Raw genomic sequence first — 57,671 nt, forward strand, 5'->3', positions numbered from 1 at the left:
CGAGGCCAAGTTTGGTCGCGAAGCGACCCAACTTGGCCTCGGACGACTCTAGCCAACCTCACCTTTCCGGGCTCGCCGAGCCTTCACAATAAATGGGGAAACAAAACCGAGCGGTCCGCTTCATTGATCCGCCCGCCCCGACGTTTGAACAGAGCCTGCAGCTTGCCGTTTTCGAACTGAGGGCCGCGTCGTTCCGATTGTCCCGGAAAGCGCAAATAGATCCGGCCCCGATGGTTCAAATGGTTGAGTTTCAGATCTTCCAGCAGGAAGTCCCACTCCTCCACCGCGTAGAGTTCGTTGTTCCGCTTCTCGTTAAAGCGGATATCAATGGCAACAACCAAATCGAAGAAATAGGGAAATTCGGGCAGGACCTTTCCCGCGTTGAATCGGTGGACGATGCGGTGCACCTTCAACCACCGACACATTTCTTCTCCCAGCGAATTGTCTGGAGCATCCAGGGCATCGGCATGGTGACCTAACCAAGTGACCAAGCGGGTGAAATATCCGGCCCCCGCCCCAAGCACCAGAATCGACCGCCCCGGCCCCCGGTCCAAACCCAATTGGCAGACGATCGCCCAGCAGTCCTGGAAGGACGCCTCCAGATCGAAAGGATTGGTGTGCAGGCCAGAAGACGCGCCACCGAGACGCTCCTCGAAAAGCTTGAAAGCCTCCATATCCAGGGACTCCCGAGCATGGGCAATAATGCCTTCTATTGTGGGGCGGTCGCCAGTGGCGGTCATGGGCGGCACTCTCCGTAACAAACGGGTCCTGTTGGACCGAAGGTCTCTCACACCCAAAGAACCTGAAACCATGGCGACATTTTGACGCGGCCTCTCAATCAACACCCCGAGACCGGAACATGCGAAAATCAATCCCATACATGGCGTTGCCTCTCACCACCCCTTGAGTGAAACGGGGTAGGGAAAGCGCTTTTGTCGTCTCGTCATCCCCGCGCAGGCGGGAATGACGCTTTTGGAGCGTTTTCGGACTTTTTCCGCACCCTGCCAGGACCGGCTTTGGTTCACCCCGCTCAACCGCTCAACCGCTCAATAGTCGCGCCACAGGTGACGAGCTTATCTTCCACCCGCTCATAACCGCGATCAAGGTGATAGACACGATTGATGACCGTTTCCCCTTCCGCCGCCAACCCGGCAATCACCAGACAAACAGAAGCCCGCAGATCCGTCGCCATGACCTGGGCGCCGGACAGCCGCGCCTTGCCCCGCACAATGGCCGAGCCCCCATGGATGTTGATATCGGCCCCCATGCGGCTGAGCTCGGGCACATGCATGAAGCGGTTCTCGAAAATGCTCTCCGTGATCATACAAGCGCCCGAAGCCGTGCTCATCAGGGCCATCCATTGGGCCTGCATATCCGTGGGAAAGCCAGGGAAGGGTTCGGTCATCACATCCACCCCGCGCACCTCGCCGCCGGTGGCATCGATCAACAGACCGTCGGTCGCCTCTTCCACCACAACACCAGCCTGACGCATGTGGTCGACCAGGGCTTCGGTCAGGTCCATGCCCGTCCCCGTCAGGGTCAACCGCCCCCGGGTGGCCGCCGCAGCCAGGGCATAAGTTCCTGTTTCAATCCGATCAGGGACCACCGCATGGGTCACGCCGCCCAGACTATCGACTCCGTCCACGGTCAGGGTGCCTGTGCCAATCCCTTCGATCTGTGCGCCCATGGCCCGCAGGCAGGTGGCCAGATCGCTGATCTCCGGCTCACGGGCCGCGTTCTCGATGATCGTCCGCCCCTCAGCCAGGGTGGCGGCCATCAGGGCGTTTTCCGTCCCCCCAACCGTGACCTTTGGGAAGTTCACCTGGGCGCCCTTCAAGCGGCCTTCGACCCGGGCATCGATATAGCCTTCCTTCAACTCAATGATCGCGCCCAGGGCCTCCAGGGCCTTGAGGTGCAGATCAACGGGCCGGGTGCCGATGGCACATCCCCCAGGCAGGGACACCCGGGCTTGCCCATGGCGAGCCAGCAGGGGCCCCAACACCAGAACAGAGGCCCGCATCTTGCGCACCAGATCGTAAGGAGCGGTCGTGTCCCTAAGACCAGAGGCATTCAGATCCAGGATCCGCCCCTCGGCACTATCAGCCCCGTTCAGGTGCACATGAACGCCCATGTGTTCAAGAAGCCCCCCCATGGTGCGAATATCGGCCAAATCGGGAATATTCGTTAAGGTCACGACCTGGTCGGTGAGCAGGCAGACAGGCATCAGGGTCAAGGCAGCGTTCTTGGCGCCCCCAATACGAATGGTGCCCTTCAGCGGGGCGCCGCCAATAATGCGGATCCTATCCATGGCGCGGGTATGGACCTTCCAAGGGTTGGAACGGAGGGCAAACCGAAGCCCAAGGCTCCGGCGGACACGCCGCTCGACAAAAGACTATGGACCAGGGGACCAGATCCGCCGAACCGCGCCGAAACGGGTTCAATCCGGCAGGAACCGGTCTGGGAGAGGGGAAGCGATAGCGAACCCCACAGATGCCGGGGGGACTGTCAGGACACACCGGGAAAACGGCGCTTATTGGGCAGAGGATTCGCAAAAGACCCCGAGTCCGGCTTCCTACCGCATCCCCCCCGGTCGCGCAAGATATCTGGCGGGACAATGGTCGCGCCCCTTTCTACCAATGGGTTACATCTCATTTGATATAACGCCCCCCTTGTATGCAGCAACTCCAAGATCAATATTGATAAGGTGAGAAAGAATCTCCTCACTGAATTCATCCCGCTAAAACATGCTCCTCCTGGGAAAGCAACGGCAAAAACAAGGTCGTAATGTCTATGGCAGATATGGCCTCCCCTAAATAGGCACCCCTACGAATGGATCAACCCGGCTATCAGAACCGCATAGAGACCTGGGCCTTTCCGGCCATCTCCTTCGGCTTTGTCCTGATCCTTGGCGCCATTTTCGTTCTCGTTGTCCTGCTCGACCGGAATCTGGAGAAACGCTCAACTGCGGTGCGTGTCCTGGCAAACGGGCAGAGCACTGAGACGCGAATCGGCGCGGCGATGGAAGACTTTGGGCGCCTGGTGACGATCGTGGCCAATAGCCCGGTACTGTCCCAGGGAAGCGAAGAGGCAATCGCACGGCATTTTCTGACCATAGCCAAGGCAGATCAACGCATTGACCAACTGCGTCTTTTGTCCCCCAGCGGCAGAGAAGAGGTCCGGATCAATGAAACCCAAAAGATTCCTATCCAAGTGCCACGGGACCAGTTGCAGGACAAAAGCGACCGTCCCTATTTCCAGGAAACCGTGGGCACCTCAAAGGGCACCGTTCGGATTAGTCCCTTAGACCTGAATATTGAATTTGGGAAAGTGGAATACCCCCTAACCCCCACCATCCGCCTGTCCACCCCTATCTTCTGGGAAAGCGGATCGCTTCGTGGTGTGCTCGTCCTTAATGTCAACGCGGAAAGCATGGTTGGCCAAGTCCAGCGCAAGACACAGGTCCAAGGAGAATGGACCCTGATCCACGTCGAAGGCAGCCATTGGGTGCTTCCTGACAGAACGGAAACGCGGGGATGGGTGCTGACAGATACGGATCAGGCCCGCAACCGCTTTCCCCAAGTGGTCGACCAAATGGATCAGCCCCATCAGGACCTGTTCGAAGACGGGGATACCGAGTGGTTTCACGGCATCCTCAATTTGAAAACCGACTTGTCCGACAATCGCTTGGTTTCCGACGTTGGGGGGTTTCCCAAGATCCATATCTTCGTCGGCACCCAGCACCGATCCCTGGTCACGCTTTTAAAGAACCGCCTTCCCCTCGCTGCCCTTGCCTTGGCCCTCTCCCTGGCCGTCGCTTGGGCCTGGAGCCGCGCCCTGATTGGCCAAGCCCGCGCCCGAAAAGCCCGCTTGACTGCCTATAAGCGCTTGGTTCAGTCGGAAAAACTGGCGGGGCTTGGAGGAATGGTCGCAGGCATCGCCCACGAACTGAACACCCCAATCGGCAATGCCTTGACCATCGCCAGCACCATCCAGGACCGAGCCAGGGAAGCCATGGCAAGCCAGGGGACCTTGGACCTTCCCGATTTCCTGGAAGACATGGCCCAAGGAAGTTCAGTCCTGATGAAGAGCCTGGATCGGGCACGCACCCTGATCCGCCGGTTCAAGGACGTCGCGGTAGACCGAACGGCGGAACGCCACCGGTCTTTCGCCCTTGATCCTTTCCTGGAAGACCTTCTGGCCACCATGCGTCCCCGCTTCAAAAACAGCCCGGTTACACTCGAACTGAAGGCCACCAGCGGGGCAACCATGGACAGCTATCCCGGCGCCCTTGGTCAAGTGGTGATGAACTTGGTCGACAACGCCCTGATCCACGGCTTTCCCGACGGCGCATCGGGCACGATCCAGGTAACCTCCTCTCTCTTGCCCCGTCAGAACAAGATCCGTGTGGTTTGTGCAAACACGGGGCGAGGCATCGAGGAACAGCACCTGCAGCACCTATTCGAACCCTTTTTCACCACACGAGCGTCCATGGGCGGTGGGGGCCTGGGCCTGGCCATCACCCGTGGCATCGTCGTCGATCTCCTGGGGGGAGATATCTCCGTGGAGAGTGCCCCCGACAAGGGGGCCGTCTTCACCATTGATCTCCCCCTCTCTGCCCCCCAAACGAGTCCCTCGTCGAACAAGGAGAAGAGCAGCCATGCCATCTGACCCCACAAACGGCATGCTCGAGGACCTGTTCCTCACGCCGGTCTCCTCTGGCGTCTCTGAATGGCGCATCCTTGTTGTCGACGACGAGCCCGAAGTGTTCGAAGCCACACGTTTCGCCTTGAAGGGTGTCCGTATCATGGACCGCCCCATCGCCCTCCATTGGGCCGATTCCGCGAAGGCGGCAGAGAGCTTCCTCGTCGAATATCCCGATACGGCCCTGGCCCTGGTCGACGTGGTCATGGAGACCAATGACGCGGGCCTTCGCCTGGTCTCCCGGCTTCGAGAGACAGGACACCGGGATCTGCGCGTTATCCTGCGCACGGGACAACCGGGATATGCCCCCGAACTGACGGTCATCACGGACTTCGAGATCAATGATTACACCTGCAAGGATGATCTGACCCGAACCCGCCTGATCAGCCTTCTGACCACCGCGTTACGGGATTACAACCAGATCCGCCAGATCAACGAACACCGGAAGGGGTTGGAACTGGTCATCCAATCCACCCAAGACCTGTTGAACCGCAAAGGCCTGAGCGTTCTGGGGCAGGGCATCTTGACCCAACTCGCGGCCCTGTTGAGCCTGCCTCCCAAGGGAATCGTCTGCGCGGCATCCATGGGTGGGGGCACCAGGGACCAAACCAGCTTTATCGTCCTTTCCGGCTTAGGAACCTACGCCAGGGAGATGGGCCGCCCCCTGACGACGCTGGAAGACTATGAGACGCGCCTGAGTTCAGCGTTCACCGTGGCCCGGGAACTTGGAGGGCCGGTCACCCTCGAGGATGGCGTGGCGGCGGTTTTCGACAATCCCAGCGGACGCGCCTATTTCTTGTTCGTAGAGGGCAAGCTTGAGAAACCATCGCCGGTCATTTCCCACCTGCTACGCTTGTTTACCGCCAATATCGCGCTCTGTTTCGAAAACCTGGACATACTCGATCGCCTCAACATCCTGGCCTACACCGACCCCGCATTGAATATTCCCAACCGCAACGCCCTGGCCCTGCGCATTGACCGAACGACCGAACAGGGATCCCTGACCCGCCTTGTGACGTTCTCGTTGAAGACCATCATGGACATCACCAGTGCCTTTGGGACGCAAACGGCCACCCAAGCCTTTCTGTCCTTCCGCGACAAGCTACTGGAGACGTTGCCCGAAGTCTCCTTCATCTGTCACTTCAGTGACCGCAGCCTTCTGGCCATGGGCGCTCCTCAAGACCTTCCCATGGACGCTATCGGGCGTCTGCGCACCCCCACCGTTTCCATTGAAGGTATGGCCATGGTCCTTCCCATGACCATATCCGTTCTCGATCTGGATCTGGGAAGTCATAGCGCGGAAGAGGTCATCCGCATGGCCATCACAGCAAACCTCACCGCAGCCGAACAGCCGCGCCCGGACGACATTCACCATTTCGACCCAACGGTTAAGGAGGCCCTTGGGAAGCGGCTCCACCTGTTGTTCGCCCTTCGGGATGCCTTGGATAAGGGGGACGGCATCGAGGCCCATTTCCAGGCCAAAGTGGAGTTGACCACAGGTCGGATTACGGGTGCGGAAGCCCTGTGCCGCTGGACCTTCGAAGGGAAATCCATTTCGCCAGGAACCTTCATTCCCCTGGCAGAAACGGGCGGCCTGTCCCGTCCGCTCACCCGCACCATCCTCCAACAGGTGGCCGCTTTCGCCCACAGCCGACGGGAAAAGGAACTGCCTCCCCTCCCTGTCGCGGTGAACCTGTCCTTGGTGGATTTCAACGACCAGGATTTCAGCGATCAGCTTTTGGGTTGGGTGCGCGACATGCAGCTTTCCCCAGACAGCCTGTCCTTCGAAATCACAGAGAGCGAGATCATGCGGGATCCGGACAGGATCCTGAGGGACTTGGCCCGCATTCGGGAAGCGGGGTTCAGAATGGCTGTCGACGATTTCGGAACCGGGCATTCCTCCCTCAGCCGTATCGACCATATGCCCATTACCACAGTCAAAATCGACAGGGCCTTCGTGACTCCTTTGACGCCGGATAATTGCCAAACAGGGATCGCTGCGGTGACCATGGTTATGGCCCGAAACCTGGACCTGTCCGTGATCGCAGAGGGCGTGGAAACGCCGCTCCAACATCAGGCTCTGCTGGAATTGGGGTGTAAAACCGCACAGGGGTTTCTGTATGCCCGCCCCCTGGACCGGGGGAATTTCGAGGCCCTCCTGGATCGTGGACGCATCCAACTCCCCGACCCGGGGGCCCGTTAGCAGGCCACGCAAAAAGTCAGAGAACTCTCCAAAAGCGTCATTCCCGCATCCTATCAGAGCATCAAGCCCTTCAACTGCACCACATCCCGTCTTCCCGGTGTCATTGGACCCAGCCTTTTCATTGGTCTATGGATGATCCCGGTATGGAATCCAATGCATTCGAGCAAGATCCATTTCACGTTAGGGGACCGTGGCTTGGCAAAGGCGCTTGACCTTGGTGCTGGCTACCGCTAGGCCCTAGGCTTGAGCGAAACTGGATCAACTTGAGTCAAGCTGGCCCCGTTTCACCCTCATCTCATGAATTTTAGTGTGCTCCGAGATCAAGTTGGCCCAACTTGATCTCGGAGCACACTAGGGAATGAAAAAGGCGAAAAGCGCGAGGCTATGATCAAGACTCTGGACCGCTATATCCTGCGTAATCTGCTCGTCGGACTTTCCGTCGGCGCGGTCGCGCTGGTCGCTTTGATTTGGCTGATCAACTCCCTGAAGTTCCTTGACTGGTTCGTCAACAAAGGGCTGTCCATCAGCACCTTCTTGAAATTGACCCTGTTACTCATGCCCGGCTTCCTGACCGTCTTCATTCCCATTTCGCTCTTTGCCGTTGTGCTGTTCACCTATAACAAGCTCGCTGCGGACCGGGAATTGATCGTCATGCGTGCCGCCGGGCAGGGCCATTGGCAGTTGGCCAAACCCGCGTTGTGGCTTTGCCTGATTCTGACCCTTGTCGGATACTGGCTGACCATGAGTGTCGTCCCTGCCATGGAACGGGCATTTGACGTCATTAAATGGCAGGTCCGCGACGAGGTCTCCAGTCTCATCATCAAGGAAGGGCAGTTCAATCAGATAAGAAAAGGCGTTATCGTCTATGCCGGAAAACGGACCGCCGATGGCAAGCTGCTCAATCTGCTGATTCACGATACATCCGGCAGTAAGGAAGTAACCGTCTTGGCTGAATCCGGTGCCCTTGTGAAGGATGGCGCTACTTCCAAGATCTTATTGCTCAATGGAAATCGGCAGGAACGCGACCCGGAGACGGGTAAGATAACCTTTCTGTATTTTGACAGCTATACCATAGACATGGGGGATTCTGGCAAAAGCAAGGAATTCCGCTACATTGATGAGCGGCAACGCCCTTTTTCAGAGTTATATTCCATCCAGGTGGGCGACCAGATCGACCCCGCTTATCCCTACTTGTTCGAGCATTCCAGCGTTCGACGCCTGCGTATGGAACTACACCTGCGGATTTTGCGTCCGTTGGCCCACCTTGGCTTCCTGCTGATCGGCTTGGCTGCGGCCCTGACAGGAGAGTTTAACCGGCGAGGCGACAACACACGGGTTATCGTCGCCGTCGCGCTTGTGGTCTTGTTCCAGGGCGGCAGCCTGGGGGCGGCCAATCTCGTCAAAAAATCCTATGACGGTCTGATTGTGCTCGATCTCATGACCATTCTGCCCATTGTCATTGGCTTTTTGTGGCTCACTTGGCCCAGTGACCGATGGCCCCTGGGACGAAAGCCGACCCCGCCTGAGCTCGCGCCGGAGACTCCTAAAACGCGGCAATTGGGGTCTTCGGCATGACTCCGGGCGCTACGGCGGTACCGATGACGAGCACTTCTGGCGGGGTCCCCGTCGGAGATCAAGGTCGGAACAAGGGGGCTCCGGCCTTGATCCGACGCCTGCTGGGGTCTTTCATGCGGGGCCAATGGGGATTGATTGTTCTGGCCATGGGCTGCATGGGCATTGTCGCAGCGACGACTGCGGGCATTGCCTGGCTCATGAAACCCGCTGTTAACGAGGTTTTCGCGGGCAAGAATCCGACGGTCTTGACCTGGGTGGCCATCTCCTTCCCGGCTGTTTTTATGGCAAAGGGCCTGGCCAATTATGGCCAACGCACCCTGATGAATGCTGTGGGCGCGCGGGTCATCGCCCGCTGTCGGGAGGCGCTTTACGATCACCTTCAGGGCATGGATATCGCCTTTTTCGCCCAAAGCCGCACGGCCACCCTGGTCAGCCGCTTCACCGTCGACCTCACCCTGATGAAAAACACCATCACCACCGGCACCATGGCCCTGGGGCGAGATGCGGTGACCCTGGTCGGTTTGCTGGTCTCTCTGGTCGCGCTGGACCTCGATCTGGCGATAATCGCCGTGACCGTGTTTCCGCTTGCTGTTTTGCCTATTGTCATTCTGGGGCGACGGGTGCGCAAGGCGGCCAAAGGCATGCAGAGTGAATCCGGCGAACTGGACGCCCAATTGCTGCAGATCTTCCAAGGGATCCGCGTGGTGAAGGTCTATAATGCTGAAGCCCGGGAGGCGGAGCGAGTTGACGGAACCATCTGGCGGATCTACCGCCACTTGATGCGGTCTGAAAGCGTGGGCGCAGCGATTTCCATGGTCCTGGAGATTCTCTCGGGCATTGCCTTTGCCGGTGTGGTTGTCTATGGCGGCCAACGGGTGACAGAGGGAAACCTGGATCCCGGGACCTTCTTCGCCTTCCTGACCTCCATGTTTCTGCTCTACCAACCCCTCAAGCGACTGGGGCGGGTAAACGTGGTTGCCCAGGAAGGACTGGCCGCCATGGAGCGCCTGTTTGATCTGCTCGATACACCGCCGGGTTTGCGGGAAAAGCCCGATGCAATGGAGCTGACCGTTTCCGGTGGAGAAATCCGCTTTGAGGGTGTCCGCCTGACCTATCCCCAAGGGGAGATCCCGGCCCTGGGTGGTCTGGACCTGCTGGTGCCCACCGGGGGCACAGCGGCTCTGGTGGGGCGATCCGGTGCGGGCAAGTCCACGGCTTTGCAACTGGTTCCCCGGTTCTATGACGCAGACGAAGGCCGGGTGCTCATTGATGGGCAGGACGTGCGCGACGTGACCTTCCGCTCCCTTTGGAGGTCCATCGCCATGGTCACCCAAGAGGTGATCCTGTTCGACGACACGGTGCGCGCCAATATCGCCTATGGCCGACCCGATGCCAGCGAAGCGGACATCGAAGCCTCAGCCCGGGCCGCAGCTGCGCATGAGTTTATCCAGGAGATGCCTCAGGGTTACGACACGGTGATCGGAGAGCAGGGGGTCCGCCTGTCCGGCGGTCAACGTCAACGGCTGGTCATCGCCCGGGCCATGTTGAAGAACGCGCCCATCCTGCTGCTCGACGAGGCAACCAGCGCGCTGGACACGGAAAGCGAACGCAAGGTTCGTGGGGCCTTCGACTCCCTGCGCCAGGGACGGACCTGTGTCGTGGTCGCCCACCGCCTGTCCACAGTGATGAACGCCGATATCATTTATGTCCTGGACGCCGGACGGGTGGCGGAGCGTGGGACCCATGCTGAACTGCTCGCCAAGGGCGGCATCTACACGGATCTCTGTGCGACGGAGTTAAGCAAGGCCGAGGGTTAAAAAAAGATCTCGGATCCTGTCACGCATCCCCTTCTTATACCAAGGTGCGGTGAGTTTGACTCACCGCACCTTGGGAGCGGCCAAGTGGCCGCCGCGCCGTATGGCGCGTAAAAGCCCGCATGGCGTTTGAACGCAAGAAAAGCGGCGTGGGTTTCAACCCGCGCCGCTTGGTATTATGCCGTCATTCCCGTATCCCCTACAGGAAGGGAAACGGGGCCAGTTTGACTCAAGCTGATCCCGTTTCACTGTATCTGATCCGGGTGGTCGCCCGTCTGTCCATCGATGCCCTTCGGGTCCGCCGCCGATTGGCGGACTCCTATCCCGGCTTCTGTTTGCCCGACCCCATCGCCGAGACCGCCCCCCTATGGGGGAGAATGTCTCCGCTGCGTTGATGGTGGCCCTTGAGCGATTATCGCCCCTCGAACGGGCGGTGTTCCTGCTACATGACATCTTTGAAGGCGAATTCGCCGAGATCGCCGAAACCTTGGTCTCAGCGGTCCTTCGGTTCGGGAAGAACCATCCAGATGGGGGGAGACGGGAAGACAGAGGCCCCCCCCTCCTCCGCCGTCAGCGCCACCCCCGGAGAGAACTGGGCCAGTCGGATGACCGCCAACCCGAGCGAGGTCCCAGCTCCTTCGACAACCGAGCGGATCTCGCCAGCCTCGGCGCCATCGTGCGTGCGCAACAGGGATCCGCTCGTGGGCAAGGCCTCGCCCCCGGTGAGGGTGATCGGCATCAGGCGCTTTTTCACCAGACCCCGATACTTGGTGCGCGCGGTCAGTTCCTGCCCCATGTAGCACCCCTTTTTAAAGTCCACACCGCCCAGTTCGTCAAAACCGTTTTCCAACAACAGGGCCTTGTCCGGTTCCATGTCCGGGGCACCATCGGGCAGACCCAGGGTCGTTGCCTGCCGGTGCCAATCCAGGGGGGGTCCCTTCGGGAGCTCCGGGGGCGTGGCTCCAGGTGGAATCAGCAAGTGAACTCCAGCTTCGACCAGACGCGGGTCAACGAAGGCCAGGGCCCCGCCCTCCAGGGTTTTGGCCACACCGGGTTCGGCGGGCAAACCCAATGCGACCGCGGCCTCTGCTCCCGGCACGACGGCGACGGTCCAGCCCTCGCCCGGAGCCAGGGTGATCTTTGAGCGGAGCTTGAACCGGGACAGGCGGGTCTTCAGGTCGTCCATGCGCGCAGCTTCGCAGCGGATCAGTAGGCTGCCTTCTCGTTCCACCAGGAAGAAATCGTGCATGTACTTACCCTGGGGGGTCAGCAGAGCCGCCCAGATAGCCCTTTCCCCCGTGGCTTTGGTCACATCGTTGGATACGAGCCCTTGAAGAAAGGTCACGCGGTCGTCCCCGGCGAGGGTCAGAACGCCCCGTTCGGGCAAGGGGCATAGAAGAAGGTCGGTCATGGAGGGCTCTCCGCCTGAAAGGTCTGGCTTAAAGATCTGTAACATAGGGGGGACCTCACCCAGGTATGACGCGCCGGTGCCGTTGGCAAGTTTCGACGGGGCAGTTATAAGGAAAAGTGTCTTCTCTGATTACTCCTCCAGCCGGATTTCCCCATGAAAATCGTCCTTGTCGACGCCGGACGCGCCTATGACGGTGCCACCCCCTCCCTCCTGCCAATGGACGGAGCCGAGCGGGCCGTGGTTGGACTGGCCACGGCCCTGGCCGCCCGGGGGCACGCGGTCACCGTACTCAACGGATGCGCTGCCCCTGTCACCCGGGGGGGCGTGGCCTATCATCCGCTGGCCACCGCCGGACAGGACCCCAAGCCGGTGGAGACCGCCGATACCCTGATCGCCGTTCGCTTGCCCGCCCTTCTCGGCACTGTGGCCGAGGTGGGGCGGAGGATCCTTTGGCCCATGGCCCATCCTGCGTATCTGACCTGGCCAACCCACCGGGCCCTGCTTGATCAATACGGCCCCACCATCGCCTATTTGGGCGCCACTCAGATGGGGGCCTCGGCCCGGCCGGGAGGAGCGGTTGTGGCGCCGGGCGTGTCCCGGGCCTTCCGGCCGGGCCTGCTGTCCGAACCCACCGAACGGCCCGAAGCGGTGGTGGTCACCCATCCTATGCATGGTCTCGATCAGGTATTGACCCTCTGGGAGGAGCGCATCCAGCCCGAGGTACCCGGGGCGCGATTGACCATTTATTCGGCCCTGTTACGTCGGGCGCTGGATGGCGAGCTCATGCCCGCCTCGCTGGAGGCCCTGGCGGGCCGGGTAAAGGCCCTGGCCGAACGGGACGTGGCGGTTCGTGCTCCCCTGGCCGAAGACGGAATGGCCGGTGTCTACCGGTCGGCGCGGCTTCTTCTCTATCCTGGTCATGCCAAGGACATGGCCTGCTGGGCCTTGGGTGAGGCCCAGGCCTGTGGCCTGCCCGTGGTGGCCCGCGCTTTGGGCGCCGTCGAGGAACGGGTGCCGAATGGGGAAGCAGGCTATATCGTCCCCGACGGGGAGGCTTTTGCCAATGTGGCCATCCAGATTCTGTCCGATGCCACTCTGGCCAAGGGAATCGCCGCTGCAGCGGGGGAGGCGACACGATTGCGGACCTGGGATGCCGCAGCCAGGGACTTCGAACTCTTGATGGCCTGAGGACTGATTAATTGGGGTTTGTCGGGCTGGTATCGCCGTTTCTCCCGGTCTATGATCCGGCCTGACACGCTGGTGGAAGGGGGACTTTCTTCTCCTGTATCGGTGTCGTTTCCTCTCGGTCGTGTCCGGCCCCCGTTATTGGAGTTCCCCGATGGATCTTCGTGTCCTTCAAGTCATGGCCGGCGCCGAACAAGGCGGTGCGGAACTGTTCTTCGAGCGGCTGTGCATCGCTATGCACAAGGCTGGCGTGCACCAACATGTGGTTATGCGGGAGGCAAGCGCCCGGCTGGAACGCATGCGCGACGCAGGGTTACAGCCCATCTTGATGCGCTTTGGTGGCCTCCTGGACTTTAGCACGCGAAAAAGCCTGAAGCGGGAGATCGCCAAGTTCCAACCGAAGGTGGTTCTTACTTGGATGAACCGGGCGACGTCTTATGGCCCGACGGGCGATCATGTTCTCTGTGCCCGGTTGGGCGGCTTCTATGACATCAAATATTACAAGCATTGCGATTGGTTAGTCTGCAACACCGAGGACATCCGCCAGCATGTTATCGCTGCCGGTTTCCCTGAAGAGCGCACGGTTCACCTTCCCAATTTCGTGCCCGAGAAGCGCATGGAGCCTGTGCATCGCAAGCTCTATTATACGCCCGATAACGCGCCCCTGATCTTCGCCTTGGGCCGCCTACATGAAAACAAGGCCTTTGACACCCTGCTCAAGGCCTTGGTCTTGGTGCCGGGTTGTTATTTGTGGCTGGCGGGAGATGGGCCCTTGCGGGGCGCCTTGGAAAAACAGGCTCAGGATCTGGGGATCAAGCCCCGGGTGCGGTTTTTGGGGTGGCGGGACGATGCTCCGGCCCTTTTCGCTGCTTCGGATCTGGTGGTCTTCCCTTCTCGCCACGAACCCCTGGGGAACGTCGCCTTGGAAGCCTGGGCCCAATGTACCCCCATGGTCTCCACCGCGACTCACGGACCGTCCAAACTGGTCACGGACGGAAGCAATGGTCTGTTGGTGCCCATCGACGACCACAAAGCCATGGCAGAGGCCATCCGCCGGGCCTTCACCGAACCGGGGTTGATGGAGTCCATGGCGCGGAAAGGCTGGGAGACCTTCCAGAGCGGTTATACAGAACAGAAAGTCGTGGGGCAGTACCGGGAGTTCTTCGAACGGGTAGTGGCCGAGAAAGCCGCAAAAAAAGCAGCCAAGGGATAACGGCTCATGTGTGGCATCGCGGGTATGGTTGCTCGCCCCGGGAGGGACATTCCAGAGGGGCTGGCGGATCGGTTCGTCAAAGCTCTGGCCCACCGGGGACCGGACGGTCAAGGGATCCATGCGGAGCAGGGCCTGCTGTTGGTTCAAACGCGTCTGGCGATTATCGACCTGGAAACCGGCGACCAGCCCCTGCTTGGTCCCGATGGCCGTGTTCTGGTTGCCAATGGAGAAGTCTACAATTACCGGGAACTGCGCGCGGACCTGCCGGGCGTCCCCTTCCGATCCCACTCCGACTGCGAACCGCCGCTGCACCTCTATGCCCGGGATGGCCTGGCCTTTGTCGAGGCTTTGCGTGGTATGTACGCCATCGCCCTGTGGGATCCCGCTCACCGACGGCTGGTGCTGACCCGCGATCCCTTCGGCATCAAACCCTTGTATTATGTGGAAACCGAGGTGGGGCTGGCCTTCGCCAGCGAGGCACAGGCCCTGGTGGGGGCCGGTCTGGTCGCTCCCGCCATGGACCGGCCTGTGGCCTTGGAGTTGGGCGCCTTGCAATTCACTTGTGGGGCGGAAACGATTTTCCCCGGAGTCACACGGGTTCTGCCCGGCGAGACCCTGGTGGTGGAAAATGGGAGTATCAGCGCCCGGCACCACCGGGCGGCCCTGCCGGAAACACAGCCTTCCCCCCGGACCAATGTCCCCAATCCCGCCGACCCCATCGCCGCCCTGGACGCCGTGTTCGAGCAGAGCATCGACCTGCACCAGCGCTCTGACGTGCCCTATGGCCTGTTCCTGTCCGGTGGGATCGACAGCTCTGCAGTGCTGGCCATGATGGCCCGCCTGAATGACCGTCCCGTCTTGGCCTTCACGGCGGGCTTTCCCGGAACCGGCGCCCATGACGAACGGATGGAGGCACGGGAGGCGGCCAAAGCGGTTGGGGCGGAGCATGTGGAAGTTTCCGTCACAGAAGCCGACTTCCTTGCCCACCTGCCGGCCATTGCCGCCTGCGTTGACGATCCCGTGGCCGATTACGCCATTATCCCCACCTGGATGCTGGCTCGGGAGGCCCGGAAATCCGTGAAGGTGGTCCTCTGTGGGGAGGGGGGAGACGAGTTGCTGGGCGGTTATGGCCGCTACCGGGGCGCCATGCGTCCCTGGCCCCTGACCCGCCCCCTACGGCGGACGGGCCTGCTTGAAGGGTTGGGCCTGTATCGGGAGCCACCGACAGGGTTGCGGGATGGCATCGCCCGGGCCGAACGGTTGGCCAAGGCGCAGGGTGGTTCCCGCTTGATCCGAGCCCAGCGGGTGGATTGCACCGACTGGCTGCCCCATGACCTGTTGAACAAGCTCGACCGCTGTTTGATGGCCCATGGGGTGGAGGGCCGCGTACCCTTCCTGGACATGGGGATGGCACGCTTTTGTCTGCCCTTGGCCGACCGGTTGAAGGTGCGGGATGGCAAAGGCAAGTGGATCCTGCGCGCTTGGCTGGAACGCCATCTGCCGGAGGCCCGACCCTTCGCACCCAAGCGGGGGTTCACTGTGCCTGTGGGTGACTGGATTCGCACCCATGGGGCCAAGCTCGGCCCCATGGTGGCCGGAAGCCCGGCCATCGAGCCCCTTTATCAGCCCGAGGCCGTGCGCGCCCTGTTCACCGATGGCCGCAAGGAGGCCGGCATGGCCGCCTGGATTTTGCTGTACCAAGCACTGTGGCACCGCCGACACGTGGCAGGCAAGGTGCCTGATGGTGATGTGTTCCACTGTCTGGCGGACGCCTGATGTCTCAAGCACCGTCTGGCGGACGCCTGAAATTATTGCCTCTCAGAGGTCTGAGACCCATCTTCTCGTAAACCGTTTCATCATCCCTTCCAGGAGGTTCCCCTTGTCCGAAACCCATGATCTGATCCTCAAGGGAGGAACCGTCGTCCTACCCGGGCGGACCGTTAAGGCCGACGTGGCCGCGCGGGACGGTCGGATCTCCGCCATTGGCACCCTGTCCGATGCCAAGGCCGAGCGGGTCATCGATTGCGCGGGACTGCATGTGCTCCCCGGAGTCATCGACAGCCAAGTGCACTTCCGGGAGCCCGGGCTGGAGCACAAGGAAGACCTGGAGAGCGGCACCCGTGCGGCCATCCTGGGCGGCGTCACCGCCATTTTCGAAATGCCAAACACCACGCCCGCCACGGACAACGAGGCGGCGCTGGAGGACAAACTGGCGCGCGCTGCGGCGAAGGCCTGGTGCGACCACGCCTTTTTCCTGGGAGCCAGTTCCGACAATGCGGAACAGCTTGGTGCCTGGGAGCGTCGCGACGGCTGCGCCGGAGTGAAGATTTTCATGGGATCCTCCACCGGATCCCTGCTGGTGGACCAGGACGACGCCATCCGTCGGGTGCTCGCCGGAGGTTTCCGCCGGGTGGCCGTCCACTGCGAAGACGAAGCCCGCTTAAAGGAGCGCAAGCCCCTGATCGCCGACGGGGCACCGGTCTCCATGCATCCCGAATGGCGGGACGTGGAAACGGCGGTCAATGCCACCCGCCGCCTGATCGCCCTGGCCCGGGAAACGGGCCGCAAGGTCCACGTGCTGCATATCACGACGGCCGAGGAAATGGAGATCCTGCGCGACGCCAGGGATGTGGCCACCGTTGAGGTGACGCCCCAGCATCTGACCCTGGCCGCGCCGGAATGCTACGAGGGCCTGGGCAGCTTTGCCCAGATGAACCCACCGATCCGCGATGCGCGCCACCGGGCGGGCCTGTGGTGGGGGCTGGAGCAGGGCATCGCCGACGTGATCGGGTCGGACCACGCGCCCCACACCCGCAAGGAAAAATCCCAGGACTACCCCAAGAGCCCCTCGGGCATGCCCGGTGTGCAGACCCTGGTGCCGGTCATGCTCAATCACGTCAGCGCGGGCAAGTTGACCTTGGAACGGTTTGTGGACATGACCAGCGCCGGACCGGCCCGCGTCTACGACATCGCAGGGAAAGGGCGCATCGCTGCGGGCTACGACGCTGACTTCACAGTGGTGGACCTGGGCGCGGAAAAGGAGATTACCAACGATTGGATTGCCAGCAAATGCGGCTGGACTCCCTTCCACGGTCTGACCGTGCGCGGATGGCCGATGATGACGATCATCCGGGGCCGCATGGTGATGCGCGACGGCGAGGTTCTGGGCAAGCCCCAAGGCAAACCCGTCCGTTTTCATCCGCTACCGCCCGCCCCCCTGTCTTCAGGGGTTTAGAGTAAGTTTGGAGTGCCTATCGGCAAACCAGCTTGAAGGCTTCCCAGTCCAGGGGATCCATGGCCTCTCCGCCCCCCCGTGGGGCGCGGCGGAGAGCCTTCAAGCGATCCGGATAGGGCGGGTGGAGCGCCCCTTGTGGGGCCAGGACCAAGCGGCTGCGGCCCAGGGTCTCCATGTCCGCTGGGCGGGTTTCCAGCCATTCCAGGGCCAAGGGGAGACCGTGGGCGCGCAAGTCCGCGGCCAATAGGGCCTTGACGGCCAGCGCATCGGCGGCCAGTTCCTCGGACAAGTTGGAATCCTTCTGGGCCAAATAGGCTTCGAGAGATATTTCCGGTGCGGAAAAGTCCTCGCGCAACAGGGCTGCCAGGGCCGGAAGGCCATAGCGGGCGATGAGGGATTCGGTCCCATGGCGCAGGATCCCATGGGCCAGCGCATGGGCCAGCAATCCAGCGATCTCGTCGGGGGTGCGCGCGGCATTCACCAGGCCTTCGAACAGGATCATTTGCCCTCCGGGCAAGGTCAGGATCTGGGCGCGGTCGCTTTTCACCACATGAACCCTTATCGGCCAAGGGGCGTTCAGGGAACCGGTCAGGCGGCGGGTCAGGCGGTCGAGGGCCTGGGTTCCGTAAATATTGTCGCAGAACAGCAGTCCATGGTCCCGCAAGTCGCCCACCAGGGCCTCCCCCCAATCCCGCTCCGTCGAAGCAGGCACCAACACGGCCAAGCGGTTCGCCAGCCCGGGCAGGACCATGGCTGTGATGCCAAGCACCGCGCCGACACACAGGGTACCCAAGGCCACCATCAGGAAGCGGGTGAGAGCACGCGGAGAGGGCCAGCCCCACCCCCCCCTTTGATCCCGCGTCTTTCCTGTCCTGGCTCTTTGGGGAGGCTTGCCGGACGGCCTTGCCGCCTTGCGCCGGGGCGGACGGGCGGGGGACACGGGGGACGGTGCCTTGTCTCGCTCCCAAGTTAAGCGTTCGGTCAGGAACCCCGGATCATGGGTTTCCACCCGCTGACCTGGAAAGGGACGGCAGGTATAGCGGAATGGTCTGTCGCCTCTTGACCGGGTATGGGTGACGATATCTTGCCATGCCCAGGCCGCGACCAGCAGGGACATGGAATCGCGCATTTCAAGGTGGTCAGGGGTTTCGATCAGAGACACAGGTTGGGGGGGACGTCCGTCACCGGCATAAAAACGGCCGGTCGGATCCTTGTCCTGCATGGGCCCCCCCTCGGTTCATCGGGAAATCTGACTCTTTCTGCTACGGAACCTCCAAAAGAATGGTGAACACCGCAAAGTGCAAGAGCTATCCTCGTCCATATGCCATTCGCCATTGGGTTAGGGGGCCATAGGGGCGTACACTTTTTCCGCTTTTCCCAGAGGGAAGGGCAACTTCCGTCACCAAAGATAAGGTCGCCCCGTGGACGAATTTTTCCTATTCCCCCCCTGGCTGTCCCATGTGATTGTCTTTTCCCTTGGTCTGGCCCTCGGACTCGCCGCGATTCGGTTTCTGAGACACCGAGAGGAGCCGGTCAGCGAGGCCGAACGGGACCGGTGCCCGGCCATTTTGGACAGCCTGTGGGAGGCGGTCGCCTTCACCGATGACCAAGGGGCGCTGCTCCATGTCAATCGGGCGGCGAGCGTCCTTTTCAGCCGCATGGGAGTGGCAGGCGATCGGAAGGGAACCGATACCCTCTGCGAGATCTGGAGGCAGTCCGACCCTGCCCTGTCAACCGATGTCCCCTGGGAAGGACCCCAGGCGCCATATGACCATGAATGCCGGGTTTTTCAGCGCGATCTGGGACCGGAGCCAGAGCGCTATCTGATCCTGCGCCGGGCTCTGGTCGGCGGACACTGGCCGGGAGGGGAGCGCGTGACGTTCCTTTGGGTGGCCCTCGACCTGTCCCGGGGGCCGCGGCTGGAGGCGGCCTTCCGGCGACGGGAAGCCATGGTGAACAGCCTGCTCAATGCCATTGAGGATACGGTCCTCCGGTTCGAACGGGATGGCCGGATTTCTCTCGTCAACGACGCGGGAGCACGGCGTATCGGCCACGCCCGAGAGAGTATAGTGGGACGTCGCCTGTCGGACTTCTTTACCCCCGCTTTGGCCTGGAATCGGGATCAAAGGGTGCGAGAGGTCCTGGAGACGGGCAAGGCCCAGCGGTTTACGGACCGTCGGGGAGACATTTGGTTCTCCCACGGCTGTTTCCCGGTCACCGACGACCAGGGACGGACCGTGGCCGTAACCTCCATCACCAGGGAAGTCACCGCAGAAAAGCGCCTGGAGGACGACCTGCGCGAGCGGGAGCAGTTCATCCGCTTGATCACGGACAACCTTCCGGGTCTTGTCTTCTATATGGATCGGACCGAGGTTTGCCGCTTCGTCAACCGTCGGATCGTTGAATGGATGGGGATCACTCCAGCGGAACTATTGGGGCAGCGGGCGCGGGATATCTCGGGCCACGATTTGACCCTTTCATCGGCCAGCCACCGTGCCGCCGCTTTGGCCGGGCAGACCGTGTCCTTCGATTCGTCCTTGATCAACCCCCAGGGCCAGCGGATCCGATACCACGCCACCTTCATTCCCCATTGGGATTCTGCGGGAACGGTCTTGGGGTATGTGGGGCTTGTGCTGGATATCACCAAACGCGCCGAGGCGGAGGCCGCGACACGGGCGGCCTTGGACAAGGCTGAAACGGCCAGCGCCTCGAAATCCCGCTTCCTGGCTGCGGCCAGCCATGACTTGCGCCAACCCATGCAGGCCTTGAACATCTACGTGGGACTGTTGGCCCGCCAGACGCGGGACGACAAAAAAGCCCACGACCTCGTGGGGCGGTTGGAGCAATCGGTGAATGCCTTGGGCGATCTGCTCGATTCCCTGCTGGATATCTCCAAGCTGGACGCCGGGATCATTACCCCCAAGATTGCGCCCTTCGCCCTGAAAACCGTATTGGACCGCATGGAAGCGGAACTACGCCCGACCCTCGAGGCCAAGGGTCTGCGGTTCGTTGTGATGCCCAGCTCGCTGATGGCGGTATCCGATGAAACCCTGGTGGAGCGGATCCTGCGCAACCTGCTGACCAATGCCGGACGCTACACCGAAAAAGGGGGGATCGTCCTTGGCGTGCGCCCCCGCGTGGGCCGGGTCGTGCTTCAGGTTTGGGATACGGGCATCGGTATTCCTAACGATCGACGGGATCTGATCTTTGAAGAGTTCTACCAGGTCGGCAACCAGGCCCGGGACCGAAAGCAGGGTTTGGGCCTGGGGCTCGCCATCGTGCGACGCCTGTCCCTCTTGTTGGATCACCCGGTCACAGTTCACTCGCGGGAGGGTCGGGGAACCCTGTTCGAGGTTTCCCTGCCCCGGGCCACGCCTTCAGAAGTGGAACGGGTCAACCCGGCCTGGACGGCCATGGGGTTGGCCCCAATCCGGGAAGGGACCACCGCCGTTTTGATCGACGATGACAGCGCCGTTCTCGATAGCCTCGCCCTGCTGCTGGAGGACTGGGGGTTCGAGGTTGTGGCTGCCCAGGACATACTGGAGGCTTTTGAAGCCCTGCGCGGCATGGTCGAGCCGCCTTCAGTGATTGTCGCTGATTACCGTCTGAAAGGCGGCGGGACGGGCGTCGCCGCAGTGAAAAGCCTGCAACAGGCTTTTGGCTTGCCGATTCCTGGGGTCATCGTCACGGGGGATACCTCGCCGGAGCGCCTGCGGGAGGTGACGGGAAGCGGCTTCAAGCTATTGCACAAACCTGTGCGGATTCATGAATTGCGTGCCGCTGTGGGCGCGGTGATGGGCGAAGAGTAGGGCGAGGCGGCGGAGCGGGAAACGAAAAAGGCCTCCCCGAAGGGAGGCCTTATTTTCGGTTCGGATGGCGCGAGTGACGAGACTTGAACTCGCGACCTCTGGCGTGACAGGCCAGCGCTCTAACCAACTGAGCTACACCCGCATCCGACCGAGGAGGCGGTTTTTATCAGCCAATTTTCGGAGACGCAAGAGGCTTTTCTATACTTGTGTGAAGAAAATGAGATTGGTGAGTGAACCCTCCCGGTTCTTGGGGCTTGGGGCGCTTCATGCCCCCCCCACGCGCCCGGGCGATGCCCCATGCCGGAAGCCTGTCCGCCCCCCCAGCGACGCCCACATTGGGGACCGCCACAAGAGATGGCCAGAAACGAAAAAGGCCTCCCCGGAGGGAGGCCTTATTTTCGGTCCGGATGGCGCGAGTGACGAGACTTGAACTCGCGACCTCTGGCGTGACAGGCCAGCGCTCTAACCAACTGAGCTACACCCGCATCCGGCCGAGGACGCGGTTTCTACCAGCCCATTTTCAGGGTGGCAAGAGTATTTTTGCGTTTCGCGATTTTTTCTTCTCTTTTCGTCAGAAGGGTCAGGGCTCGCCGTCATCCGCCGATTGCGTGGTGGAAAGGGAGGGCTGATTCCGTGCACGCGCCTGCTCCTTGCGACGGCGCAAGTTTTCACGCAGGGCCATGGCTTCCCGATCCAGCCGTTCATCGGATCTGGTGGGCACCGCTCCTCCTCTTTTGGGGGAGCGCGGAGAATTTTTTTTGTCGATCTGAGTGGTCATGGTCGGGATTTTCCCCCTGTCTGCCGCAGTTTTCAAAGGAAAAACGCCGATGAAAAACTTCTCTTGCATCGAGGTCAACCCTATGGCACTTTCCGGCCTCCCAAACGGGGGGCCAAACACGGGTTACGACCTGTCGAGGCGTTTCTGTTTATTGTGCCGCCGTAGCTCAGGGGTAGAGCACACCCTTGGTAAGGGTGGGGTCGGGTGTTCAATTCACCCCGGCGGCACCATTTGACCGGTCACCCCCAACAGAGCGGACCGGTTACCCCGCGTTCCCTGGGAATCCAGGGGAACGTTGAAACGGCTGCCGCCGTAGCTCAGGGGTAGAGCACACCCTTGGTAAGGGTGGGGTCGGGTGTTCAATTCACCCCGGCGGCACCATTTTTCTCATTCGTCAACGCCATCCCCTTATTAACGGGAAGTCAACCCATCTCTCTTGGTATAAGAAGAGTGCCTCGGGTGCTGCTCCCTCATATGGGTAAGGGCGGCGCCAGTATCTGGACGCGACAGAGCTTTATCCTTTTTTTCTTGACAGGTTTTCGATTCGCGGCGCAGCGAGCCCTATTAGGAGATTGAAAGCCTAGAATGGGTTTTTTTAAGCTATTGAATGCGCCTGTAAATTTCATACCTATAATGAAACGGTTGCGCCATGATGCTCCCAGGCGCACTATTTAGCTTACGTTTACGCGGAGGGCAGGAAGCCATGGACTCTAGACAAGAAATTGGACTCGGCGCGAGCGTCGCCGCATCGCAAGCTTATACGACATCGACGCTTCGTCCCGATGAAACAACCAAGACGGACAGTTCCATCAATGCGGTGGGCGGATCAGGCTCTTCCGGGTTTGATCATGCACAGCCAGAACGGAATACCATCAATCCCCGGACCGTTCTCGATCCCGATCTGTATGTGAATGTCGCCCAGTTTTCCTATGGGGTCGGCGATGTAGAATTTCAGGTGCCATCGCGGAGCCAGCTCGAAGCCTATAGGCGCAATCAAAATGCCGAAGAGGTACAGGTCGAGACGGCGCAGACCCAGACCCAAGAAAGGCAAGCGAGCGCTCAGGAAGCTGGTGATAGTGATGGCGTTGGCGATCAGACCACATCGGCGACGGCCACAGTAACCGCTGCAGTCGTGAGCCAGACTCAGACACCGCCAACCCCGCCCGACACTCAACGCAACGGGACATCGGAAGGAAACAGAACCTCTCCTGGGGAGCCGCGTCGGGCTGTCAAGCTGGAAGCCTAGTGCACTGAGAGTCAACGCTCCGTGCACGAGGGACTCGCTTATACATGAGTTTTCCAAACTCCGGCTGAACCCTTCGTTTGGGTCGAGGCGTCAGGTCTCGTCCTATACAGTGGTTGGGGTAGGTGGAAGGGGTGCTCTGGCTCTTCCAATGGCTGTGCCTTTGTGTTGGTTTGGACTCCCACGCGCCTTAAATTATATACTTAAGGTGTCGCGTGGATCGGAAACTCGGCACACGACCGGAGGTGTTTTCCCGGCACGGGGCTTTGCCCCGTTCCCCACTGGGGCCGTAAGGCCCCAGACCCCAGGCCCCAGACCTCAGGACTTTATTTTTAAAAGAAAAAGTGGGGGCAAGTTCATGTGCCCTTAAATGGGCTTGAGCAATCGCCAAAAAAATACGAGACAATGCCGAGAACCGGACAACCGCTTCCCACTTCTCCGCTCGGTCCCTACTAGAGGGCCTTCGAGATCAAGTTGGCTCAAGCTGATCCCGTTTCACTCTAGCCCAGCCCCTTAAAATCAATATCCACCACATTGATTTCAAGCGTCCGAACAGACCAGCTGGGCGGGATCGATCCTCCTTCGGGCATGGAGTCCAACCTTCTTGCAATTAAGGCCATGCCTCCTCCCCCAACACTAGAGCATCGAGCGGAAAAGTGGGCACCGGTTTTCCGATCCACTCGATGCTCAACCTATTGAATCTAGATCAAATTGCCCGCCTTCATCGATTCCGATTTAAGGCGGTTTGATCTAGGTATCGAGGGCAGACAAACTCCTCCGAAGATATTTCGGAGGGTCAACCGCCTCCCGTGCAACAAACACGATTGGAAGACAGCGCCCCCTTTTATGTTGCCAATTCGAGAACAATCCTTTCTCGAATTGTCGGATTGTGCACGCCATTCCGAAGCCTTACTTTCCTGATCAGTTACTCACCCCGACCCAAAGAGGCTTCCAATGAGCACCAAGATCCTCGTTCTCTATTACTCCATGTACGGTCATATCGACACCATGGCCAAGGCCGTCGCAGCGGGCGCCGCCGAGGTCGAGGGTGTCGAGGTCTCCATCAAGCATGTGCCCGAGCACATGCCCGCCGAGGCCCTGAAGGCCATGGGGGCCTCCGGCGAATACGACACCGAGGAAGCCAATCCCGGTGAATTGGGCGACTACGACGGCATCCTGTTCGGCACGCCCACCCGCTTTGGCAACATGGCTGGTCAGATGCGGAACTTCCTGGACCAGACAGGCGGCCTATGGATGAAGGGTGCACTGATCGGCAAGCCCGGCGGTGTCTTCGTCTCCACCGGCACCGGCGGCGGCAATGAAACCACCATCACGGCCTTCCATAACACCCTGTTTCACCACGGCATGGTGGTCGTGGGCCTTCCCTATTCCGCAGAAGGGATCACCACCGTCGAGCCGCCGCACGGCGCGGGCCCCTACGGTGCGGGCACCATCGCCGGAGCCGACGGATCCCGCCAGCCCAGCGAACTGGAACTGAGCCTCGCCCGCTTCCAGGGCAAGCACTTGGCCGAGATCGCCAAGAAGCTGAAGGCCTAATCCTAAACGGCCACCTAGATCACGATGAAATCAGATCTGTCCGACCTAATTTCATAAACGTGATCTAAACCTCTGACATTGAAGCAAATCGTCGTCGCAATCAGTTCCAGATTGCTCGGGATTTGCTCTAAATCTTATGGTTAGAGCGGAATGAGGACGGAAAACCGGTGCCCACTTTTCCTCATTCCGCTCTGCCCCTGAACGGGCAAGGAACACTCCACCCAGCGTGGAGGGCGGGACCGGCTTCCTCTGCGGTCCCGCTTTTACCTCAAATCGGAGAGACATCATGGGACTCCTCGTCGACGGCCAATGGCAGGACAAGTGGTATGACACCAGCAAGACCGGTGGCCGCTTCCAACGCCAGGACAGCGCCTTCCGGGATCGGGTTTCCTCCGATGGCTCCACGCCCTTCCCCGCCGAACCAGGGCGCTACCACCTTTATGTCTCCCTGGCCTGCCCCTGGGCCCATCGCACTCTGATCGCTCGCAAGATCAAGGGCTTGGAGAAGGCCATCAGCGTCTCCGTGGTGGACCCGCTGATGCTGGAAAACGGCTGGGAGTTGGGCGAGGGTGCTGACCCTGTCAACGGCGCGCGCATGCTCCATCAAGTGTACACCCGCGCCAAGGCCGATTACACGGGTCGGGTAACGGTGCCCATTCTCTGGGACAAGAAAACCGGGACCCTGGTCAACAATGAATCCTCGGAAATCCTGCGCATGATGAACGCCGATTTCGGCGGCACCGGACCGGACCTGTATCCGGAAGACCTGCGCAAAGAGATCGACGAGTTGAATGGCTGGATCTACGACAGCATCAACAACGGGGTCTACAAGGCCGGATTTGCCACCAGTCAGGACGCTTACGAAGAGGCCGTGACGGCCCTGTTCCAGGCCTTGGACCGGGTGGAGGGCATCCTCGCGGAAAAGCCCTTCCTGACCGGGGAGCGGATCACCGAAGCCGACTGGCGCCTGTTCACCACCCTGATCCGATTCGATCCGGTCTATGTGGGTCACTTCAAGTGCAACCTGCGACGGATCGCCGACTACCCGAATCTGTGGGACTACACCCGTGCCCTGTATCAGGTCCCCGGCGTCGCCGGGACGGTGAACATGGAGCACATCAAGACCCACTATTACGGCAGCCACAAAACCATCAATCCCACGGGCGTGATCCCCAGCGGTCCCATTCAGGACCTGGACAAGCCCGCCAAACGGGGGACCCAAGCATGATCGACATTCGCCCCTTCGCCAAGCTGGGCAAGTTCAAGAACGGCTGGCTCAACGCGAACTATCATTTCAGCTTCGCCAATTACTACAACCCCAACCGCATGGGTTTCGGTCCCCTGCTGGTCTGGAATGACGACACCATCCGCGCGGGCACCGGCTTCGATCCCCATCCCCACCGGGACATGGAAATCATCACCTATGTTCGCACAGGCGCCATCACCCACCAAGACAACCAGGGTAACGAAGGCCGCACAGAAGCGGGCGACGTGCAAGTGATGTGGGCGGGGCGCGGCATTGTCCATTCCGAATACAATCTGGAAACCGAGGACACAACCGTCTTCCAGATCTGGATCGAAACCGCCCAAAAGAGCATCAAACCGGGCTGGGATGCCCGCACCTTCCCCAAAGCGCCGGGCAGCTTGCGTGCCCTGGCCTCAGGCCGGAGCGTCCCCGGCCACGAGGATGCCCTGCTCATCCACCAGGACGCGGCCATCCTCGGTGGCGTGCTGAAAAAGGGACAGGAAATCACCCTGCCCATGGACGGCCGGATGCTCTATCTCGTGCCGACCACCGGTGCGCTGGAAGTCGACGGCAAGCGCGTCACCGCCCGGGACGGCGTCGCCGTCGATGGGATGAAGGAGTTCACCTTTAAAGCCTTGGAAGAAACCGAAGTGGTCGTCGCCGACGTGGCGGCTTAGAGTGCTCCGAGATCAAGTTGGGCCACTTTGCGGCCCAACTTGATCTCGAAGGCACTCTAAACTCTAAGACCCGAGGCCCCCGGACTCCGCGATTTTCTGGCAGTCCGTCCGATTTTAGAGCATCGAGCGGACAACCGGTTGTCCGCTCGATGCTCTAACCATTTGGTCTCAAAGCTACTCTAAAGTTCATGACATCAGAGTGAAGCTGGACGGAAGCAGACAAATCTGATCTCACCTGCAATTTCTGCATTTTTGACATTCCAAAACCCTCCCAAAAAATGCTCAACTCTCACCGACTGGTTTTGGGCGCCGAGTCGTCGATCAGTGCCGGAAGCACACAACCCAATCGGACTCAGACAGAGGTTATAAAAGGAATAAATTCAACAGCCTGCCTCTCCCACCCCCCTTAAGAAAGCCAATTCCATTGGCTCCACAGCATGCAATGCTTTACCAATGGAAAGAGGGGATGCGCGACGCGGTTGGAGAGCCTCGGAGGCGCTGGAACACCCGATAGTCATAGTCCTGGATTGTTGTTTGGGGCCAGTTGTTTGGAGGCAAAGGAGCAGCCAATGACCTACGAGCACTTAAACAAACATCCGTTCCTCCGTGATTTCAGCGCAGATTTGATTGAAGTCATTGAGAGAGCATCAACCCTACAAACGTTCGCTGCGGGGGATACTCTGATCACCGAGGGACGGGCTGCGAACCAATTTTTTCTGCTGACCGACGGTTCCGTCGCCGTAAGCGCAGGACAGGGCCGCGGCGAAAAGCGGGTCCTGGAAATGCTCCGGGAAGGGGATGTCCTTGGCTGGTCCTGGATGATCGACCCCTATGTCTGGACCTTCGAGGGTCGCGCCATCTCCCCGGTCCGCGCCATCGCCATTGACGCGGGTGAACTGCGTGACGCCATGGCGACAAATCACGCCCTGGCCCATGCCCTTCTGGGTCGGATGCTGCCAGTCATGGCCGCCCGTCTGCGTGCCGCCCGACTGGAGGTTCTCGCCCTCGGTCCAGAAGCTGCCTGACAGGAAATACAGCCCCAATAAGAACCGCCTGCCATCCTTGCGGGTTTTCAACCTCCCCCGCAATGGAAGAGGTGCCCAATCCTTCAAGGTCATGCTACCTTATCGCCGATTATGTCGTCGACCATCCGATGACGGGCGGCTTCAAACCGATATCCATGGGGATGTTGGAGTGCAAAGGACCCTATTCCGGCAAGGGATATGGAGCCCACAGTAGACATCAGGGAAGTGATGCCATTAGGCATGGTCGGTGGCTCCACGCATCAGAGAGAAACCTCTCGTCGCACATTGATCGGACTGGCCAGTCTTGTTCTATTGGCGTTTAACAGTGCGATTGTCGGCAATCTTCTGAATGAGCGGGAGCAAGCCCTACAAAGCGCCCGCGAAAGCGCCCGCACGATTGTGGCTGCCGTCCGTGAACAAACCTCGGCCACCGTGTTCCGAATCAACGTCAGCTTGACCGATCTCGCCAGTGCCCTGAGCCCGCAAGCCGACGGTGCCCTTTGGGCCGACGCATCAAGCAACGCCCTGATCAAAAACCAGATGGCCCTGCTCCCCATGGTCCGGGCAATCGTCGTAACCGATGCCTCGGGCCGCCTGATCCAAGACCACAACACACCAACACCAGTGGGTATGGACCTGTCCGACAGGGATTATGTCATCGCCCACGCCAAAGAGGGGATCAAAGGGCTATTCATTGGTCGTCCCATGCGCGGTCGCTCCACCGGCCAGTGGTTTCTGAGCATGAGCCGCGCAATTGAAGGGCCCGATGGGACCTTTCAAGGTGTCGTGGCCGCCGTTGTCGATCCGTCCGCCTTGGGTCAAGCCTATGCAGGGATGGACCTGAGTGAAAAGGGAGCGATCACCCTTTTCCGGACCGATGGTGTCCTGCTCACGCGCGCGCCAGACTACCAGCGCTTCATCGGCACCGACCAGGGGACCTCTTCCCTGTTCCAGACCCTTGTCCCCAGCGCCAGAAAAGGCGTGGTGTTAGACGCCCTGGGGATCGACGGACAAAACCGGATCATTGCCTGGTCCCACCTAGACGATTGGCCCTTGGTGATGACCGTCTCCCTGGATCGACAGACCCTGTTGTCCGCTTGGCGGCACAGGATCCCCTATCACATCATAGCCATGACCGTGGTCAGCGCCGTCATCCTGACCCTCATCCTGCTGGTTGGACGTCAGATCTCCAGCTTAAACGGTCTGGTGGCTGACCTGTCCCGCCGGGAAAACGAACTGATCGCCGCCAACGAATCCATCACCATGGCGAGCCGTGCCAAAACCCAGTTCCTGGCCAAGATGAGTCACGAACTGCGCCCCCCCCTGAATGCCATCATTGGCTTTTCAGATATACTAACAGCAGGCATTCACGGTCCCCTGATGACCCGGCAAAAAAAGTTCGTGGGGGACATTCACCTCTCGGCCCTGCAGCTTCTGAATTTGATGAACGACATCCTGGACGTCGCAAAAATCGAATCCGGCAGCTACGCCCTCCACGATCAGACCCTGAACCTATCGGAAATCTTAACCGCAGCGCGCCGCGTCGTCATGGGCAAGATTGAAGAGAAACAATTGGAACTGGATAGTGCCTGCGTTGATCCAGATTGTTGGGTACTTGGCGATGAGAGGGCCTTGAACCAAATCGTCCTAAACTTGCTATCCAATGCTGTGAAATTTACCCCAGAAAAAGGAAAAATAACTCTTTCTATCGTACGCAACGGCGAGGGGGGACTAATTCTGACCGTGGCAGACACGGGAATAGGCATTCCCCAGGAACACCTTGACTTGGTTCTGTGCCCCTTCCATCAGGTGGACCGCTCTGACACCCACCGCCAGGATGGAACTGGCCTGGGCCTGCCCTTAGCCAAAGCCCTGGTCGAAAAACATGGCGGAACCCTGCAACTGGAAAGCCAATTGGGCCGGGGAACCCGGGTGTCCGTGATCCTCCCCGCGCAGCGGATCCTGACCGTTGGCTTGACGTAACGCATACCGAGATCAAATTGAGCCCTTTCATGCTGTAAGCCCACCTTTAGATCAAACCACCCTAAATCGGATTCGATTTAGGGCGGATAATTTGATCTAAAGGTGGGCTTGGGCAATCGCCCAAAACAAGACGAGACACTGCCGTGTACCGTGACGGTCGATCCACCGAAGGTCCCCTTTGCGGATGATGTCTAAGGACCCCCTGTACCATGTCGGAAACAGACCACAGCATCCTGCTCCCTCCATCGGCCGCAGTGGCTGAGTTCCATCCCGGAAGCGGTCCCGTCCAGTTAAACGCCGCAGCCCTGTTCAATGGGTTTGCCCCCCGCCCCCTGGCTCCAGACTTCACCTGGGCGGAATTCGGATGCGGCCATGGCATCACCCCCTGTGTTCAGGCTGCGGCCAATCCCCAGGGCCATTTTTATGGTCTGGATATTGATGGCAAAGCCCTCAACACAGGAAAAACCCTAGCGAAGGCAGGCTTCCTGGCCAATGTCACTTTCCTGGAAGCCGATTACACCAAACCCCAGGGACTGGAACGTCTACCGCCACTGGATTTCGCCGTTGCCCACGGGGTCCTGTCCTGGCTGGACGTGGAAGGTCGTATGGCCTTCATGGCCCGTCTGCGCCCCCTTCTCAAACCGGGCGCCATTCTGCTTGCGACATATGACTCCTTCCCCGGTCGGGCCGCTCTCGTTCCCCTGCGGGATCTTTTGTTCAGTGTGACCGATAAAAAGAAAGCGGATCCCATCGGCAGAGCCCGTGCGGCCATGGAATGGCTGCATTCCACCCGCTCCATGGGCGCCCGCTTTTTCCGGGACAATCCAGCCCTTACCGCAATGATCGACCAGCTGATCAACCTGGGACCTCACCACGTCGCCCGCGCCTTTTTCGGCGGCGATCTAAGGCCCCTTCATTTCGCCCAGGTCCATAGGGAAATGGAGGCTCAGGGTTTGACCTTCGCGGGACGGGCCGAAGCCCACTTGAACCTGGTGGACCTGGCCGTACCAGAGGACATGCGCAAGGAATTGCGCAACGTCGCGACCCGAGTGGAATTGGAAGCAAAGCGGGACTTTCTGCGAAACGAAGGCTTTCGACGGGACATCTATGTCAATGGCCCATCATTCCCGGACACGGAACATTGGACCGAAGCCCAGGGACGGATGATCCTGGGGGCCAAAGACGCCCCTGGCCAAGCGGATCTGGAGGTCGACCTGGGAGACCAGATCATGTCTTTCACCGGCCCCCCCTTCGATCAAGTCCGTGCCGCCCTCGACCTTGGTCCTCGTCCGTTGGCAGAGCTGACCCAGGTCGCCGAAACAGAGGCTGTTCCCCCCTCGTTGATCCTGGAAGCCGCACGCCTTCTGCTCGCCGGGGGTCTGGCCAAAGCCCATGCGAAGGCCGTTGATTTCCCGGAGGAAGCGGACCCCAAAGCCCGGTATAGCATGCCCAGCCCCCTGAATCGTATTCTCGCCTTGAGCCTGGGCCTGGGGGGACCCACCGTTCCCCTGGTGAGCAAGGTCAGGGGGGGAGGTGTTATCCTGGACAACCGGGACGCCCTGCTTCTCAACAGCTTCTGCGAAGGGGGACTGGACCAAGCCGTGGCGCGAACCCTGGCAGCCCTCGACACCCAGGGGATCGATCCCTCAGCCGACAGATCCGCCACGGCCCAGACCCTGACGCGCCGCCTGACCCAATCCGTCCTGCCCCGCCTCGCCTGGTTCCTCGGACATGGAATTATCGAACGCCATTAGAGGGAAACGGGATCAGCTTGAGTCAGGCTGGCCCCGCTTCCCTCTCATTCGATAAGTTTTTGAGTATCTTCGAGACCAAGTTGGGCCGCAAAACACTGTACACGGCAGTGTCTCGTCTCTTTTGGGCGATTGCCCAAGCCCATTTGGGGGCAAATGCCCCCAAACCCCCATTTTTATTCTTTTAAAAATAAGAGCTTGGGGTCTGGGGCCTTTCGGCCCCAGTCTCGCCAAAGAGGGGGGGACGGGGCAAAGCCCCCTGACTGGAAAACACCCCCTGTCGTGTACCGTACCCCCAAACCTATCCCAGAATACCGGGTAACGTCAGCCCCTTGTCCCGCGCGGTGTTCAGGGCGGTCTCGTACCCGGCGTCGGCGTGGCGCATAACCCCCGTCGCCGGATCGTTCCATAGCACCCGCTCCAAGCGCTTGGCCGCTTCCGCTGTGCCGTCGGCAACGATGACCACCCCCGCATGCTGGGAGAAGCCCATGCCCACGCCGCCGCCATGATGCAGGGAGACCCAGGTCGCCCCACCTGCGGTGTTCAGCAGGGCATTGAGCAGGGGCCAATCGGAAACCGCATCCGAGCCATCGCGCATGGCTTCCGTTTCCCGGTTGGGGGAAGCGACAGAGCCGCTGTCCAGGTGGTCCCGCCCGATGACGATGGGGGCTTTCAGCTCGCCCTTGGCGACCATTTCGTTGAAGGCCAGACCCAGGCGGTGGCGGTCACCCAACCCCACCCAGCAGATGCGTGACGGCAGGCCCTGGAAGTGAATCCGCTCCCGCGCCATGTCGAGCCAGTTGTGAAGGTGGGGGTTATCGGGGATCAACTCCTTGACCTTGGCGTCGGTCTTATAGATGTCCTCCGGGTCGCCGGAAAGGGCCGCCCAGCGGAAGGGGCCAATGCCCTGGCAGAACAACTCGCGGATATAGGCTGGGACGAAACCTGGGAAGGCAAAGGCGTTTGTGACGCCCTCTTCCAGGGCCATCTGGCGGATGTTGTTGCCATAGTCGAAGGTGGGAATACCCTGCTCATGGAAGGCGAGCATGGCCTGGACATGGTCAGCCATGGAGGCCCGGGCGGCCCGCTCCACGGCCTTGGGGTCGCTCTCCCGCTTATTCTCCCATTCGGCGACGCTCCAGCCCTTGGGCAGGTAGCCGTTGATGGGATCATGGGCCGAGGTTTGATCGGTCACCGCGTCGGGCCGCACACCCCGGCGCACCAGCTCCGGATAGACATCCGCCGCATTGCCCAACAGGGCAACGGACAGGGCCTTGCCCTCCACCTTTGCCTGTTCAAGAAGAGACAGCGCGTCATCCAGGTCCCTGGCCTGCACATCCACATATCCGGTGCGCAGGCGGAACTCAATGCGGCTGGCCTGACATTCCACGGCGAGGCAGGAGGCCCCGGCCATGGTGGCGGCGAGCGGTTGGGCGCCCCCCATGCCGCCCAGGCCGGCGGTCAGGATCCACTTCCCGGTGAGGTCGCCCCCATGGTGTTGGCGGCCCATTTCCACAAAGGTCTCGTAGGTGCCTTGGACGATGCCCTGACTGCCGATGTAGATCCAGGATCCGGCCGTCATCTGGCCGTACATCATCAGGCCCTTGCGGTCCAATTCGTTGAAGTGGTCCCAGTTGGCCCAATGGGGCACCAAATTGGAATTGGCAATCAGCACCCGGGGCGCATCGGCATGGGTGCGGAAGACGCCCACGGGTTTGCCCGATTGGATCAACAGGGTCTCGTCGGCCTCCAGGGCACGCAGGCTCGCAACGATCTGGTCAAAGCAGTCCCAGTTGCGCGCCGCCCGGCCAATACCGCCATAGACCACCAGTTCCTCCGGCTTTTCGGCCACATCCGGATCCAGGTTGTTCATCAACATGCGCAAGGGAGCTTCGGTCAGCCAGCTCTTGGCGGTCAGCTCCGTGCCATGGGGGGCGGAAATCTTGCGGGCGTTGTCCAGACGGGTCATGGGAGGGTCCTTAAACGAGAGATTGGGGGTCGCGAGTGAAGGCCAGACAGGCCTCCAGCAGGGCGCGCAAGGTGGCTCGGGTGGGGGCAGCCCGCACGTCATCCAGGGGACAGGGCCAGCTCTCCACGGAGACCGGTCCGATGGGCTCCTCCATATAGCCGCGACAGGCCAATTCCATTTGCAGGGCGTGGACGCCGGTTTCCGGGCGCCCATGGTGGCGGGTGACATAGCCGCCCTTGAAACGCCCATTGACGGCGAAGGGCTGGCCGGACTCCGCGAGAAGATCCGCAGCGGCTTGCTCCAGCTCAGGCGCGCAAGAGGCTCCCGAATTGGTGCCCAGGTTGAAGACCGGCAGCGGGCCGTCAAACAACCGGGGGATCACCGAGCGGATGGAGTGGCAATCGTAGAGCACCACCCGGGGATGATCGGCGCGCAACCGGGCGATTTCCGCCTCAAGCGCCGCGTGGTAGGGATCGAACCAGAGCGCGCGGCGCCGGGCGATCTCGGCATCGTCGGGAGCCCGGCCCTCCTTATACAGGGGTTCGCCGTCGAATCCCTCGACCGGACAAAGCCCTGTCGTCGCCTGCCCCGGGTAGAGGGTCACGCCCGAGGGATCCCGGTTCACATCGATCACCGTGCGGGACAGGGTCGTCCCCACCAGGGTCGCCCCCATCTCCTTGGCAAAAGCATAAAGCTTGTCCACCCACCAGTCCGCGTCCTTGCGGGCCAACCAAGGGGTGACCAGCCGTGCCTCGATCTCCGGCGGGATGGTGGTTCCCACATGGGGAAAGCCCAGGATCAGGGGCGCGCTGCCCCGGTGGATGGTGAGCCAATCGGGTGCGTTGGTCGGGCTCATGACACCACCCCTGGCAGGTCTGCCCCACAGGCGGCAACGGCGAGCCCCTCGCGCACCAACAGGATCGCATGCTCGATATCCGGAGAGAAATGGCGGTCGTCGGCCAGCATCGGCACCCCCTTGCGGAGCAGGGCACGCACCCGCTCCAGGGGCTCGCTGGTCATCATCGGGCGGTGGAAGTCACAGGCCTGAGCCGCAGCCAAATATTCGATGGCGACCACGGCGGCGGCATTGCGGGCCATGGGGACCAGACGCCGCGCCCCATGGGCGGCCATGGACACATGGTCCTCCTGGTTGGCCGAGGTGGGGATGGAATCCACAGAGGCGGGATAGGCCATCTGCTTGTTCTCCGACACCAAGGCCGCCGCCGTCACCTGCGGGATCATGAACCCGGAGTTCAGGCCCGGCTTGGGCGTCAGAAAAGCGGGCAGACCCGACAGCGCCGGATCGATCAACATGGCCAGACGCCGCTCGGTGATCGAGCCGATCTCGCAGAGCGCCATGGCGATCATATCGGCGACGAAGGCCACGGGTTCGGCATGGAAATTACCGCCGGAGATCACCTCTCCGGTGTCCGAGAAAACCAGCGGGTTGTCGGAGACGCCATTGGCTTCCGCTTCCAGAACCCTCGCCGCATGGCGCAGGGTATCCAGGCAGGCCCCCATGACCTGGGGCTGACAGCGCAGGCAATAGGGATCCTGCACCCGCTCGTCCCCTTCCTTATGGGAGGCCCGGATGGCCGACCCCGCCATCAGATCGGCGAGGGCCGCAGCGACATCGATTTGCCCCGGCTGACGGCGCAGCTTGTGAATGCGCGGATCAAAGGGACCATCCGACCCCTTGGCCGCATCGGTGGCCAGGGCGCCGGTCACCAGGGCCGATTGGAAGACCCGCTCCGCCTCGAACAGACCCGCCAAGGCCAAAGCGGTGGAGACCTGGGTGCCATTGAGCAGGGCCAAGCCCTCCTTCGGCCCCAGCTCCAGGGGCGAGAGCCCGATCCCGGCCAGGGCTTCGGTGGCCTCCACCTGAACCCCATCCACATGGAAGAAGCCAACGCCCATCAAGGCCGCCGTCATATGGGACAGGGGCGCCAGGTCGCCCGAAGCGCCCACGGACCCCTGTCCCGGAATGACCGGGATCAGTCCCGCTTCCAGACAGCTGTGCAAATGGACCAGAGTCGACCAACGCACGCCAGACGCCCCCTGGGCGAGGCTCGCCAGTTTGAGCGCCATGATCAGCCGGGTAACGGGGATGGACAGGGGCTCGCCCACGCCCGCAGCATGGGACAGCACAATATTGCGCTGAAGGGTCGACAGGTCCTCGGCCTCAATGCGGACGCTGGCGAGCTTGCCGAAGCCGGTGTTCACCCCATAAACGGGCTCGCCCTTGGCGACGATGGCCTCGATCACCTTGGTACCGGCATCCACCGCGCGCTCCGTTGCGGGGGCGAGGTCGACCGCCGCCCCCCGATAGACATCACGCCAAACGGGCAAGGGAACGGAACCGGGGACGAGGACATGGCGAAGGGCGGTCATTGGGGGAGTCCTTTCCACAGGCGGGCATAAAGGGGATTGAAGCCAAGACGGGAAACCAGTTCCGCAGGGTGATCCACGTCCCAGACGGCCAGGTCACAGACCTTGCCCGGTTCGATGGACCCCAGGTCGTCCCCCAGGCCCAGGGCCTTGGCGGCGTTCAGGGTCACTCCCGCCAGACATTCGGCAACGGTCATGCGGAACAGGGTGGCGCCCATGTTCATGGTCAGGAGCAGAGAGGTCAGCGGCGAGGTGCCCGGATTGCAATCCGTCGACAGGGCCAGCGGCACCCCCTGGCGGCGCAGGGCGTCGAGCGGCGGCAGTTTGGTTTCGCGCAGCATGTAAAAGGCACCGGGCAGGAGCACCGCCACAGTTCCCGCTTTAGCCATGGCGGCGACCCCGGCCTCGTCCAGGTATTCCAGGTGGTCGGCGGAGATCGCGCCATATCCGGCGGCCATCGCCGCCCCGCCCAGGTTGGAGAGCTGTTCGGCATGGAGTTTTACGGGCAGGCCCAAGGAGGTGGCGCGGGCAAAGACCCGCTCCATCTGGGCGACGGAGAAGGCGATGCCCTCGCAGAAGCCATCGACCGCGTCCACGAGTCCTTCCGCCGCCAGGACCGGCAGCATGGCCAGGACCGCTTCGATATGGGCGTCCTTGTCCGTCTCCCCCGGGGGCAGGGCATGGGCTCCAAGGAAGGTGGTCCGAATCCGCACCCCCCGCTCCTCGCCCAGGCGGCGCGCAGCACGCAACATGCGGCGCTCGGTCTCCAAATCCAGGCCATAGCCGGACTTGACCTCGACGGTCGTCGCGCCCTCGGCCAACAGGTGATCAAGGCGGCGCAGAGCCGAGGCAACCAGAGTCTCCTCCGACGCAGCCCGAGTCGCCGCAACGGTCGAGGCAATGCCACCACCCGCCCGGGAAATCTCCTCGTAGGAGGCCCCCTCCAGCCGCATCTCGAATTCCGGGGAGCGGTCGCCGCCGAAGACCAAATGGGTGTGGCAGTCGATCAGCCCCGGCGTAACCAAACGCCCCCCCAGATCCTGGGAGACGGCGATCTCGTTTTCGAGGGTATCGGGCAGGGCCTCCCGGGGACCGACATAGGCGATCCGGTCGTCCCGGGCGACGATCACCGCGCCCTCGACCACCGCCGTGGAGGCCGTCGCAAGGGGCAGAAGGCGGAGGCCATCATAGAGGGTGACGGTCATGGGGACTCCCTATTCTCTTGAACCTGTCTATGATTGTATATACAATTCATTCGATGATGCAACAGTGATTCGCAAGGGGAGTTTTCCGGTGGCCAACCTGCATTTCCAAACCGCCCTCATCGAGGACACTTGGCGTGACAATGTGCGGATCACCACCGGGGATGGCCTGATCTCGGCCCTGAGCTGGGACAGCCCGCCAGAGACCGCAGAAGGGCCCGGGGACGAGCGTCATGCCATCGCCCTGCCCGGCGGGACGAGCCTGCACGGCCATGCCTTCCAACGGGGCATGGCCGGATTGGCGGAGGTTCGGGGACCGGGGGCGGACAGTTTCTGGAGCTGGCGGGAGGTCATGTACCGCTTCCTCGAAGGGATGACGCCCGACGACCTGGAAGCCATCGCCGCCCTGTTGTACATGGAGAGCCTGGAAAGCGGCTTCACCCGGATCGGCGAGTTCCACTACCTGCACCACGGCCCCGATGGCGCCGCCTACGACGACCCGGCGGAAATGGCGGGACGGATTGCGGCAGCGGCCTCGGCCACGGGGGTGGGGCTGACCTTGCTGCCGGTTTTCTACGCCCATGGGGGTTTTGGCGGCGCCGCTCCCTCCAGCGGACAGAGACGGTTTCTCAACGACCTGGATGGCTTTGCCGCCCTGTTGGAAGGCTGCGACCGCCACCTTGCGAACCAGGACGGCGCCGTCCTGGGGGTCGCGCCCCATAGCCTGCGGGCCGTCACACCCGAGGAATTGACGGTCCTGGCGGGCCTGCGCCCCACCGACCCGATCCACATCCACATCGCCGAACAGGGGAAGGAGGTTGACGACTGCCTCGCCTGGAGCGGCGCCCGCCCGGTGGAATGGCTGCTGGACAACGCCGCCGTGGACGGACGCTGGTGCCTCGTCCACGCCACCCAGACCACACCGGGGGAGGTCCTGGCCCTGGCCCGCTCAGGCGCCGTCGCGGGGCTCTGCCCGATCACCGAAGCGAACCTGGGCGACGGGATCTTCGACGCCCTGCCCTTCGTCGAGGCCGGGGGGCGCCTGGGGGTGGGCAGTGACTCGAATGTGCGCATCAGCCTGCCCGAGGAACTGCGCCTGCTGGAATACGGCCAACGCCTGACCCACAAGGCCCGGAATCTGCTGGCGCCAAAGGGGGAATCCACGGGCCGCGCCCTGTTCGACCTCGCCCGCGAGGGCGGCGCTCAAGCTCTGGGCGTTTCGGGCCGGGGATTGGTCGTTGGGGCTCCGGCGGACATTGTTTCGCTGAAGGCCGACCATCCCCTTTTGCTGGCCCGCTTCGGGGATGCCCTTCTGGACTCCTGGATTTTTTCGGCGGACAACGGGGCCGTGGATTGCGTCTGGACCGGAGGCCGCAAGCGGGTTGAGGGGGGCCGTCACCGGGACCGCAGTGCCATCGAAGCCCGCTTCGCCCGCACCCTGCGCCGCCTGTTGTCGTGAACAAAAACCGTCGAGAGAACAGGTGAAGCCAAGCTTTGTTCTCGATGAATAGATTGTTTTTATGTGTCATTCCCGCGCAGGCGGGAATCCAGGGTTGATTTCGGTGCCATCGCTGAAAGGCGTCCCTGTCGCGTCAATCGCTTCCGTCTCCTGTTCCCACCCTGGATCCCCGCTTTCGCGGGGATGACGAGGGGAGAGGAGAGGAAAGACGGGGGTGACGGAGCGAGAAAGGACGCGAAACAGATGAAACCGCGCACGAAACAGTCCGATGAGAGGCCCCCCGCCATGCCCCCCAAATCCGCCAACCCCGCCAGCCCCCTATATGAACAGGTGAAGGCCCATATCCTGGCCCGCATTGGCTCCGGCCTCTGGCCAAGCGACCGGCGTATTCCCTCGGAAAACGAGTTGGTGGAGGAGCTGGGTATCTCGCGGATGACCATCAACCGGGCACTGCGCGAACTGACGGCGGAGGGGATTTTGACCCGAGTCCAAGGGGTCGGCACCTTCATCGCCCCCCCAAAGGTGCGGGGCGACCTGTTGGAGCTGAACGACATCGCCGGAGAGATCCGCGCCCGGGGCAAGAACCACCGGGCCGATGTGATCTTCCTGGACCGCATCCCCCTGCCCCCCGAGATCCGCCCCTCCTTCAAGGGCACCGGCCTGAAAGAGGTCTTCCATTCGGTCATCGTCCACCGGGAAGATGGGATGGCGATGCAATTGGAGGAGCGCTACGTGAACCCGGCCCTGGTGCCCGACTACGGCGACCAGGATTTCACCCGGACGACGCCCTACGAGCATTTGGTGCGGGCAACCCCGGTGACGGAGCTTGAGCATGTGATCACGGCCATCGCCGCAGACGACCGGGTGGCCCATCTGCTGGAAATCCCCCCCGGCGCCCCCTGCCTGCTGCTGGAACGCCGCACCTGGACCGGCGATCAGGTCGCCACGGTCAACACATTGATCTACGTGGGCGAGCGCTACTCCCTGGGGGGACGGCGCAGCCGGTAGGGCGAGCGGCCCCCACCGAAACCACTTACCTCAGATGTTCGAACCGCGAGGGCAAGGGGGTGAAAAACCGTTCCGAGGCACCGACCACGGCCATGAACCGGGCCAGTTTCTCGGCGTCCAACTGGCCGTCCGTCCGCACCCCGGAACAAAGGTCAAGGCCATAGGGGCGCACCCGATTGATCGCCGTGCCCACGTTCTCCGCCGTCAGCCCGCCAGCCAGGAAGACCGGCAGGGAGCTGCGGTCGACGAAGGTGCGGCTGATGCCCCAGTTATGGACCCGCCCCGTTCCGCCCAATTCCTGCACCTCCGCCGACGGACGGCCACTGTCCAGAAGGAAAGCATGTACATGGGGCGTATAGGGGCCGATCAGGGACAGGCACGCGGGACCCTCCACATGGATAACCTGGATTCGGCGGATCCGGGGGATCAGGCGGGCGAGTTCGGCGCTTTCGGCCGGGTCAATCTGGGTGACGATCTGAACCGCCAGCGCGCCCACCCGGTTGACATGGGCGGCGATGCCCTCCGCCGTGGTTTCCGCCGTCAACAACACCGCCGAAACCGGAGGCGGTACCCAGGCCGCGATCTCCCCGGCCGTCGCGTCGTCGATCACCCCCGGGCCAGAGGGCATGGCGCCGACCAACCCCACCGCGTCCGCGCCAAGGCCGATGGCCAAACGCGCTTCCTCCTGACTCGCGATACAGCAAACCTTGACCCGTGTTCGCATTGTGCCCCGGCTATTCTAAGAACAGCTTCCCTGGATTCATCAGGTTAAAGGGATCCAAGGCCCCCTTGATGGTTCGCATCACCTCCAGGGCCTCTCCCACTTCACGGGCCAGAAGGCCCCTCTTCCCCAAGCCAATACCATGCTCCCCCGTGCAAGTGCCACCCATCGCAAGCGCTCGCAGACCAAGGGATCGATCCAAACGCTCGGCCTCAGCCAGTTCTACTGGGTCATCCGGATTAAACACAATCATTAGATGGAAATTCCCATCGCCCACGTGACCGACGATGGGCGCAGGCAGGGGACTCGCCTCCAACTCCTTATGGGTCTCGGCGATGCAGTCCACCAAACGGGAGATCGGCACACAGACATCCGTCGGCAGCCCCTTGCACCCCGGGCGCACCTGAAGCGCCGCATAGGCCGCCATATGCCGGGCGTGCCACAGCTCCCGCCGGGCTTCCTCGGTCTCGGCCCAATCGAAGCCGCCGCCGCCAAACTCATCGGCCAGGGAGCGGACAATGGAAATTTCCGCCTCCACAGCCTGCGGCGACCCGGCAAATTCCAGGAAAAGGACCGGGCTTTCCGGGAAGCGGGTCTTGCAATAGGCGTTGATGGCCGCGACCTGGGCGGTGTCGGCGAACTCGATCCGCGACATGGTGACCCCGCATTGCTGGGTCGCCACGACACAGGACACGGCGGATTCCAGATCCGGGAAGGCGCAGACCGCCGCCGCGACCTTCTCTGGGATGGGAAACAGGCGCAGGGTCAGTTCGGTGATGACCCCCAAAGTCCCCTCCGCCCCGATCATCAACCGGGTCAGGTCATAGCCGGCAGAGGATTTGCGCGCCCGCGACCCGGTGCGAATGATGCGCCCGTCGGGCAAAACCACCTCCATGGCCAGCACCACATCCCTCATGGTGCCATAACGCACCGCATTGGTGCCACTGGCCCGAGTCGAGGCCATCCCCCCCAGAGTCGCCTCCGCCCCGGGATCGATGGGGAAGAACAGCCCCTGATCCCGCAGAAAGGCGTTGAGCGCCTGGCGGGTCACACCGGGCTGGACCGTGCAATCCATGTCCTCGGCCCGCACGGCCAGGACCTTGTCCATGCGTGACAGGTCGACGCAGATCCCGCCCTCGACCGCCTGCACCTGCCCTTCCATGGAGCTGCCCGCACCGAAGGGCACCAGGGGGATCCGGTGGCGCCCGCAAAGGCGGACCACCTCGGCCACCTCGGCGGTGCTCTCCACAAAGACCACGGCGTCGGGCAATTGGGTGGCATGGAAGGATTCCCCATGCCCATGGTGCGCCCGCACCGATTGGGAAAGGACCACCCGCTCCCCAAAGAGCCCCGACAACTCGGCGATAGCGGCCTCGGCGGCGGGATGGCGATAGGCGGGGGAGGCGGGGGAGGAAGAGGGGTCGGTCATGGTTAGAAACTGTTGCGCTCGTGGTAGGTTTGCAGGAATTGCCGGACCCGGGGTTCGGCGGACTCGTGGAACACTTGGCGGGGGGGACCGTATTCCACGATCCGCCCACCGTCCAGGAAGGCCACCCGGTCGGCCACATTGGCCGCGAAGCCCATCTCGTGGGTCACCACCACCATGGTCATGCCTTCAGCGGCCAGATCCTTCATCACCTGCAAGACCTCGCCCACCAGTTCGGGATCCAGGGCAGAAGTCGGCTCGTCGAACAGGATCACATGGGGCTCCATGGCCACCACCCGGGCAATGGCGACGCGCTGCTGCTGGCCGCCGGACAGGCGCGACGGATGGGCGTGCATGCGCTCGGCCAGCCCCACGCGGGTCAATACGGCCTCGGCCTTGGCGGTGGCTTCGTCCAGGGGAAGGCCCTTGACCTGGACCAGGGCCTCGCGCACGTTCTCCATGGCCGTCATATGGGGCCAGAGGTTGAAATGCTGGAAGACCATGCCGACCTCGCGCCGCAGCTCCCGCAGCTCCCGGTTCTTCATCTTGCGCCGGGGAAAGCCCTCGGTATAGCCGACCAGACGGCCTTCCATACGCACTTCCCCCGCATCGTAGCTCTCCAGGAAGTTCATACAGCGGAGCAACGTGCTTTTTCCCGAGCCACTCGGGCCAATCAGGCAGACCACCTCGGACCGATGGACGGTCAGGTTGATGTCCTTGAGGACCTGGACCTCACCGAAGGACTTGCTCAGATGGTTGATGGAAATGATGGGATCAACCTCCGAGCCCCCGTCGACTGAGAGAGCGGCCTCGGGAGAGGGGGAAGACACTTCGGTCATGACACGGCCCCGGCTTTTTGAGTCAAATGGGTGGTGAGTTTGCGTTCGGCCCGGCGGCCCAGGCGGGAAACGACCTCCACCAGCAGCCAATAGAACAGGGCCATGACAAAAATGGTCTCGAAGGCGGCGAAGGTCTCTGCGGCCATGGTCTGGGCCTCGTACATCAGTTCCGGCACGGTGAGGATGGAGAGCACGACCGTCTCCTTGGTCAAAATAATCATCATGTTGACCAGGGCCGGCAGGATGGAAATCAACATGGTGGGCACCACCACCCGACGGAGGATCGCCGCCGGTGGCAAGGCCAGGCTTTCCGCCGCCTCGACATACCCCTTGGGCACGGCGGCAAATCCGCCGCGAAAGATCTCGGCGAAATAGGCGCTACCGTAGATCCCCAAACCCACGATGCCCGCCGTGGTGGCATCGAGACGAATTCCGATGAAGGGACCACCGGAATAGAGCAGAAAGAGCTGCACCAGGAAGGGCGTACCGCGCACCACCTCGATATAGGCACGCAACACCCAGGTGAGCCCAGGGATCGGCAGACGCCGCGCCAACGCGACGATGAAGCCAATGAGCATGCCCAGCGCAGTGCCCGCAGCCCAACAGAGGACCGTCATGCCAAAGCCGCGCAACAGAGACGGGCCATAATGGGCGAACAAATCGTAATCCATCCTCGCCCCTCCCTAGGATCGGGCCAGGCGGCGCTCGACGAGCACGCCCAGCAGCGCCAAGGCGCCGTTGATGATCAGGTAAATGAGACCGGCTGCCATATAGGCCTCCAGGGGGCGATAGGTGCTCGACGCCACGGATTGGCTGACCCGGGTCAGTTCGGCCACGCCCACCACGGAAATCAACGAGGAGGCCTTGAGCAGCAGGATCAACTCGTTGACCAGCGCCGGTACGGACAGGCGGAAGGCCTGGGGCAGAAGGATGCGCCGCCAAATGGCCCCCTCGGAAAAGCCCAGGGCCAGGGCCGCCTCCCCATGGCCATGGGGAATGGCCAACAGGGATCCACGATAGATCTCCGACACATAGGCCGAGGACGCCAAACCCAGGGCACCGATGGCAGCCACCAGAGGCGGCACATCAATGCCGATCAGGGGAAGCATGTAATAGATCAGAAGCAGTTGGATCAGGAGGGGCACGCCCCGGAAGAAGCTGACGTAGACCGCACCGAGGGTTTCCCCCGTCCGCCCACCGGAGATCCGGCCCACACAAATGAGGGCGCCCAGAATCTGACCCACCAGGATCCCCGCCAGGGAGACCGCGACGGTCATGACCGTGCCCTGCAGCAGATAGGGCAGATTGCGCGTGACGACGTCCCAATTCATGGACAGGGCCGGTCCTTCACTTCAGGGGACAGGGGAGACGAAGCCGCAGAAAGGGGCGAGAGAGAAACCCCCTCCTGCGGCTTCCCGGTCAACTGATCGGAGAGAGGGCCGATCAGAAGGAGGGAGCGGGAACCTCGGAGGGCAGGTCAATGGATTGACCCAACCACTTTTCCTGAATCTTGGCCATGCGGCCATCGGCGCTGATCGCCACCAGGGCCGCGTTCACGGCCTCGCGCAGGGACTCATCCCCCTCCCCCTTGCGGGTCACCCAGGAGAAATAGGTCGGCTTGCCAAACGGCGGCAGAACGACGGTGAAGGTCTCCGGCCGCTGGGAGGCGGCATAGGACAGATTCGGCAGGGAGTTCACCGAAGCGTCCACCCGACCCGCCGCCAAATCCGCATAGGATTGGTTGCTGTCCACATATTCGTTGAAGCTCACGTCGCCACCGAGGGTCTCGGCGTATTCTTTCACCTGGGCCAGCTGGGAGGTGCCCTTGCCACCACCAACGGTTTTTCCGACGATATCCTCGGGCTTCATGATGCTGTCGTCGCCGGTCCGTTTCATCAGGGCTGCCGTGGCATTGGCGATGGGCACGGTAAAGCCGTAGCGCTCCATACGCTCCTTCGTGATGGTCACCGGCGCGATCACCAGATCAAACTTTCCGGCTTCCAGACCCGGCAGGACGCTGGTCCAAGGCAGATCCTGGTATTCCACCTTCAGACCCATTTCCTTGCCGACCTCATCGATCAGATCGCGGTTCAGGCCAATGTACTCACCGCCTTCAATCATATCGAAGGGGGGGAACTGCATTTCGGTTCCGGTCTTCAGGACGCCCGCGGCCTTGACGTCGGCCAGGGTGTCGGCCTTGGCCGAGGGCGTGACCGCCATCAGAACGGCCAGGGCGGCACCCGCCAGGGCCAGGGACTTCAAGGTCGCCCGACGGCCAAGGGCCGTCATGTTCTTGCTGCGGCCAAGGGCCGTCATGTTCGTGCTGCGGCCAAGGGTCGGAAAAGTCGTCTTGCTCATGTCTTCGATGCTCCTGTGAAGAGAGGGCGAAATTTGTACGCACAATAAAGACCAATGGGCGGATCAAGGTCCAGAGCCGTCTCCGGACCCCGGGGGAAACGGAGAGGTCTCCGTCCGAGCCAAGCCTCCATCGAGCCCCAGTTCGGAGACGGTGGAGGACCGCGTCGTGCCCCGCAGCACATACCGCTCCCCGACGGAGAGAAAGCGCACCAGCGTAACCGGTCGCCCCAGGTTCTGGGTCCGCCGCTCCACCAGCAGGCAGGCATCGCCCCTGTCGATTTCGAGCAGGGCTGCCATTTCAGCAGACGCACCGACAGCACGCACCGTATGATTCGCGGTCGACCAGGGCAGGTGATCGGCCAGCCAACGCCCCGGCGGCGTGTCCCGGAAATCCTCGTCCACGGCATCCGGAGCCACGGCGAGATTGATCCAGCGCCGTTCCACCTGGAGAGGAACCCCATCGCCGAGGTGGAGAACCTCCAGTTCCAACAGGGGGGCGCCCTCGGCCATGTCGGTCCAGCGCAGACCGTCGCGGCCGTTGATGACCTCCCGCCGGTCGAGGATCCGGTATTGGTAAACCCCGCCGCGTTCCGCCACCACCTCTCCAATATCGGGGATCGGCAAGGTGAAACTGTCCCGCCGCTTGGCCGCGACAAAGGTCCCAGCCTTGCGCCGCCGTACCAGGAAGCCTTCCTTGGCCAGGGCCCCGATGGCCTTATGGGCAGTTTGCCGCGACACCCCAAGGGTCTCGGCGATCCGCTCCTCGCTGGGCAACCGATCCCCCACCGCCAGGGCCCCATCCAGGATCCGCCGGGCAAAGGCCCGTTTGACCTGAGCGAACAGGGGACCCTTGCCATCCAATTGAACGGAGAGAGCCAGGCTTTCGGCGGGATCCAGGCCTTTGGTCGGGTCCAGAAAGGTCATTGAGCCTGGATCTCCGGAATCTGGATCTCCCGGATCCCCCCCTCCCCCGTTTGCGCCTCCTTTTCCTTGCGATGGCGACCGGATTCGACAATCCGCCCCCAGATGTGATCTCCCGCCGCGATCGGAGCATGACGCGGCGCCTCAGACCCGTTCCGGGCGCTCAGAATATCCCGGGGATCAACCGCCGCATCGTAGGAAGGGTCGTAGAAGCTGGCGATGGAGAACCGCTCCCGGTTAGAGGTGTTTCGCACACGGTGGGCATTGGACAGGAAGTGGTCGTTGGTCCAACGCTGCAGCAGGTCACCCACATTAATGACAAAGGACCCCGGAACCGGTGGCCCCTCCACCCATTGGCCGTCCCGGTTCAGCACCTCCAGCCCGCCCACGTCGTCCTGGTAGAGCAAGGTGATACAGCCATAGTCCGTGTGGGGGGCTACACCATACTGATCGGCTCCCATCTCCTCGGGTTGGGGCGGGTAGTAGATGGCCTGAGTCCGTTGCAATGGCTTGGCATAGCGGTCCTTGAAAAAGCTCTCCGGCAGGTTCAGGGCCAGGGCCACACCGCGCAGCAAATCGGCACCGCAGGCGCCGATGGCCGCGTAATAGGCTTCCATCGCCGGGCGAAATCCCGTCGGCGTCTCGGGCCACTGGTTCGGACCGCGCAAGGGTTGACCGGCAACCACATCCGGGTCGTCCTCGGCCAGCTCCAAACCGATCTGGAAGAATTCCTTGAAGTCGGGCCTCTCGGCCCCATACATCAGCGCTCCGCCAGCGCCATGGAACCCCCGAAAGGTCTTATTGGCCTTCGTCCTGGCCTTGACCTCCAGGGGTTGGTGAAAGAAGGCCAGGGATTGGGCAATCGCGGTGTCGATCAGGATTTGGGACACCCCGTGGTTCACGATGTAGAAGAATCCGGCAGTGGTGCAGGCTTCTGCGATTTTCCGCCCGACGGCCACCCGGCGCTCCAGATCCTTGGACCGCAAGTCGGTCACATCGATGATCGGCAAATCCCTCACGCCCCCATCCCTTCCCACTATCGACATGCAAGAAACTTCGACCTTCGAGCCCCAAGACCAGGATCAGGGTGACGGCGCGATGGGTTTATTTTGTACGTACATAATCCCACGTCAATCTGAAATGCCACTTTTTAGACATCAAATTTCATGCGGCTATTTTTTGTGCGTAGCACCATGGAGGCTTTTGTGCGCAGCACCATGCCGCCCCCTTCGCCCCTTCCGATTGAGCACCGGAGCCAGGGCCACCCAGAGCGCTCAACCGCCCCACTCCAGCGTCTATTCATTGGATGAGGCGAGCCGATACCCTCACCGTTCCACCCAGACGCAGGTCAGGTCATCGGGCAAATTGCGTGGCGCCAGCGTGTGGAAGGCATGGATCACCCCGGCCAACCCCTGTCGCAGGGACAGGCGGGACAGACGCCCGCTGAACACATGCTCTACCCCTTCGATCTCCCAGGGGTTTCCCCCCGGTTGTAAGGGGGTTTCATAAAGGGCATCGCTGTAGAGCAAGAGAACCGAGTTCGGAGGGAAATCCATGACCTGGGTTTCATAGTCCACGTCATCCAGGATCCCCAGGGGCAGCCCCTCTCCGTTGCCCCGGATCACCTCTTCCGTCCGCTTCATGCCGATCAGGGGTGGCGGCGCGGCGGCGGCGGCATAAGTCAATGTATCGGCAGCAAAATCAATGACGCCATAGAACATGGTCGCGAAGTGCTCCACGGCCAGGACCTCCACTAGGAAGTCGTTCAGTTCGGACAGCACCTGAGCCGGATCGTCGGCCGGAGCCCGGGCATCCCGCAAAAAGGTATGCAGCCGCATGGTCTGTAAGGCTGGCCCCACCCCGTGGCCGGAGAAATCAACGGTGAAGACAGCCACCCGGGTTTCATCGAGATCCCGCAAGCCCCAATAGTCCCCCCCCAATTCCCCACAGGGCTCGTAATGGGATTTGATAACGCAGCCATGCCGTTCGGCCACCTGAGCCAGCCGGTCCTCGGTGGGCAACAGGGAGAGCTGGACACCATGGGCAATTTCCAGGTCTCGCTGGGTCCGCTCATGGTATTCCCGCAAATTGCGCAACAGGGCGCCATGTTCCATCATGGACCGGGCCAATTCGCCGAACAGGGGACCATCCACGGGTTTATTGAGGATATGCGAGGCCCCGGCCCGAAGGATCCTATTCCGCTCCTCCCGCTCCAGGGCTGTGGTGACGGCCAGAATGGGCAGGTCCTGGTATTGCGGATCGGCCCGCAAGGTTTCCATGATCTCTAACCCCCCGATGCGAGACAATCCCATATCGATCACCATGAGGTCCGGCTTCAGATGCCGGGCCATCTCCAGGGCCGAAGCCCCCTCGTTGGCTTCCACGAACCGGTAGGCGCCCCCCCTGGCGAGATACCCTTTCAGCTCATTCCGAATAATCGCATCCCCATCGGCGACCAGCACCAGCTCCCCCCGTCCCGGGGGAGCCTCCACGATGGCGGGGCAAGCGAACCGCAGCCGCAGCCGCCGCCCCTCATCCTCGTGCTCGGCGCCATCGGACACGCGGGCCATAAGGGCGACCCCCCGCCCAGAGAGGGCCAGGGAGGCAGGCGGAAACAACTCCAGCACCTTGGGATCGAAGCCATCGCCCTCGTCCTGGATCGTCAGATCCAGATGCCCGCCGTCGCGACGGAGTCCCACCACCACCAGACGGCGGTTATAAGGAGCCTCCTTCAGCCGTGCCTCGATCTCTACCCAAAGATCCTTGCCGGGGTCCAAGTGGGAGGACAGCCCCAAATTCCCGTGGAGAGCAGCATTGACCAGGGCTTCCTGGGTCGCCGTCCACAGGTCGTCTGCGCGACTGGCCAGGGTCGGCGCCTCTCCCAAGATCCAGGAAACCACCAGATCCGGCATCAGCCCCGCCAGGGCGGCCCTGACCGATAGAACGATGCCACGCCCCGGCAGGCCCAAAGCCTCGACGGCCAGATCCCGGGCATGGGGATCCCCCCACAGGGTCGCTTCCAGCCCCACTCGCGCCCGGGAGTCCCTAAGGGCCATGGGATTGGCGGCCTCGAACGGGACCAAACCATGTTCATCTTCGGGATCAGTTGGCTTGGGAGGGCGCATGGCGTCAGTGCGGTCCTGCAACGCGGAGAAAGCAATCACCCTGGGAGACCACAGCCCTGGGAAAGCACGACCACTGTCACAGGGCGGTCAGGCGACAGCAGGGCATCAGCTCCCCAACCACCGAAAATCATACTGCCCGGCATCCCGACAGCGCAACTGGCGAACGCTCAGGATCCAGCCAGGGCGGCAATGACCTGTGCCTGCAAGGAAACGGGGATCTGCGCATAAACCGGCAGGGATATGGCCTCCTGGCTCCAGGCCAAGGCGTTGGGCAGATCCGTTTCAACCGTCCGGTCGCCGTCCAAAGCGCGGAGCACAAAGGGGCGGAAGGCCCGCTCCTCCAGGCCCAAAGCCGCGAGCCTGTTCCGCGCCGCCGAACCGCCCCCCAAGGCCAAGGGGATCCGTATTACATATTGGTCGTAGACATGGGTCGCCTCAATCCGCTCTTGCGGAATCAAAACCCCCAAGGGCACCAGCGCCGCGTCATAGCGCAACGCCACGGACTGACGGCGCAAAATCCCTCCTTCCAGGCCCCGCATACGCAGGCGGGCGACGGCCGCCCGCACCCCATCCATGGGCAAGTCCAAAGCTTTTGCCAAATCCCGCGCCCGGCTATCCAACAGCGGATCATTGGTCACCAGAATTCCAGCGGGTCCCAGGGCGGAGAAGGTTCGATCCGCCCCCAGGCAGAAGAGTCCCATCTTGCCGGCACTCCCACATCGACGCCCATTCAAGGCGGCACCAACAGCCTCGGACGCATCTTCGATCATCGGCAGGCCATGGGACCGGGCCACCGCAGCCAAACCAGGAAGATCAGCGGAATGTCCAGTCCGATGGGAAACCAGAACCGCCCCTGCCCCTAAGCCTCGACTCGAGGCCAAAACACGCTCCAAGGCGACCGGATCCATCAGCGGATGGCGACTTTCCACATCGACAGGAATCGCCCGAATTCCCAAGCGAAACAAAGCCGCATCGATTGTGGCATCGGCAAAGGCATCAACGAGAACCGCATCGCCCGCCCCGAGCCCCAACACCCTTAAAGAGAGCTCCAACGCCGTAACGCCCCCGGACAAGGCCAAGGCATACCCCACGCCTAACCATCGGGTAAAAGTTTGCTCCAATAGGTTTAATTCACCGTGGATTCGAGCCGGTTCCACTTCCGTGGACCGGACCATAACTTGCCTCAGGTCCCCTTGAATTTCCCGAATACCCGCTAGGGAATCTTGGAGTAGAATAGAATCTCTTCCGATCACTGCCGTTTCCTTTTCGTCAACGATCGGGACGCTAAGCGTCTTTATTCCCGTGGTAAAGCTGTAGATATCCCCAATTCGTCATTAAAAGTGGAAAAACTAGACCGCCATTTCGCGGAATCTTGGAAATTTTCTCTTATTCCGAGCAAAGACTTCCCGTAGCGAGAAAATCTTTCACTTTTTCCACACAAGCGCGCCACTCCCCCAAAGTTGATTGCCGCACCAGACGGAGAGACGGATACCAGGGGGTATAATCCCGTCCCCTTCCCCACCGCCAATCGCAATGGGCGGCCAAAAGCAGGACACAGGGACGGTTCAGGGCCCCCGCCAAATGGGCCACGCTGGTATCCGTGGTGACCACCAGATCAAGGCGCTCCATAATCGATGCCGTGGCGGCGTAATCTGCCATCCAGGGCGCCAGATCTCTGATCAAGGGAGAGGCGACCTCCGCCAGCCGTTGGGCAGGCGGCCCCTTTTGTAAACTGAATGCACGAACCCGGGCCCCTTCGGCCAAAGGCAGAAGATCGAGAAGGTCGCAGGCCCGGGTGCCGTTATCGGCGAAGTCCGGATTTCCCGACCAGCAGAGCCCGATTTTGAGGACAGGAGAGGTCCCAGCGGTGATCTCTTCCAAAGGAGGCGGAACGACGGCCCCCTCAGGCACAGACAGATAAGGCGGCGCTGGCTGGCGCAGCCCCGCATACCCGATCCCCAAGCGATGGGGCAGACTGAAGGCCCTGACCCAAAGATCGTGCCCCCCCTCCTCCACCGCACCAAAGGGAAGCAGGCGCTCCACCCCTTCCAAGGTGGAGAAAAGGGACAACAGCGGAGGGTGGACCTCCAGGATGACCCTGGCCCCCATGGCGGTCAATCGGGGCATCCACCGCACCGCCTGGATCATGTCGCCCGCGCCCTGCTCGGCTGCCACCAATAACCGTTTACCCTCCAGACCGCCCCCGGTCCATTCCGGCCCCGGCGGGTCGGGCAGGTGCCAAGCCTCGCGACGGCGGCGCCACTCATAGGCGGCAAAGCCCTCTTCGTAGCGGTCGAGAGTCAACAGCAGATTGGCTCTGTTCCACTGGGCATCGGCCAGGGTCGGATCCAGGGTCACCGCCCGATCCTGAACCTCCAAGGCTTCCTCCACCCGATCCAGGCGGCGCAGCACCACCCCCAGGTTCGTGGCCACCCTGGCGTTTGTCGGGTCGGCAATCCAGGCGCGGCGCAACAGGGCTTCCGCCTCCGCCATGGCACCGTGGCGCGCCTTCAGGTTTCCGAGGGTATAAAGGGCCGGGCCATGGTCTGGAGCGAGGGTCAGCAGACGGTTGTGGAGGGCCACAGCCTCCTCCCATCGGCCCCCGTCGTCCTTCAACCGGGCGAGGTTGAACAGGGTTTCGATGCGCCCCGGCTCTGCGGCCAGGGCAGCGGCCCAAGCCGCCCCTGCCGCCTCCCGCAGTCCTGCCCCCTTCAGCGCCACTCCCAGATTATGCAAGAGCTGGGGATCTTTCCCAGCGCGCGCCAGGGCCTGACGGAACAGCATGGCGGCTTCCGCAGAATTTCCCCGCTCCTCGGCCTTGGCCGCCAAAATGGCAAGCAGCCGGGGATGGTCTCCATCCACCGACAAACCCATGCGGGCCAATTGCTCCGCCCGCGCCCGATCCCCCTGACTCCAGGCGGCTTCGGCACGGTCTGCAATGGAGTCCAAGGCCACGATGGGATCAAGAGCCGCCGTCGGATCCTGGGCGTTGTTTTCATCACTCATAAAGACAGTTTGGCTTGCCCCGGAACCATCGGCAAGAGCCACGACACCGGTCCCAGTCAAACTCAGGTAAACCACAGCCTCCCTTGCAAGACTCTTCGGAAAGGGCGACCCTGACGATCGTCGTTTTTTGCTCTCGATTTTCTGCCCCGTTTCACCCGGACGCCCCGGCGCCCCTTCTGCCTCTCCTTCGTCCCCATAATGGTTCCACCATGTCCGCCCTGGAGTCCCTGACCGCCCGTGCCGACGCCCTCCTGTCCGCAGGAGCCCTGGCAGAAGCCCGCGATCTCTATCGATCAGCCCTGGCACTCGAGCCACGTCACTCCCCGGCCCTGGCAGGTCTGGGCCGCATTCTCCTGGCTGTGCACAGACCGGACGCGGCGGTGGAGCCCCTGACCGTCGCCCTGGAGAACGCCCCCCATAGGCTGGACATCCGGGCTGATCTGGCCATGGCCTTGGCCCGAACGGGCCAAAGCGAGCAAGCCCTGGACATCGCGACCCCGCTGCCACCGACCGAGGGAGCCTTGACCTTCCGCGTCGACCAACTGGAAGCCCTGGGTCGTCGGCAGGAGGCCCTCGCTCTCCTTGCCGAGGCCCGGTCTCTCTATCCGGAGAGTCGGGAGCTGATACGCCGCCAAGGCATCCTCACCCGACGCGCAGGCAGGTGGGAAGAGGCGGAACCCTGCTGGCGGGCCCTCGTCTTGCAGGACCCCGAAGACGCCAGCGCGTGGTCCAGCCTGGGCACCACCCTCGCCGCCCTGGGCCGGGAAGCCGAAGCAGAAGCCGCCCTGACCCGAGCGACGGACCTGGCGCCAGAGGAGGCGGACTGGTGGTACAACCGAACCCATGTCCTGATCGAACGGAACCAGTTGGAAGAGGCCTTGCCACTGGCCGAGCGCGCCGTTGCCCTGGCTCCAAACCGCCCCCATTGCCTGACCAACCTGGGGATCTGCCGATTGGGGTTGGGCGACCTGGAAGGAGCCCTGGAGGCCCACGAACAGGCCGTCGCCCTGGATCCGAACGAACCGGAAGCGCGATATGATCTGGCCTGGGCCCAATTGACCGCAGGCCAGTGGCGCGAGGGCTGGCGCAATCACGAAGCCCGCTGGCGCATGCCCCGCTTCACCAGCCGCCGCGCGCCCTTGCCCGGCCGCCCCTGGGACGGCGCCCCCTTGGCGCCCGGCGAAACCCTGCTGTTACATGCAGAACAGGGCTTGGGGGACGCCCTGATGATGGCCCGTCTGGTACCCGTGGCAGCCGCTCGGGCGCGCGCCAAAGCGGGTCCGGCGGCCCGGGTCATTCTGGAGTGCCATGGAGAGCTGGTTCGTCTCTTCGCAAGCCTGGACGGACCGGATGAGGTCATCGCCCGGTCCGAGGCGCCCCCTACAACCGACGCCCAAATCGCCCTGATGTCCCTGCCGCATATCCTTGACGTGACCGCAGACCATATTCCCGGCACTGCGCCTTGGCTGTTTCTTCCCTTTGCCGATCCAGCAGACCCGGCTCCGGACCGGTCCTCCCCTGGTCACCCGAGCCCGACCAGGCCGCCTCGGATCGGACTGGTCTGGCGGGGGGCCCCCGACAACCGCATGGATAGCCTGCGCAGTTGCTCCCTCGAGGCCTTCGCCCCCCTCCTGAAACGACGCGATATCCAATGGCTTTCCCTGCAATGGGACGAATCAGACCTCTCCTTTCCCCACCTGGAAAAGGGTTTGGTGGGCGTGCGCGATATGGCCGGTACCGCGCGGGTGATTGCCGGATTGGATCTGGTGATCGGAGTTGACACCTCCGTTATTCACCTGGCTGGCGCTCTGGGCAAGGAAGCCTGGGTTCTGCTGGCGCGGGTCCCCGACTACCGCTGGATGCTCGACCGAACCGACAGTCCCTGGTATCCTCGAGCGCGCCTCTTCCGGCAAACCACCCGGGGAGACTGGAGCGACCCGATAACCCAGGCCGTCCAAGCACTGGCACAACGCCACCCTCCGGCAGCCCCCTCGTGCATCGACCCAAACGAAGGCTTCAGCCGAAGTTTGGACAGGTGATGCATAAACAAAGACTTCGTGCACGGACCGGTGAACCTTTTGACTGCGTCGGCGCACGAGCCAATCCAAGGACCGAAAGGCGGATTCACCTTTCGCAGGGACTGACTCCATGATAGGATTGGAACTGGACTACTTTACTCGGAAGCCGTCCGGGTTATGCCCTTCCAGTCGACCCTCCAGAAAGTGAGGGGACGGGGTGGGGTGAGAAGCAAACCGCACGTCCGGCTGAAAGCCGGGTGAGAGGCCCGTTATGATAACCGCTCTGAATGCTGGTGGCCTTTCCTTTGGCTCTTATCAGCAAGTCGCCCTCGACAATATGATCCAACGCGCCGCCAACGCTTTGCAAAAAAAGCAGGAAAAGCTGACGGCGACCTATGAGAAAAAGAACGACGCCATCACGAAGGAATCGGATCGCCTCGTCAAGCTGTCGTCCAACATCAAATCAGCCCAAGTGGCCATTCAAAATGGCACGGAGGGAATCGAAGAAGTCCAGGGCTATTTGGATGACATGCGAAGTGCCCTTGGCGAGATTGAGCGGACCAATTCAGACTACTATCGGGATCAATACGACGAAGCCTTGCGGAAGCTGAACTCCGCAGTTGATAGCTATTCTCCAGCGTACAATCCCATTGGCAGAGTACAAGACCGATCCACCTGGACTCCCAACGACATAACTTACAATGCAAGCTTCTCGGGAAGCACCACCACCCTGAATGGCGTCTATATTGGCGCAGACTTTCGTATCGAAGACGAGAGCGGAACGACATGGATTCCCGACTTATCCAGCCAGACCTTAACGGAATACACGTCCTACAACACACAGAAACCGAGTGACAGCGACAGCACCGGGCGCACCACATCAACATCAACTGGTATCACTGCAGCCAGCCCCCCGGATGCCAACGGCAACCAAACCTTCACTATGATCATTGATACTCAGGAAGTCACTGTCACCGGTAAAGTTGTTAAAGGTGGGTTGGGCATAACCGGAAAGTGGAACCACAACAATCTCGCCACACCGGAGGACATCCAAAGCGCATTGGACGAGTTGAACGCCGCCAGCTCGAAAATGGACGCCGCTCGGGCCCAGATGACCACCAACGAACAGGTCGTGAAAGGCCACGAGAATGGCATCAAGAAAAAACAGGATGATCTGAAAGGCGAGCAAAAGGACGCCCTGTACGAAAGCCTGGAGGGTATGACCGACCTGGAGCAGGAATACGACCAGCAGGTGGCCGCCATGCAGCGGAACCTGGAAGCCATGTCGTCCCAACAACAGGCCTACTTAAGCGTTTTCAAAAGCTCCCTTGCCAGCTCCGGCAACAATCCCCTGTTCGTGGACATGAACGTCTAAAGCCCCCTCAAACGAAGCTTTTCGCTTGAGGGGCTCAGGTGACATCTGCACACATCACACAACTCCACAGGGCCCTCGATCACCCCGCCTCAAGTTGATGCCGATTTGAGGTGCGGTTGATCTAAAATTTTATCCTTATACAAAGCGGCGCGGGTTGACCCCCTCGCCGCTTTTCTTCGTTCAAATGCCACGCAGGCTTTACCGCGCCAAAAGGCGCGGTGGACACTTGGCATGAGTCCCTGGAAAAACCACGAACAAACCGGGCATTTTTTTCCTCCCCCATACCGGCAAGTTCGGCCATCAAACCCAATTCCAACACAGACCAAACCTAAGCACTCAAATTATTTCCATTTACTTTCAACAACATGAGCAATTCTTCGAGTTTGGCCCAGGGCTTGCACCTCTGTTCCCGCCGGTCCACGACCAAGGAGCGGCGACAGGACGATGTGAACCGAGGATATTCAGGCCATGGATGTGAAAACAGTCACCCACAAGCAGCAGACCGCTGCCACCGACTTGGTCCCGAGCAAGTCCTCTGAGTCCAGTCAGGCTGGCAAGGTCTTCGCTGATCTTATCAGGAAATCCATAGGCCAAATGGATTCAAGCTCGGTCTCGACAGAGATGTCCCAGACCCTGATAAGCACCATGGATCAGGTCAAGGCAGCCCAAAATCAGAAGCGCAACGAGGCGGACAAGCACCTTGCGAGCGAGCGGGACGACCGTCCCCGTGACAAGGTCCAAGCCCGCGACGATGATCGGGATGACGCTCCCCGGAAAGACAGCCGGGTTGAGGACAGGTCCCGAGATGACACCGTCGACCGCAAGGACGCCAAGCCGAAGGTACCCGATCAGCCCACCACCGCAGTGAAGGACACCCAGGGCGACACGTCCCCGCAAGACGCCGCCCAAGGACCCCAGTCAGCATCGACAACAGCGGATGGATCAATAGACCAAGACACCTCACCTGCAGACACAGTTCCTCTGGCCGAGGCAACCGCCGATGCCACTGAAACGGCCCAGGTTGCGGTTGCCCCCGCCCTGTCCAACGACGCCAAGGCGCCAAAGGCCGAGGTCAAGGACCAAGCCACCAAAGGCGTCGCAGCCACGCAACCCACAGATGGGGTTGAACCGGACGCGCAAGGTCCCGTTGATGCGAAGACAGCCAAAGCCAATGCGGAGGCCCAGAAAGCGGCGGCCAGCACCGCCCAGGCAGCGGCCCAGGGTGCAAAGCCACAGACGAAGGATACCACAGCCCAGGAGCAGGCCTCACAGCTGGCCAAGACCCTAGACCCAGACGCCAAAGTCGAGGTCAAGGTCCGAACCACCAATCAGGCTCCCCAGGACACCAAGGCCATGCAGGCCCAGCAGGCAACCCAGCAGGCCCAAAAAACGGCGGGCTCTCCCGATACGGCCAACCAGGACAGCGGTGCTGGTGCGGGGGGGCACCACCGAAACGGGGCGGCCTTTGGCGGCACGCAAACGCCTCTGCAACAGGCTCAGGCCAGCGCCCAAAATGCCAATACCAGCCCGGGCAATGCCAATGGGGGACAGAGCGCCGACGCCCAAGCCCAGACCACCTTCGAGCGGCAGATGATCGAGCAGCAGGCTGCGGCCCAAACGGCCGCTCGCCAGGGGGGACAGGCAGAAGCCCTGTCCCGTGCCGCCACCCGTCAGGCAACCCAACAGGGCCAGGCCCAAGCGACCCAGACCGCCTCCGCCCAAACCACAGCTCAAACCGCCACCCAACCTAAGGCAGACCCCATCGCCCCAGGGGTCCAGACACAGGTCACCCAGCAGAGCCAAACCGCCAAAAAGGCACAGGAACCCCAACGGCCCCGCCAAAACCCGGAAGCCCAAAAGGTGCTCGATCAGGTCAAGGTCAATATTGGCAAGGCCGTGGACCGGGGATTGGATCGGATCACCGTCCAGTTGACTCCCAAGGCTCTGGGAAAAGTTGAGGTCAAAATGGAGGTCGCCAAGGACGGCAAGGTCCATGCGACGGTCACCGCAGATCACAAGGATACCTTGGAAACCCTGCGCAACGACGCCAAGGGGCTGGAGCAGGCCTTGAAGGATGCGGGGCTGAAGGCCGACTCCGGAAGCCTGAACTTCCAGTTGCGCGGTGAAGCCAATCAATTTGCCCAGACCGGCCGAGACCAACCTGGTCAAGGCCAAATGGGCGCAGGCGGCCCCGGTAACGGCGCGCCCACCGAACAGGAACCAGACCCCAACGCCATGGAGGCCGCCCGCGCAAACCGGGCCACCAGCCGGGGCGGTGTGGACATCCGCGTTTAACCAGAGCGACGACGATAAAGGACGAAAACGATGGTGGACAGCGCCGCCGCAGCAGCAGCCTCCAACGGCTCCCCGGTTACACAATCCGCAGCAAGCCGCAACAAGTTGGCGAAGGATCTGGACACCTTCCTGACCTTGCTGACCTCACAGATGAA

The 57,671-nt window shown here is 61.8% G+C and carries 43 protein-coding genes, 4 tRNA genes and 1 pseudogene (1 of these 48 running past the window's edge); 26 read left to right on the forward strand and 22 right to left on the reverse strand.

Annotated features, from left to right (window positions below; translation table 11 throughout):
* Positions 1 to 83: 83 nt before the first annotated feature.
* Both ACLIRY_RS21610 and murA read right to left on the reverse strand, forming a co-directional pair.
* Positions 84 to 740 (reverse strand): hypothetical protein, encoded by a 657-nt coding sequence (locus tag ACLIRY_RS21610; RefSeq protein ID WP_413207501.1) that lies wholly within the window; start codon positions 738 to 740, stop codon positions 84 to 86.
* 290 nt (positions 741 to 1,030) lie between these two features.
* A complete protein-coding gene (murA, locus tag ACLIRY_RS21615; protein ID WP_413207502.1) occupies positions 1,031 to 2,308 on the reverse strand; it encodes a UDP-N-acetylglucosamine 1-carboxyvinyltransferase in 1,278 nt (425 codons plus the stop codon).
* A 521-nt stretch (positions 2,309 to 2,829) separates the two neighbouring features.
* Here murA and ACLIRY_RS21620 point away from each other — a divergent pair.
* The 6 genes and pseudogenes from ACLIRY_RS21620 to ACLIRY_RS21645 form a co-directional block, all read left to right on the forward strand.
* Positions 2,830 to 4,668, forward strand: coding sequence for a sensor histidine kinase (locus ACLIRY_RS21620; RefSeq protein WP_413207503.1), 1,839 nt, complete (start codon positions 2,830 to 2,832; stop codon positions 4,666 to 4,668).
* Entirely contained in the window at positions 4,658 to 6,904 is a 2,247-nt protein-coding gene (locus ACLIRY_RS21625) for an EAL domain-containing protein (RefSeq protein ID WP_413207504.1), read from the forward strand. The genes ACLIRY_RS21620 and ACLIRY_RS21625 overlap by 11 nt, the downstream gene beginning before the upstream one ends.
* Positions 6,905 to 7,288: 384 nt before the next feature.
* Positions 7,289 to 8,479, forward strand: a complete 1,191-nt coding sequence (gene lptF / locus ACLIRY_RS21630) for an LPS export ABC transporter permease LptF (protein WP_413207505.1) — start codon at positions 7,289 to 7,291, stop codon at positions 8,477 to 8,479.
* Positions 8,480 to 8,502: 23 nt separating this feature from the next.
* On the forward strand, positions 8,503 to 10,296 hold the full coding sequence (locus tag ACLIRY_RS21635) for an ABC transporter ATP-binding protein (RefSeq protein WP_413207506.1): 1,794 nt from the start codon (positions 8,503 to 8,505) through the stop codon (positions 10,294 to 10,296).
* A 221-nt stretch (positions 10,297 to 10,517) separates the two neighbouring features.
* On the forward strand, positions 10,518 to 10,688 hold the full coding sequence (locus tag ACLIRY_RS21640) for a hypothetical protein (protein ID WP_413207507.1): 171 nt from the start codon (positions 10,518 to 10,520) through the stop codon (positions 10,686 to 10,688).
* A pseudogene (locus ACLIRY_RS21645) lies at positions 10,688 to 10,735 on the forward strand (hypothetical protein); the annotation flags it as partial. The gene ACLIRY_RS21640 and the pseudogene ACLIRY_RS21645, both read left to right, overlap by 1 nt.
* A gap of 51 nt (positions 10,736 to 10,786) precedes the next feature.
* Here the strand turns inward: ACLIRY_RS21645 and ACLIRY_RS21650 are convergent.
* On the reverse strand, positions 10,787 to 11,704 hold the full coding sequence (locus ACLIRY_RS21650) for a YgfZ/GcvT domain-containing protein (protein ID WP_413207508.1): 918 nt from the start codon (positions 11,702 to 11,704) through the stop codon (positions 10,787 to 10,789).
* 153 nt (positions 11,705 to 11,857) lie between these two features.
* Between ACLIRY_RS21650 and ACLIRY_RS21655 the strand changes: the two genes are divergently transcribed.
* The 4 genes from ACLIRY_RS21655 (at position 11,858) to ACLIRY_RS21670 (ending at position 17,337) form a co-directional block, all read left to right on the forward strand.
* Positions 11,858 to 12,892, forward strand: a complete 1,035-nt coding sequence (locus ACLIRY_RS21655) for a glycosyltransferase (protein ID WP_413207509.1) — start codon at positions 11,858 to 11,860, stop codon at positions 12,890 to 12,892.
* Positions 12,893 to 13,043: 151 nt separating this feature from the next.
* Positions 13,044 to 14,102: a glycosyltransferase gene (locus tag ACLIRY_RS21660; RefSeq protein WP_413207510.1), complete on the forward strand. Its 1,059-nt coding sequence runs from the start codon at positions 13,044 to 13,046 to the stop codon at positions 14,100 to 14,102.
* A 6-nt stretch (positions 14,103 to 14,108) separates the two neighbouring features.
* Positions 14,109 to 15,878: an asparagine synthase (glutamine-hydrolyzing) gene (gene asnB / locus ACLIRY_RS21665; RefSeq protein ID WP_413207511.1), complete on the forward strand. Its 1,770-nt coding sequence runs from the start codon at positions 14,109 to 14,111 to the stop codon at positions 15,876 to 15,878.
* A 103-nt stretch (positions 15,879 to 15,981) separates the two neighbouring features.
* A complete protein-coding gene (locus tag ACLIRY_RS21670; protein WP_413207512.1) occupies positions 15,982 to 17,337 on the forward strand; it encodes a dihydroorotase in 1,356 nt (451 codons plus the stop codon).
* Positions 17,338 to 17,353: 16 nt separating this feature from the next.
* On the opposite strand, the gene ACLIRY_RS21675 is transcribed toward ACLIRY_RS21670, so the two are convergent.
* A complete protein-coding gene (locus ACLIRY_RS21675; RefSeq protein WP_413207513.1) occupies positions 17,354 to 18,559 on the reverse strand; it encodes a M48 family metallopeptidase in 1,206 nt (401 codons plus the stop codon).
* A 199-nt stretch (positions 18,560 to 18,758) separates the two neighbouring features.
* Between ACLIRY_RS21675 and ACLIRY_RS21680 the strand changes: the two genes are divergently transcribed.
* A complete protein-coding gene (locus ACLIRY_RS21680) occupies positions 18,759 to 21,146 on the forward strand; it encodes a PAS domain-containing protein (protein WP_413207514.1) in 2,388 nt (795 codons plus the stop codon).
* Positions 21,147 to 21,211: 65 nt separating this feature from the next.
* On the opposite strand, the gene ACLIRY_RS21685 is transcribed toward ACLIRY_RS21680, so the two are convergent.
* The 3 genes from ACLIRY_RS21685 to ACLIRY_RS21695 all read right to left on the reverse strand — a co-directional run bounded on the left by ACLIRY_RS21685 (position 21,212) and on the right by ACLIRY_RS21695 (position 21,867).
* Positions 21,212 to 21,288 (reverse strand) — tRNA-Asp (locus tag ACLIRY_RS21685).
* 266 nt (positions 21,289 to 21,554) lie between these two features.
* Positions 21,555 to 21,631, reverse strand: a tRNA-Asp gene (locus tag ACLIRY_RS21690).
* Positions 21,632 to 21,726: 95 nt separating this feature from the next.
* Positions 21,727 to 21,867 (reverse strand): hypothetical protein, encoded by a 141-nt coding sequence (locus tag ACLIRY_RS21695; protein ID WP_413207515.1) that lies wholly within the window; start codon positions 21,865 to 21,867, stop codon positions 21,727 to 21,729.
* 212 nt (positions 21,868 to 22,079) lie between these two features.
* On the opposite strand from ACLIRY_RS21695, the gene ACLIRY_RS21700 reads away from it, so the two are divergent.
* The 9 genes from ACLIRY_RS21700 to ACLIRY_RS21740 all read left to right on the forward strand — a co-directional run bounded on the left by ACLIRY_RS21700 (position 22,080) and on the right by ACLIRY_RS21740 (position 31,409).
* Positions 22,080 to 22,154: transfer RNA gene (locus tag ACLIRY_RS21700), tRNA-Thr, on the forward strand.
* Positions 22,155 to 22,230: 76 nt separating this feature from the next.
* Positions 22,231 to 22,305 (forward strand) — tRNA-Thr (locus ACLIRY_RS21705).
* A 322-nt stretch (positions 22,306 to 22,627) separates the two neighbouring features.
* A complete protein-coding gene (locus ACLIRY_RS21710; RefSeq protein WP_413207516.1) occupies positions 22,628 to 23,170 on the forward strand; it encodes a hypothetical protein in 543 nt (180 codons plus the stop codon).
* A gap of 951 nt (positions 23,171 to 24,121) precedes the next feature.
* Positions 24,122 to 24,724 carry an NAD(P)H:quinone oxidoreductase gene (wrbA, locus tag ACLIRY_RS21715; RefSeq protein ID WP_413207517.1) on the forward strand — a complete coding sequence of 201 codons (603 nt, stop codon included), beginning with the start codon at positions 24,122 to 24,124 and terminating at the stop codon, positions 24,722 to 24,724.
* A gap of 286 nt (positions 24,725 to 25,010) precedes the next feature.
* Positions 25,011 to 25,952, forward strand: coding sequence for a glutathione S-transferase family protein (locus ACLIRY_RS21720; protein WP_413207518.1), 942 nt, complete (start codon positions 25,011 to 25,013; stop codon positions 25,950 to 25,952).
* Positions 25,949 to 26,647, forward strand: coding sequence for a pirin family protein (locus ACLIRY_RS21725; protein ID WP_413207519.1), 699 nt, complete (start codon positions 25,949 to 25,951; stop codon positions 26,645 to 26,647). Before ACLIRY_RS21720 ends, ACLIRY_RS21725 begins: the two co-directional genes overlap by 4 nt.
* A gap of 569 nt (positions 26,648 to 27,216) precedes the next feature.
* The gene (locus tag ACLIRY_RS21730; protein WP_413207520.1) at positions 27,217 to 27,672 is read left to right on the forward strand and encodes a Crp/Fnr family transcriptional regulator; all 456 of its coding nucleotides are present in this window, start codon (positions 27,217 to 27,219) and stop codon (positions 27,670 to 27,672) included.
* Between the two features lie 228 nt (positions 27,673 to 27,900).
* Complete coding sequence (locus tag ACLIRY_RS21735; protein WP_413207521.1) at positions 27,901 to 29,655, forward strand: ATP-binding protein; 1,755 nt, start codon at positions 27,901 to 27,903, stop codon at positions 29,653 to 29,655.
* Positions 29,656 to 29,864: 209 nt separating this feature from the next.
* Positions 29,865 to 31,409, forward strand: a complete 1,545-nt coding sequence (locus ACLIRY_RS21740; RefSeq protein WP_413207522.1) for a methyltransferase regulatory domain-containing protein — start codon at positions 29,865 to 29,867, stop codon at positions 31,407 to 31,409.
* A 298-nt stretch (positions 31,410 to 31,707) separates the two neighbouring features.
* Here the strand turns inward: ACLIRY_RS21740 and hutU are convergent, their stop codons facing one another.
* Genes hutU through hutI form a run of 4 tightly spaced genes read right to left on the reverse strand, consistent with a single transcriptional unit; the run spans position 31,708 to position 36,968 of the window.
* Entirely contained in the window at positions 31,708 to 33,375 is a 1,668-nt protein-coding gene (hutU, locus tag ACLIRY_RS21745) for a urocanate hydratase (RefSeq protein WP_413207523.1), read from the reverse strand.
* Between the two features lie 10 nt (positions 33,376 to 33,385).
* Positions 33,386 to 34,231, reverse strand: a complete 846-nt coding sequence (gene hutG / locus ACLIRY_RS21750) for an N-formylglutamate deformylase (protein ID WP_413207524.1) — start codon at positions 34,229 to 34,231, stop codon at positions 33,386 to 33,388.
* On the reverse strand, positions 34,228 to 35,766 hold the full coding sequence (gene hutH, locus ACLIRY_RS21755) for a histidine ammonia-lyase (protein ID WP_413207525.1): 1,539 nt from the start codon (positions 35,764 to 35,766) through the stop codon (positions 34,228 to 34,230). The genes hutG and hutH overlap by 4 nt, the downstream gene beginning before the upstream one ends.
* Positions 35,763 to 36,968: an imidazolonepropionase gene (hutI, locus tag ACLIRY_RS21760; RefSeq protein WP_413207526.1), complete on the reverse strand. Its 1,206-nt coding sequence runs from the start codon at positions 36,966 to 36,968 to the stop codon at positions 35,763 to 35,765. The genes hutH and hutI overlap by 4 nt, the downstream gene beginning before the upstream one ends.
* A gap of 88 nt (positions 36,969 to 37,056) precedes the next feature.
* Between hutI and ACLIRY_RS21765 the strand changes: the two genes are divergently transcribed.
* Both ACLIRY_RS21765 and hutC read left to right on the forward strand, forming a co-directional pair.
* On the forward strand, positions 37,057 to 38,424 hold the full coding sequence (locus ACLIRY_RS21765) for a formimidoylglutamate deiminase (protein WP_413207527.1): 1,368 nt from the start codon (positions 37,057 to 37,059) through the stop codon (positions 38,422 to 38,424).
* Between the two features lie 243 nt (positions 38,425 to 38,667).
* Positions 38,668 to 39,432, forward strand: a complete 765-nt coding sequence (gene hutC / locus ACLIRY_RS21770) for a histidine utilization repressor (RefSeq protein WP_413207528.1) — start codon at positions 38,668 to 38,670, stop codon at positions 39,430 to 39,432.
* 25 nt (positions 39,433 to 39,457) lie between these two features.
* Here the strand turns inward: hutC and ACLIRY_RS21775 are convergent, their stop codons facing one another.
* The 11 genes from ACLIRY_RS21775 to ACLIRY_RS21825 form a co-directional block, all read right to left on the reverse strand.
* The gene (locus ACLIRY_RS21775) at positions 39,458 to 40,156 is read right to left on the reverse strand and encodes a phosphoribosylanthranilate isomerase (RefSeq protein ID WP_413207529.1); all 699 of its coding nucleotides are present in this window, start codon (positions 40,154 to 40,156) and stop codon (positions 39,458 to 39,460) included.
* Between the two features lie 10 nt (positions 40,157 to 40,166).
* Positions 40,167 to 41,582 (reverse strand): FAD-binding oxidoreductase, encoded by a 1,416-nt coding sequence (locus tag ACLIRY_RS21780; protein WP_413207530.1) that lies wholly within the window; start codon positions 41,580 to 41,582, stop codon positions 40,167 to 40,169.
* Positions 41,583 to 41,584: 2 nt separating this feature from the next.
* Complete coding sequence (locus ACLIRY_RS21785; protein ID WP_413207531.1) at positions 41,585 to 42,418, reverse strand: amino acid ABC transporter ATP-binding protein; 834 nt, start codon at positions 42,416 to 42,418, stop codon at positions 41,585 to 41,587.
* A complete protein-coding gene (locus ACLIRY_RS21790) occupies positions 42,415 to 43,089 on the reverse strand; it encodes an amino acid ABC transporter permease (protein ID WP_413207532.1) in 675 nt (224 codons plus the stop codon). Before ACLIRY_RS21790 ends, ACLIRY_RS21785 begins: the two co-directional genes overlap by 4 nt.
* Positions 43,090 to 43,101: 12 nt before the next feature.
* Positions 43,102 to 43,749, reverse strand: a complete 648-nt coding sequence (locus tag ACLIRY_RS21795; RefSeq protein WP_413207533.1) for an amino acid ABC transporter permease — start codon at positions 43,747 to 43,749, stop codon at positions 43,102 to 43,104.
* A 112-nt stretch (positions 43,750 to 43,861) separates the two neighbouring features.
* Positions 43,862 to 44,776 (reverse strand): transporter substrate-binding domain-containing protein, encoded by a 915-nt coding sequence (locus ACLIRY_RS21800; protein WP_413207534.1) that lies wholly within the window; start codon positions 44,774 to 44,776, stop codon positions 43,862 to 43,864.
* Between the two features lie 63 nt (positions 44,777 to 44,839).
* Positions 44,840 to 45,700 (reverse strand): UTRA domain-containing protein, encoded by an 861-nt coding sequence (locus ACLIRY_RS21805; protein ID WP_413207535.1) that lies wholly within the window; start codon positions 45,698 to 45,700, stop codon positions 44,840 to 44,842.
* Complete coding sequence (locus ACLIRY_RS21810) at positions 45,697 to 46,716, reverse strand: isopenicillin N synthase family dioxygenase (RefSeq protein ID WP_413207536.1); 1,020 nt, start codon at positions 46,714 to 46,716, stop codon at positions 45,697 to 45,699. Before ACLIRY_RS21810 ends, ACLIRY_RS21805 begins: the two co-directional genes overlap by 4 nt.
* 306 nt (positions 46,717 to 47,022) lie before the next feature.
* Positions 47,023 to 48,822, reverse strand: a complete 1,800-nt coding sequence (locus tag ACLIRY_RS21815) for a SpoIIE family protein phosphatase (protein WP_413207537.1) — start codon at positions 48,820 to 48,822, stop codon at positions 47,023 to 47,025.
* Between the two features lie 167 nt (positions 48,823 to 48,989).
* Positions 48,990 to 49,997 carry a DegT/DnrJ/EryC1/StrS family aminotransferase gene (locus ACLIRY_RS21820; RefSeq protein ID WP_413207538.1) on the reverse strand — a complete coding sequence of 336 codons (1,008 nt, stop codon included), beginning with the start codon at positions 49,995 to 49,997 and terminating at the stop codon, positions 48,990 to 48,992.
* A 211-nt stretch (positions 49,998 to 50,208) separates the two neighbouring features.
* Positions 50,209 to 51,828 (reverse strand): tetratricopeptide repeat protein, encoded by a 1,620-nt coding sequence (locus tag ACLIRY_RS21825; RefSeq protein ID WP_413207539.1) that lies wholly within the window; start codon positions 51,826 to 51,828, stop codon positions 50,209 to 50,211.
* Positions 51,829 to 52,037: 209 nt separating this feature from the next.
* On the opposite strand from ACLIRY_RS21825, the gene ACLIRY_RS21830 reads away from it, so the two are divergent.
* From ACLIRY_RS21830 to ACLIRY_RS21845, 4 genes are all read left to right on the forward strand, one after another.
* Positions 52,038 to 53,867, forward strand: coding sequence for a tetratricopeptide repeat protein (locus ACLIRY_RS21830; RefSeq protein ID WP_413207540.1), 1,830 nt, complete (start codon positions 52,038 to 52,040; stop codon positions 53,865 to 53,867).
* A gap of 250 nt (positions 53,868 to 54,117) precedes the next feature.
* A complete protein-coding gene (locus ACLIRY_RS21835; RefSeq protein ID WP_413207541.1) occupies positions 54,118 to 55,221 on the forward strand; it encodes a hypothetical protein in 1,104 nt (367 codons plus the stop codon).
* A gap of 621 nt (positions 55,222 to 55,842) precedes the next feature.
* A complete protein-coding gene (locus tag ACLIRY_RS21840) occupies positions 55,843 to 57,516 on the forward strand; it encodes a flagellar hook-length control protein FliK (RefSeq protein WP_413207542.1) in 1,674 nt (557 codons plus the stop codon).
* A 30-nt stretch (positions 57,517 to 57,546) separates the two neighbouring features.
* A protein-coding gene (locus ACLIRY_RS21845) for a flagellar hook assembly protein FlgD (RefSeq protein ID WP_413207543.1) crosses the window boundary here: on the forward strand, positions 57,547 to 57,671 show its start. It continues 676 nt past the right edge of the window; 125 of the gene's 801 nt are visible here — the first part of the coding sequence; the start codon lies at positions 57,547 to 57,549; its stop codon lies off the right edge, out of view.

This window comes from Rhodospirillum sp. A1_3_36, from assembly GCF_047263945.1.
In the GTDB taxonomy this organism is placed as follows: Bacteria; Pseudomonadota; Alphaproteobacteria; order Rhodospirillales; family Rhodospirillaceae; genus Rhodospirillum.

Coding starts and splice junctions, on each gene's coding strand:
- ACLIRY_RS21740 (WP_413207522.1), top strand. CDS start 29,865: ATGTCGGAAACAGACCACAGCATCCTGCTCCCTCCATCGGCCGCAGTG.
- hutG (WP_413207524.1), bottom strand. CDS start 34,231: ATGAGCCCGACCAACGCACCCGATTGGCTCACCATCCACCGGGGCAGC.
- ACLIRY_RS21675 (WP_413207513.1), bottom strand. CDS start 18,559: ATGCAGGACAAGGATCCGACCGGCCGTTTTTATGCCGGTGACGGACGT.
- ACLIRY_RS21775 (WP_413207529.1), bottom strand. CDS start 40,156: ATGCGAACACGGGTCAAGGTTTGCTGTATCGCGAGTCAGGAGGAAGCG.
- ACLIRY_RS21620 (WP_413207503.1), top strand. CDS start 2,830: ATGGATCAACCCGGCTATCAGAACCGCATAGAGACCTGGGCCTTTCCG.
- ACLIRY_RS21720 (WP_413207518.1), top strand. CDS start 25,011: ATGGGACTCCTCGTCGACGGCCAATGGCAGGACAAGTGGTATGACACC.
- ACLIRY_RS21830 (WP_413207540.1), top strand. CDS start 52,038: ATGTCCGCCCTGGAGTCCCTGACCGCCCGTGCCGACGCCCTCCTGTCC.
- ACLIRY_RS21790 (WP_413207532.1), bottom strand. CDS start 43,089: ATGGATTACGATTTGTTCGCCCATTATGGCCCGTCTCTGTTGCGCGGC.
- ACLIRY_RS21635 (WP_413207506.1), top strand. CDS start 8,503: ATGACGAGCACTTCTGGCGGGGTCCCCGTCGGAGATCAAGGTCGGAAC.
- ACLIRY_RS21625 (WP_413207504.1), top strand. CDS start 4,658: ATGCCATCTGACCCCACAAACGGCATGCTCGAGGACCTGTTCCTCACG.
- ACLIRY_RS21725 (WP_413207519.1), top strand. CDS start 25,949: ATGATCGACATTCGCCCCTTCGCCAAGCTGGGCAAGTTCAAGAACGGC.
- ACLIRY_RS21825 (WP_413207539.1), bottom strand. CDS start 51,828: ATGAGTGATGAAAACAACGCCCAGGATCCGACGGCGGCTCTTGATCCC.
- ACLIRY_RS21785 (WP_413207531.1), bottom strand. CDS start 42,418: ATGACCGAAGTGTCTTCCCCCTCTCCCGAGGCCGCTCTCTCAGTCGAC.
- lptF (WP_413207505.1), top strand. CDS start 7,289: ATGATCAAGACTCTGGACCGCTATATCCTGCGTAATCTGCTCGTCGGA.
- hutC (WP_413207528.1), top strand. CDS start 38,668: ATGAAACCGCGCACGAAACAGTCCGATGAGAGGCCCCCCGCCATGCCC.
- ACLIRY_RS21710 (WP_413207516.1), top strand. CDS start 22,628: ATGGACTCTAGACAAGAAATTGGACTCGGCGCGAGCGTCGCCGCATCG.
- hutU (WP_413207523.1), bottom strand. CDS start 33,375: ATGACCCGTCTGGACAACGCCCGCAAGATTTCCGCCCCCCATGGCACG.
- ACLIRY_RS21800 (WP_413207534.1), bottom strand. CDS start 44,776: ATGAGCAAGACGACTTTTCCGACCCTTGGCCGCAGCACGAACATGACG.
- ACLIRY_RS21820 (WP_413207538.1), bottom strand. CDS start 49,997: ATGGTCCGGTCCACGGAAGTGGAACCGGCTCGAATCCACGGTGAATTA.
- ACLIRY_RS21805 (WP_413207535.1), bottom strand. CDS start 45,700: ATGACCTTTCTGGACCCGACCAAAGGCCTGGATCCCGCCGAAAGCCTG.
- ACLIRY_RS21840 (WP_413207542.1), top strand. CDS start 55,843: ATGTCCCAGACCCTGATAAGCACCATGGATCAGGTCAAGGCAGCCCAA.
- ACLIRY_RS21815 (WP_413207537.1), bottom strand. CDS start 48,822: ATGCGCCCTCCCAAGCCAACTGATCCCGAAGATGAACATGGTTTGGTC.
- ACLIRY_RS21735 (WP_413207521.1), top strand. CDS start 27,901: ATGCCATTAGGCATGGTCGGTGGCTCCACGCATCAGAGAGAAACCTCT.
- ACLIRY_RS21730 (WP_413207520.1), top strand. CDS start 27,217: ATGACCTACGAGCACTTAAACAAACATCCGTTCCTCCGTGATTTCAGC.
- ACLIRY_RS21795 (WP_413207533.1), bottom strand. CDS start 43,749: ATGAATTGGGACGTCGTCACGCGCAATCTGCCCTATCTGCTGCAGGGC.
- ACLIRY_RS21835 (WP_413207541.1), top strand. CDS start 54,118: ATGATAACCGCTCTGAATGCTGGTGGCCTTTCCTTTGGCTCTTATCAG.
- hutI (WP_413207526.1), bottom strand. CDS start 36,968: ATGACCGTCACCCTCTATGATGGCCTCCGCCTTCTGCCCCTTGCGACG.
- ACLIRY_RS21780 (WP_413207530.1), bottom strand. CDS start 41,582: ATGACCGACCCCTCTTCCTCCCCCGCCTCCCCCGCCTATCGCCATCCC.
- ACLIRY_RS21655 (WP_413207509.1), top strand. CDS start 11,858: ATGAAAATCGTCCTTGTCGACGCCGGACGCGCCTATGACGGTGCCACC.
- hutH (WP_413207525.1), bottom strand. CDS start 35,766: ATGACCGCCCTTCGCCATGTCCTCGTCCCCGGTTCCGTTCCCTTGCCC.
- ACLIRY_RS21660 (WP_413207510.1), top strand. CDS start 13,044: ATGGATCTTCGTGTCCTTCAAGTCATGGCCGGCGCCGAACAAGGCGGT.
- ACLIRY_RS21610 (WP_413207501.1), bottom strand. CDS start 740: ATGACCGCCACTGGCGACCGCCCCACAATAGAAGGCATTATTGCCCAT.
- wrbA (WP_413207517.1), top strand. CDS start 24,122: ATGAGCACCAAGATCCTCGTTCTCTATTACTCCATGTACGGTCATATC.
- murA (WP_413207502.1), bottom strand. CDS start 2,308: ATGGATAGGATCCGCATTATTGGCGGCGCCCCGCTGAAGGGCACCATT.
- asnB (WP_413207511.1), top strand. CDS start 14,109: ATGTGTGGCATCGCGGGTATGGTTGCTCGCCCCGGGAGGGACATTCCA.
- ACLIRY_RS21650 (WP_413207508.1), bottom strand. CDS start 11,704: ATGACCGACCTTCTTCTATGCCCCTTGCCCGAACGGGGCGTTCTGACC.